Raw genomic sequence first — 41,643 nt, 5'->3', positions numbered from 1 at the left:
ATTGGCTTATCTCACTCTGTTAAAAGTGGATTACCTGAAGTGGAGAATAACGGATTCGAACCGTTGACCCCCTGCTTGCAAAGCAGGTGCTCTAGCCAGCTGAGCTAATCCCCCAAACTTTTTTTGTTTGAGAAGACTGGAAGTTTTTGTAGTCCCAGGCAGACTTGAACTGCCGACCTCCACATTATCAGTGTGGCGCTCTAACCAACTGAGCTATAGGACTATAGTTCCGGGTTGGCTGACTGTCCAAGATTTCTGGGCTTGCATCTTCGAGCCCGGCTTCCTTTTTCTCTTATATATTAAACAGGTTCTGTAGTACAAGGAAACTTTGGATGACATCAACCAACCTTTACGTTTGTCATGTCTCTTGACTTTTACTTACTTCTAAATAAGCATCTCTTCCAGAAAGGAGGTGTTCCAGCCGCACCTTCCGGTACGGCTACCTTGTTACGACTTAGCCCCAATTACCAGTTTTGCCCTAGGCCGACCCTTGCGGTCACGGACTTCAGGCACCCCCGGCTTTCATGGCTTGACGGGCGGTGTGTACAAGGCCCGGGAACGTATTCACCGCGCCATGGCTGATGCGCGATTACTAGCGAATCCAGCTTCGTGAGGTCGGGTTGCAGACCTCAGTCCGAACTGGGACCGGCTTTCTTGATTAGAATGACCTTACGGGCATCCGACTTTCTGTACCGGCCATTGTAACACGTGTGTAGCCCCGGACGTAAGGGCCGTGCTGATTTGACGTCATCCCCACCTTCCTCACACCTTACGGTGGCAGTGTCTCCAGAGTGCCCAGCTTGACCTGATGGCAACTGAAGAGAAGGGTTGCGCTCGTTATGGCACTTAAGCCGACACCTCACGGCACGAGCTGACGACAACCATGCAGCACCTTCACAGATGTCCCGAAGGAAGTCACTATCTCTAGATCCGTCATCTGCAATTCAAGCCCGGGTAAGGTTCCTCGCGTATCATCGAATTAAACCACATGTTCCTCCGCTTGTGCGGGCCCCCGTCAATTCCTTTGAGTTTCACCGTTGCCGGCGTACTCCCCAGGTGGGATGCTTAACGCTTTCGCTTAGCCACTCACCCCGAAGGGCAAACAGCTGGCATCCATCGTTTACCGTGCGGACTACCAGGGTATCTAATCCTGTTCGATACCCGCACTTTCGAGCTTTAGCGTCAGTAACACTACAGCGAGCTGCCTTCGCAATTGGAGTTCTTCGTGATATCTAAGCATTTCACCGCTACACCACGAATTCCGCCCGCTTCCTGTGCACTCAAGTCTGACAGTTCGCGCTGCAGTGCCCAGGTTGAGCCCGGACATTTCACAACACGCTTACCAAACGGCCTGCGCTCCCTTTAAACCCAATAAATCCGGATAACGCCCGGACCTTCCGTATTACCGCGGCTGCTGGCACGGAATTAGCCGGTCCTTATTCGTAGGGTACATGCAAATAACCACACGTGGCTAACTTTATTCCCCTAAAAAAGCAGTTTACAACCCATAGGGCCGTCATCCTGCACGCTACTTGGCTGGTTCAGACTTCCGTCCATTGACCAATATTCCTCACTGCTGCCTCCCGTAGGAGTTTGGACCGTGTCTCAGTTCCAATGTGGGGGACCTTCCTCTCAGAACCCCTACTGATCGTCGGCTAGGTGGGCCGTTACCCCGCCTACTACCTAATCAGACGCATCCCCATCCATAAGCGATAAATCTTTATTCCATCTCAGATGTCTTCGACGGAAACCATAGGGCATTAATCTTACTTTCGCAAGGCTATTCCCTACTTATGGGCAGGTTGGATACGCGATACTCACCCGTGCGCCGGTCGTCATCAAAGAAAGCAAGCTTTCTTCATGTTACCCCTCGACTTGCATGTGTTAAGCCTGTAGCTAGCGTTCATCCTGAGCCAGGATCAAACTCTCCATTGTAAAATATCTTTGAATATCTAATTGAATAGATGATTTGTCTCTGTTTCAAGGACGCTTATCCTTTTATTGAAGTCGGTTTAAAGCCTGGACAAAAACTAAACTTGACGGTTCGTTTTTGTTACCCATTCACACATATTTATAATATGTGAACGCTTCTTGTACTACTTCTCTGTCTATGTAATCTTTTCAAAGAACTCTTTCTCTTAAGCCTCATAACCAACGTTATTTGGCTGCTTCCGTTTGTTTGAAAGCGAGTGCAAAGGTATACAAAATATCCATAACCTCCAAATGTTTTCAAGAAAAAATTGCAAAAAACTAAGATTTTGCGCGTTCTTTGACAATAAAAACTTGCTCCCATGGACGTACACATTATAATATATATAAGGATAAAGGATTAAAGATTAAAATAATATATAAGGATTAAAGAAAAATAAGAATGAGTTTTAGATTTAAAGAAGGAAAATTTATTCTAGGACTCCCCCTCTCCTACAAATTATACGAGTATTGGCAGTTATGCATGCATTCACTGATTGCTATGGCCCTACTTCCGTCACCATCGGAAACAGCGTGACGAAACTGGTTGAAGCAGCTTACTACACTCCCCGACAATTTTTACAGCATCAGCCCCACTTTTACCATTCTACGACATGTACAACAAAAGAACCGATTTGAAATTTACGGACAAGAACCCTCCTGAGGTTTGCGTATTTGAAATTGCGATATAAGAATGCCTCAAATACGTGAATTTTGAAGATTTTTCGTATCTATCTGAATATCAACACGTTACAGATTTAGCGTTTCGTCGGTTAAAAAAAAGGGAGCCAAAACCCAAGCTCCTAGGGGTCAAAAGCTTAGGGTTGACGCGATAAGGTCATAGAGTTTAGCGAACAAAGTCTTAGGTTTCGACCCCCAGGAGCTGGGGTTTTGGCGGGAGAGAAAATCGAGGGGAAGAAAAAAGACCAAACAGGCTGATCAAAAGTTGAATATTTTAAGCTAGATGACGATTTTTGAAAACGCTGTTTTTTGATAAATTATTTGACAGTCAAACCATTACAAGCGTAAAAAGTCAGAAGTAGTTCGATACGTATCGCTGGACAGGATTCAGAATTTTTAAATCAGATAAAAACAAAACGCAACATAAACAGAACAGACTCAAAAAAATACTCATCACCACAAACAGCCCATTCAAAACATGAAGTCAACACTAACGACAAACCACAAAAAAATACTCCTCATAGCTTCCTTAACAAGCAATGAGGAGTAAAAGATAATTCAAAGTTAAAAGAAAAAAGTATTTAGCAGGGAAAACTATGTAACCTATCAAGCCCTCAACCTTTCTTGCAAACTTGAACTCTTTCTTAAATATGTCATCAAGAGAAGCACGCTACCAAAAGCTATCAACATTGAGACTAGATAACTAACACCTGCAAAAGAATCATACAAACCGTGCAAGGTAGCAGGAATAGCCAAGGCTAAAGTATACATCGATTTACGAAATCGTGGATATAAATTTGCCAGGGAAATAAAATATCCAGAGATACCAGCCCATATCGCATGTAGAAATGGAAGAGAAGTCAACCGAGCTATATTCAAAACAAAAGCTGAAGTATAATCAGCCTGTATATTTACTTGAGTTTGATACTGCACACCTTCAAATACACCAAAAGCAATACCAGCCATCAAGCCATAATAAACTAATGTCTGTGGCAAAATAGGTTCTTTTGCTTTTTTCTCCAAATATAATAATGGAACCATTTTCGCCAATTCCTCAGTCACACCTACACCTAATATATATCCGATAATATTTATAGGGAAGCCAACATGAGTAAACGAATAAAAGAAATTAAGACTATTAAGACCTGAAAAAATTAAGAACACTGCTAACTGAGTCAAAAAGAAAACACCAATAGTAGTCTTAACACTCACCTGCCTTGTCTTGAAAAAATAATAAAAGAAAATGCCCCAGATTGTTGCAAAATAAAGTGATACCGCATAAAAGACGAAATACCCTTCTATCGGCAAAAGCATTATTACTGATAAAGAGAGACCAACAATAGCCAATATCATCAACCGTTTGTCATCTTTAAATCCTTTCTCGGTCATCTCTTTGTGAGGAAAAATAAATTTTCTTCCTATATAAGATAACTGCTGACCAATAGTACCACTATTCTTAATTCGAGGATTTATACCAGCACGATTTAGAAATAATTCTATTGTCCCCTCTTCACCTGTCCATGCATCACGAGCTTTATCATGCATCAGAAGTTTACCTTCTTCTACATAATGCGCCACCATCACTTCCTCATAGGGTCCATAATCATGTGAATTTCTCGTTACTATTATCATAGTACATGAATGCTATTTAACACATTATTTAGAATAGTATCGCAAAGCCATACTTTCTATGGCCAAAACATTTGGAATCATTCCACCATTGATACTTCTTTTTAAAAAATCTCGGAGATTATAATGATCACAACCTATACTTTGAGCAGGATCATCAATAACACTAACACCAATTTCAGGTTGAACAAGCAATTTTGCATTACTTGGAAATAAGTTTAGATTATTAATGTAATAACTAAGCATATCTTCTACATTATGCACAAACTCTTTGATATTTTTAAATCTTTTTTCCATAAACTCTTATTATTATATTTTACATGACGAATATACATCATAAATTATAACAAACAAGGAATATGCCATTAAGTTTGGATAACTTTAAAATCTCTTATCAATTCATTAGATTTGCAAGGTATATTACCTAAAATTATGAAAAATTCAGATCTACTGCCAATATGTCGCAATTCTATTTTACAACATAAGCCTTAATGATTTTTACATCTTCTTTTGGACGAGACCAAGCATCTACCTCAACTTGTTGTATCCTATCGATAACCTCTAACCCTTCTGTCACTTCACCAAAAACAGTATACTGTCCATCCAAAAAAGGCGTACCTCCCACTTCTTGATACACTTTTCTAATTTCTGGTGTAAACTTCACCTTAAAGTTTGTAACAGTATCTATAACTGACTGATAAAAGTTAAGCTGATGCTCTGAAAACTTCTTACCCCAAACAATATAAAATTGAGATCCAGATGATTTTTTGTCTGGATTTTCGTTGTCAGGTTGGCGAGCTGCTGCTAAAGCTCCACGCTTATGAAAGAACTGCGGATATATTATTTCTGCAGGAAAATCCTTACCAATCTGATGATTTCCTAATACTTGCCCCGGCTTAGCCTTTCTACTATCAGGATCGCCAGTCTGAATCATAAAATCTTTAACAACACGATGAAATAACATACCATCCATCTGTTTACTATTTACTATCTTAAGAAAATTATCGCGATGTTTCGGAGTTTCATTATACAACTGAATTCGTACATTACCCATACTGGTTTGAAGCAGCACCTCGGTACGCTTCACAGACTGTGAGTAAACAGATAATTGCACCAACAACAAGCCTAAAGCCAAAATAAATTTTTTCATACACTATTTAAATTATATTTGTTTTCTTTACTAAAAATCCAATGACAAAGATAATAAAAATTTCGACATATCAGATTAAATTAGTATCTTTGCAAACCTTTTAGAATATAATTGGACTAGAAACCAAAATTAATGATAAATACATTAAGGTAATATGACAGACAACATGGATAACGCTGAATTTACAGCAGGAGTTTGGACTGAGGTAGAATGTACGGAAGAATGTTATAACCAATTTGTACAAGAACCTATTTTCGACGAAGACCATGCTCAATTTTTTCTTTGTCGCGAAGATGGTACACGCAAACCTGTTCGCATGAGTACGGTTGTTTTCCGTCAGTATGGTTCTGAAGATTGGGAAGATGATATCATGTACGGATGCGTTGAAGCTCAAGCCTTAGGTGATGGTCAAGAGGAACCTATACCTGTAAAAATATACAATTTAGGTACTCCTGCAGACGAACTTGTACAAGTAATCAAACAGGATGCTAATGGTACACTTTTCACCGTGAATTATGATGATGGTAATATAGAAGTACCTGCTGCACAAAAAACTGATGAAGGCTTTTTGATTACTCACGAACAGGTTGTAATTGGAGACCCTATCGAAATAACATTTAACCCAACTAACGGGAAAGCTTTCACCATGCACATAGAAGTTCCAAACATCGGTTTGACTATTCGTGACGGTGAAGGCAAAGCTGTAACAGGCAATCTGGAACTCAGTTTCGAAGATGTAATGACATACACCTATAGTTTTAAAGGAAACGAACACGACGACCGTTTTCTCATTTCTTTTAACAACGACAAGAAAATATATCTATATATCCAATCTGACAGCCATACACTATCTATCAGAAACAAAAAAGATAAAATGGCCAAAGTGGGAGAAACAGCAAGTGAAGGAAAACTTGCCTTGCTACTTGAGGGCATACCAAACGCTGTTATTAAACACGGTAATGAGCGTTGGCGTATCAAAGTGGAAGGATAAATCCTCCCACTTTTTTCTTCAAAATAAATCTTATCTAAAGACACTTTAATCGATACAAAAAAACCGATGAGCAATTAATCCCTCAAGCTCATCGGTCTGTTTTTTTTTCATCGTACAAAATATTAAAAATGTGGGTCGTCCGCCGACGACGAGTTAAGTCAAATATTATTTTTCCAAGATTATATATGTGAATCTTTAAAAGTATGCATGTTTAAAACTCACCAAATGGTTAAACCATCTCGCGAGCAGATTAAAATTTCGGACATAAAGTATATTAGTTATATAATGCTCACTATCCGTAAATTAGTTAATCCTTCAATCAACAAAGCTATAAGTCACTATTTACGGTAGTTTGTAGAAACGCCTGACCAATTACAGGTATATATAACTTTTGGGACAGCAAAGGTACAAATATTATTGTAACTACCAAAATAAAATGGATGTTTTTTACAAAAAAAACATCCATTTCCCTTTAAATATATAATTAATTCCCAATTACAAAGCAAATTCCATGAGATTTACCCATTATTTCGAGCAATCCACTATCACAAGCAATCCTGCAATCATATATTAGATAAAGTATGAACAAAAAATTGAATTTCGCAATAATATAAAATTTATTGTAGCCCGCTTAATACAGAAAATCTATATTAATCATCTTCCCAATTACGAGCCTTCCATGTTGCATCTTTATAAGATGCAAATAAGCCACAAAATCCAACTATCATTCCAAAAATATTCCCAATTGAATTATCAAGATTATCTATCAAAAAATCATTAATGACAAAATTGATTTCAACAATTATTAATGCTAGTGACAATCCTACCATTGCAATTAAAAATAATTTTTTCATACTTCAGTAAAAAATAAAATTCAACTATAAGATTAACTTCATTTGCAAAGATACAATTTTTTTTAAAACATCCAAATATTCAAATAAGTATTTTTTGAGTTTAACATCATTTAACTATAAAAATATAGATAATTAGGCAGGAGCATGGGAATTAGTTCCCCATAAGACCTTCCCGTTATTAGGGCGGCTTAGAAACTTGCGCTCGTTAGAATATGCCCATGCTGGGCGAACAAAAAAAAAGAGAAAAACAAAACTTGTTTTTCTCTTTAATCTGTGACTTCGCTGGGATTCAAACCCGGAACCTTCTGATCCGTAGTCAGATGCTCTATTCAGTTGAGCTACGAAGCCAAACCGTAGAATTTGCAAATCAAAGAAAAGTGACTTCGCTGGGATTCAAACCCGGAACCTTCTGATCCGTAGTCAGATGCTCTATTCAGTTGAGCTACGAAGCCATATTTCTGAATTGCGAGTGCAAAGGTAGCACTATTTTTTGAAACCACCAAATATTTTAGCTATTATTTTTTGATTTTTTTTAATCGAATTCCGAATTCTTTTAAAGCACTTGGTCTAACTCCCTTATACATAAGGGCTTCCAGACATTCTCGAGATTCCTTCTTTCTACGCAGTAATAAATTCAAATCGAGCAAATTAGTAAGATAATCAATATTCATCGTATCAAGTTCATATGCTCTTTGATAATCATAAGCGGCAGTTTCAAGCATATTCCGCTCTTTTTCCATACCTGCTCTTGCTGCAAAAGCCACAGCACTGTCAGGATTAGCTTCTATCAGCATATTAATCTGATCATAAGCTTCTGTATAGTGCTTATCTTTTTGATTAAGAAGTGCCAACCCAAGCTGAGCTTCAAAATTACCAGGAACCAAAGTCAACAAATTCTGATAATCCAAACGTGCAAAATTATATCGCATCATTTTATCATTCACAAAAGCACGATAAAAAAGTCCTGCAATATTAGTAGGATCAATATAAAGCACTTTATCCAAATCATCCTTAGCATATTCCCACTGCTCCAGTTGTATATTCCATGAAGACTTCTTCAACCTGAGATCTATACTATCAGGATGATAAGCTAAAGCCTCTGTTGCAGCTGCCAAACTATCACGAAGTGGATTACGATAAGGTTGTACCGTTTGGTTTTGTATTCGCTGGTTAAAAGAACTCATTTGAGCCATGCCTTTCATACCGCCCACAACACTTAGCAAATATAAGAGGAGAAACTTTTTCATATTATACCATTTACTATTAGACTCTACACCATAATATTCGTAGACTGCAAAGGTACAAAAAAAGCGGAACGAAATAGTCTCCGCTCCGCTTTGTTATCATTTATATTAAGAAATTAAGCATTCTTTATATAATTAGTGATCCACTGACCTACTTCAATGGTACCATACTTTGCGCCACCTTCTACCTGAATTTCTGGTGTACGCACATTCTCATTAAGAGACGCATCAACAGCCTGACGGATTAAAGCCCCCTCCTCTTTCAGACCAAAATGCTCGAGCAACATAGCAGCACTTAAAATCTGAGCTACAGGGTTTGCAAGGTTCTTTCCGGTAGCCTGTGGCCATGAGCCATGAACAGGTTCAAATAAAGGAGTATGTTCACCCAAAGATGAAGAAGGCTGAAGTCCCATACTTCCAGTGATACAACTTGTCTCATCTGTAAGGATATCACCAAAAGTATTTTCTGTAACGATAACATCGAAGAATGTTGGTTCAGTTAACACACGCATAGAAGCGTTATCAATAAACATATAATCTACGTTAACTTCAGGATACTGCGGCTCCATTTCTTTCGCAATCTGACGCCATAAACGAGAAGAAGCCAAGACATTCGCCTTATCAACAACAGTAAGGTGCTTATTGCGCTTCATTGCAAAATCGAAAGCTACCTTAAGAATACGCTCTATTTCTGGTCGATAATAAATATCAGTATCATAAGCCTTATCATTATCCTGATACTTCTCGCCAAAATACATACCTCCAGTTAACTCACGGATAACGACAAAATCTGCGCCCTTAAGTAGTTCATCCTTCAATGGACTCATATGAAGCAATGTGTCGAAAGTTGCAACAGGACGTACATTGGCAAACAGTCCAAGCTTTTTACGCATAGCTAGAAGTCCTTGCTCAGGACGAACTTTTGCAGTAGGATCGTTATCAAAGCGAGGATCACCTACAGCAGCAAAAAGAACAGCATCTGCCTCCATACAAGTCTTGAATGTTTCTTCAGGAAATGGATCACCAACCTCATCAATAGCATGTGCGCCACAGATAGCTTCCTTATATATAAAGTTATGACCAAATTTTGCTGCGATGGCATCCATAACAGCTACACCTTGTTTCATAATTTCTGGTCCGATACCATCACCGGCCAATACCGCAATTTTTAAATCCATAATTAATATTTTATGATGTACTAATACAATGTTTATTCCAAATTCAAATTTCTTGGAGAAGGATTGTTTATTGTACTTTCGTTGTTTTCTACCATATTAAGCATTTTGAGTGTTGCTTTGATAGCAGCCTCAGTCTGATCAGCATCCAATCCTCGTGTTCTCCAAATTTTATCACCTTCACGCCAGGTTATTACAGTCTGTACCAAAGCATCAGTACGCCCACCTGGTGGAATACTTACAGCATAATTGTCAAGTGCAGGAAATGTGCGATGCAACTTATGTTTGTAAATAGAACGAAGTGCTTTAACAAAGGCATCATACTGTCCATCACCAGTGGCATCCTCTTCATACTCTTCACCATTAATACTTACCTTCAGACTGGCTATAGGCTTTAAGCCATAACTAGTTGAAACCATGTAACTTACCAGTTTCACTTTATCTTCTGGTGCATTATGTTTAAGAACATCACTAACAATATATGGTAAGTCATCAGGAGTAACCAGTTGTTTACGAGCCCCAAGTTCTGTTATGCGTTTAGCAACAGCCTTAGTCTGTTCTTTAGTCAGTTCTAAACCGAAATCAGCCAAGTTTTTAATAATATTGGCTTTACCAGAATTCTTTCCTAAAGCATATTCACGATGGCGACCAAATCTTTCTGGAACCAAAGCATTAGCGTAAAGATTTCCTTTATTATCGCCATCAGCATGTACCCCTGCAACCTGTGTAAAGACATAATCACCTACGACAGGTGTATTAGGAGCAACAGCAATGCCACTATAGCCCGCCACCAAATGACTAGCATCAACCAAAGCGGTTTCATCAATATTATCTTTATAGCCCATTTGGTCTTTAATCATTACATGAACAGACGACAAAGGAGCGTTACCACACCGTTCTCCCAAACCATTCACGGTAACGTGTAGACCAGTACAACCCGCTTCCAAAGCTGCTAAAGAATCACCGACAGCCATATCATAGTCATTATGCGCATGAAAATCAAAACGTACACCAGGATAACGGCTAACCATATCATGAAGGAATTTATAGGCATTCAAAGGATTCAAGATACCTAAAGTATCAGGCAACAAGAAACGTACAATACCTTCATCTTTCAAGCCATCCATCATTTGATAGACAAATTCAGGACTATTAATCATCCCCTGCGACCAGTCTTCGAGATATAAGTTAACCTTCATATCCTTTCTATGAGCATAACTGATAACCTCCTTGATATCTAAGATATGTTCACGAGGAGTTTTACGCAACTGCTGTGAACAGTGTTTAAGCGAACCTTTAGCCAGCAGATTGATAACTTTACCACCACACTCATTAATCCAGTCCACAGACTTCATTCCATCCACAAAGCCGAGAACCTCTACACTTTCCAAACGGTCGATGCTTTTTGCATAATTACAGATCATGCTAACAGCATCTTTTTCACTTTCAGATACTCTCGCCGAAGCCACCTCAATACGATCGACTTTGACTTCAGAGAGTAACTGACGCGCAATCATCAACTTTTCGTGAGGCAAGAAAGAGACACCATTGGTCTGTTCGCCATCACGAAGGGTTGAATCGAGTATTTCTATTTGTTTGCTAACTCCCATGCTTCGACCTTATCTCTATTTTGGACCAGGAAGTCTACATCGTCCAGTCCATTTTCGAGGCAGTGCTTCTTGTAACCATTGATTTCAAACTGTTCACTGTGACCTGTTGTCAGATTCGTGACAGTCTGATTAGGCAGGTCAACTTTCACCTGAGCTTGATGATTACCATCAATAGTATCGAAAAGCTCTTTCAAGAAATTTTCACTTACCACTACAGGTAACACCAAGTTATTCAACTCATTATTCTTATGAATATCTGCAAAGAAGGAACTAATTACGACACGGAAGCCTGCACCTGCGATAGCCCATGCGGCATGTTCACGAGAAGAACCTGAACCAAAATTTTTACCAGCCACTAAGATAACACCACTGTAAGAAGGGTCATTCATCACGAAATCAGCCTTTGGAGAACCATCAGCATTGTATCGCCAATCACGAAAAAGATTTTCACCCATACCCTTTTTATCAATCGCCTTTAGAAAACGAGCAGGTATAATCTGGTCTGTATCTACATTTTCCAGAGGAAGTGGAATACAACTTGATGTTATTACGTTAAATTTCTGTTTCATTTTGATGTGCATTTGAATGTGAAAAGATAGAATTACATGAACTCACGAGGGTCTGTCAACTTACCTGTAATAGCAGAAGCGGCAGCGACCAATGGACTAGCCAAAATAGTACGACTACCTGGTCCCTGACGACCTTCGAAATTACGATTTGAAGTACTTACAGAATACTTGCCCGCCGGTATTTTATCATCATTCATAGCAAGACATGCAGAGCACCCTGGTTGACGAATTTCAAAGCCTGCAGCTTCAACAATTTTATCAATTCCTTCTTCACGAATCTGCTTATCAACCAACCATGAACCAGGAACCAACCAAGCTGTCACGCCTTCAGCCTTCTGATGTCCTTTTACAATTGAAGCAAAGGCACGGAAATCCTCAATACGTCCATTCGTACAAGCACCAAGGAATACATAATCTATCTTATGGCCTAAAATTTTCTCACCAGGTTTAAAACCCATGTAATTCAAACTCTTTTTGAAAGAAGCCTGTCCCTCAGCATCGATTTCATCGAGTGTAGGGATAGTATCATTGATACCAATACCCATACCAGGATTTGTACCATATGTAACACGTGGTTCAATGTCTGCAGCATCATAGTTAAGTTCACGATCGAATACTGCATCATCACCACTCTTCAGTTTCTTCCATTCTTCTACAGCCTTATCCCACTCTTCTCCCTTAGGAGCATATTCTCTACCCTTGATATATTCAAAGGTTGTCTCATCAGGAGCAACAAAGCCACCACGAGCCCCCATCTCAATACTCAGATTACATAAAGTCAAGCGGCCTTCCATAGACATATCCTTGACCACATCACCAGCATATTCTACGAAATAGCCAGTAGCGCCTGAAGTAGATATCTGAGCCATGAGATAAAGTGCTACATCCTTAGCTGTTACACCTTTTTTAAGTTTACCATTGATATTAATTCGCATACTCTTTGGCTTAGACTGCAGGATACACTGTGATGCCATAACCATCTCTACTTCAGAGGTTCCTATACCAAAAGCAACTGCGCCCATCGCACCATGAGTAGAAGTATGAGAATCACCACAAACAATCGTCATACCAGGCAAAGACAAGCCTTTCTCTGGACCAACGACATGTATTATACCATTGTCCTTTGAATTCATTTTGAACTCAGTTACACCAAATTCTGCACAGTTTTTGTCGAGTGTATCTACCTGTCGTTTACCAATAGGATCCTCGATAGGTTTGTCTTGATCATGTGTAGGAATATTATGGTCAGGCATACAGAAAATTTGATCAGGGCGAAATATTTTAAGTCCTCGCTCACGCATACCTGCAAAAGCCTGTGGTGAAGTCACCTCGTGACAATACAAGCGATCAATATAAAGTTGTGTCGGACCGTCTTCTACGATCTGAACTACATGTTTGTCCCAAATCTTGTCAAATAAAGTATTCATATATAATCTTGTATTTATTATTTCTTAAATTTATTAATACAATCGATATAAGCCTCTACTGAAGCCGTTACGATATCTGTGTCTGCACCAAAGCCATAATATACATGACCATCGTATTCTACCTGCATGTGCACCTTACCAACATCATCACTTCCTTTATCAATAGCTTGAATTGTAAACTCCTTCAGCGTCATGCGCTTTGTGATGATTTTCTTCAGCGCACGTATAGCAGCATCTACAGGACCGTTTCCGGTAGCAGCTGCTTCAAACTTTTCACCAGAGATATCCAAGCCTATACTGGCAACACTGCGAACGCCTTTACCCGTAGTAACCTGTAGATAATCAAGAGACAAAGCATGCACAGAAGCATTGTCTGCACCTGCAAGCATCAGCACATCATCATCAGTTACCTCTTTCTTCTTATCTGCCAAAAGAAGGAATTGCTTATATAACTTATCAAGCTTAGCATCATCGTTGACTGTTATACCATTAACTTCTAAACGGTATTTTAAAGCGGCCCGACCACTTCGAGCTGTAAGTACAATAGCGTTATCATCAAGACCCACATCTTTAGGATCCATAATCTCATAGGTCTGAACATTTTTAAGCACGCCATCCTGATGAATACCCGAAGAATGAGCAAAAGCATTACGGCCAACAATAGCCTTATTAGGCTGAACTGGCATATTCATCAAACTAGACACCATACGACTGGTAGGTACGATTTTGGTTGTATTAATATTAGTATCTATTCCGATATGTTTATGGCATTTAAGAATCATCGCAACTTCTTCGAGCGAAGTGTTACCAGCACGCTCGCCTATACCATTAATAGTAACCTCAACCTGACGGGCACCATTTAGAACACCTTGTAAAGTATTGGCAGTAGCCATACCTAAGTCATTGTGACAGTGAGTAGACAAACGAGCTTTATCCACTCCATCTACATGCTCCATCAAATACTTAATTTTAGCACCATATTCATCAGGCATACAATAACCTGTAGTATCTGGGATATTCACCACAGTGGCACCAGCCTTAATAACAGCCTCAACAACGCGAGCCAAATACTCATTATCTGTACGACCAGCATCTTCAGCATAAAACTCAACATCCTCAACATACTTTTTTGCATACTTGACAGCAGCAACAGCACGCTCTATAATTTCTTCACGATTGGAGTTGAACTTATATTTAATATGAGAATCGCTGGTACCAATACCGGTATGTATACGTTTATGCTTAGCATATTTTAGAGCTTCAGCAGCACAGTCGATATCCTTCTCTACCGCACGTGTCAGTGCACAGATTGTAGGCCACGTTACAGCCTTAGATATTTCAACCACAGAATTAAAATCACCTGGAGAAGAAATTGGGAAACCAGCTTCGATAACATCGACACCTAGCAATTCCAACTGTTTAGCCACCTGAATTTTCTCTACTGTATTCAGCTGACAACCAGGAACCTGCTCGCCATCACGAAGTGTTGTGTCAAAAATGTATAATCTGTCACTCATAATAATATAATGTTTTTATTAAGTTCAAATTAAAAAAGCCTCTCGCACCCGCAATCGGAAGTGTGAAAGGCTTTTGTATTTCTTACATCAGAGCTACAAGCACAAATCTTCACTTCCGGCCACTCGTTGTAGTCGAATTCGAATAATAATACTTAGTAGAATCTGATTTTTTGCCATTTTTCGGTCAATTTTAAATTTCGAATGCAAAGGTAATGAATTAAATTGATACAAACAAACAAATTATAACTTTTTTGCTATATTTCCTTTCAGTTTCGCATTATTTCTTTTATAAAGCCGTTAATATCATGTAATATATTCATATATAAAACAAAATAGCAGTATGTAAATACAAAATTCGCCATTAAGAGTTACCCCTTAATGGCGAATCTAATTTACCTATAAAAAAATATTTGATGTTTAGATATTAACCTTCACTTTTGCCATCAAATTAAAGACCTGTAAATCATTAAATCCAAATTCTGTCCAAAGGTAATCTACAAATTCTGGAGTTACACCGATTTGCACTGTATGCTTAGGATTACAGTTGAAAAGTAAATCACAACCAAGCTTACCTGTCACTGCAGAATTACTATATGGTGAATACTTAGACCAACCATAACCAAGACCAGCAAATGGCTCAACTTCAAATATACGAGAACTCTTGTAAGCCATCGGACGAAAACGTATCTTAGATGAGAAATTTCCTAAAGAAGAACGCGTACCTGTAGCTGGTGCAATATTCAAATCTACACCAAGTCCTATCAGCTTATTTATGTAATAGCCTCCACTAACTTCCAAAGCACCCATAGTTTCGCTATCACCATTGGTAACAACATCTATTCCGCCGCCCAACTGTACATACCATCCTTTACCACGCTGAGCATTTGCATTCAGAACTCCCAAACTTGTTAAACAAAGAGCAAACAAAACTTTACCCCAAAAAAATTTCATACTTGAATCTTTTTATATTAATAAACTTGAAATAATTCTGACTTGCAAAAGTATAAAAAAAAGAACAATTCGCAAAAAAATATTCTTTTTTCCTTATCTAGCAAAGAGTTCAAAGTTAGACTCGTGTACCACCGTTTTAACCATCTTCCTAAGTATCGACAAAGGATGCCCTGGATAATGTTTATCAAAGCCTTCCTTTTCTGAGAAATTACGAAGTATTGGGTGCTCATAATTTGAAGAATAAGGGTCAGCATTCCATTTCTGATTTCCATTTCTATTAAGCCAACCTTTTTGATCCAGCACCTCTCGTATTTCACGTTCTCTTCGCCCTATATTATCAATTTCATTAAAAGTACCTAAAAGTTCAAGACAACAATCATACAAATCAATATGTAACTTCACTTTGTAAGATGTTCCACCTGAATCTAAAATTGACTTTAAAATCGAATAAATATATCGATTACCATCATCAGTAATTCCATTACCAACTTCCACTAAGCCTTGTGTGTCTTCCAAAGTCTGATGAATACGCAGAATTAACAATTCAACATCGTCATAAGGCATTGCTTGAACACGTTTAATGGGGTAAGCTAGCAGATTTACTTCTGCCTGATTAGACATATATCCATAAGCAACAGCATCTACAGGGCTTTTTGGACGCTCAATTTCATAAAAACCTTTGGGTAATTCTAAAAATTCTGTTATTTCCATAATAGTGATTATTATTATTCGGTTGGTATTTTCTTCATTTTGTTAATGATACACTATAATCGGTTAACGCAGGCAAATTTAAAAAAAATATACAAAATAAGCATACTTTTTAAAATAAAAATTCTCTATTTTTTTAAACAGACAAAAAAGTAAAATTCACTTGAACTCAATCTAAACACCAATATAAAAAAATACCCCCATAAATACTAATCTTAAAAAATTATCATACTATTTAAACCAACAACCCAAAATTTTATCTAATTTATTTTGTGAATTCATATTGATTCTAAAACTAAGACTTTAGCATTAGATTTATACATCTTTGACAACAAAAAATAATATAGCCACAAATTACTAAATTCACAAAAAAAATAGCTATATTTGCAATTTGTAAAAAACAAAAAAATACATGCCAACAAATCGTAAACAACGTAAAACATCTGCTCCTATCGATAATACGTATGGGCATCTGCAGCCACAGGAACCTGAGGTGGAAAAGGTTGTACTGGGTGCGCTCATGATTGACAATGATGCATTCTCAGTAATATCAGAACTGCTTAAACCAGAAACGTTCTACATACCTGCTCACCAGAAGATATACCAGGCAATACAGACACTCAACATGAATGAGCAACCTAGCGACTTTATTTCGGTTACCCAGCAGCTAAAAAAAGATGGCAATCTGGAGAAAGCCGGTGGTGCAGCTTATGTCACAGAACTGTCTTCACATGTTACCACATCTGCACGTATTTCTCACTATGCCAAAATTTTAGTACAGAAATATACCGCTAGACAGTTGATTTCATTTGCAGGTAAAATTGAAACAGGCGCATTCGATGACAGTGTAGACATAGATGAACTCATGCAACAAGCAGAAGGAGGCCTCTATGAGATATCACAGAATAACATGAAGCAAGACTACACGCAGATTGACCCTGTTATCAAAGAGGCACAAGAAATTCTACAACGTGCTGCAAGTAACAGTGGAGGTTTGACAGGTATTACCACAGGATATACAGATCTAGATGATGCTACTTCGGGTTGGCAGGCATCCGACTTAATTATTCTAGCAGGACGTCCAGCCATGGGTAAAACATCTTTTGCACTTAGTTTGGCCAAGAATGCAGCTATTGACAATAACATACCAGTAGCCTTCTTCTCTCTAGAAATGAACAACGTTCAGTTAGTAAACCGTTTAATTAGCAATGTCTGCGAAATTGAAGGTAAAAAGATACTGAACGGTAACATGGATCAACAAGACTGGCAGAGACTTGATGTAAACCTACGTAAAATGCAGGGTAAGCCACTATACATTGACGACACTCCGGGTCTCTCTATTTTTGAACTACGTACCAAAGCTCGCCGACTGGCGCGTGAGAAAGGTATAAAAATGATAATGATTGACTACTTGCAGTTAATGAATGCCAATGGTATGCGATTTGGAAACCGTCAGGAAGAGGTTTCTACGATTTCACGATCATTAAAAGGTCTAGCTAAAGAGTTAAATATACCAGTACTCGCCTTATCACAGTTAAATCGTACTGTAGAAAATCGTGAAGGCATTGAAGGTAAACGCCCACAGCTGAGCGACTTACGTGAATCTGGAGCCATTGAGCAAGATGCCGACATGGTACTTTTCGTTCATCGACCAGAATATTACCACATTTATCAAGATGAAAAAGGAAATGACTTACACGGCATGGCCCAAGTTATTATCGCAAAACATCGTAAAGGTAGTACAGGCGATGTACTGCTTACCTTTGAAGGCCAATATACTCGCTTTTCTAATCCTAGTGATGTAAGTATGGGGGCACTCCCGCCAACTATGGGAGGCGAGATATTGGGTTCTAACGTGGGCGCAGCCCCAGGTGCATTTCCACCACCAGACCCTAATGGTGGCGGAGGACCACTTCCCTTCTAAGACTTTTGAAATATATATAAAAAAGGCTGACGAAACTAATCGTCAGCCTTTTATATATCGATAAGCAAAATTACTTATCAAGTTCTGCATCTTTAGTTCTAGGATCAGCCTCACCATAACGGCCATAATAAGCCTGGTAGCGATTGTAACCCCAGTTTGCCTGCTGCTTATTAGGATCAAGCTCCTTAGCCTTATCAAGGTGCTTAATAGCCTCATCAAAGATGACATTACGTGTAGCCTTAACCATTTCATTAGAAGCCTTAACATTCAATACTGTACCAAGGTAAGTATGAACAATAGGATTCTCTGGCTGAACTTCTACTGCCAACTTCAAATAGTGGATAGCATCCTTCTCATTGTTCTCTGAGATAGCAAGCATACCAAGATCAGCAAGAGCAACAAAATTCTTAGGATTCTTAGCAAGTGCATCATTCAATACCTGTTTAGCACCAGCCTTATCCCCCATACCAGAGTATGTATTGTACAGTTTATCCAAAATTACATCATTATCAGGATATTGAGCCTGAAGTTCCTTCAATTTACCAATATAGTTCAAAGAATCTTCTTTAGTCTTCAAACCATCACCCATGATAAGAAGTTTCAAGTTAAACGCATTCTTAAACTCAGCAGTATCCTTCATAGCAACCTCTACATAACGGTTAGCAGCATCAAGTTTTTTAGCCTGATAAGCATAAACTGCAGCGAAACGAGCAACCTGGCCACGATAAGAATCTTCAGCCTTACGCTTATCCTCACCAATGCTCTTAAAGAGATCAGAAGATTCTGAATCGAGGAAAGTACCCCAATACTTCAACACATTATCAGCATCCTGCTTCTGTGCAGCAGCCTGACCACCATTAACGAGATCAGTATGTACAGGCCAAAGACGATCAGCCAAACCCGTATACTTAGGTTTTACCTTACCTTTTTCATTAGGCTCTGCATCATATTTAACACATTCCTGAGCAGCGTTAAGAGCATCAACAGCAGCATTATACATACCAATAGTATCATAAGCCTGGTTCTTATCACTCTGCTTCAACTGATCATTCATTTGGTTTTGTGTAACAATCTTGCTTTCATTGTTATACTTGTTCATAGCCAACTCGACCAACTGATTATAAGCCTTAGCCTTTTCAGCAGCATTTGCAAGATTATTGAGGTTCTGCTCCAAAAGAGCCTTAGCCTCAGCATAAGTGCCAGCCTTCAAGATCTGCTTCAATGCTTCACTGTCACCAGCAAAAGCTGTGCTTGCTCCAAGAAGCATTACAGCTGCAATCATTACTTTTTTCATAACTTTTTAATTTTAAGGGTTATTGTTATTTATTTTCTAATTCTATTCGATTTCCAAGTAAACACACAAACCCGATATCAGTTTTATCAGGTCTATACCTTATATATTATGTACTTAACTCGAATACCTAAGAAATGTTGTTTTTTCGAACAAAAAATTTTAAGAAAATTCCCCTATCACTTGATTTTCATCAAATGACAGGGAATATCCTTATATTATTCGAAATCTACAGGAGTATTATCATCTGAAGTATCAGCTTTAACCTCCTCATCATCAGCAGATTCTACTGTTTCTACAGAAGCTGCACTACCAGTAGTATCAGCTTTGATTTCTTCAGATTTCTTAGCCCACTGAGCACGACTTTCTTCTTCTACACTTGCTTCAAGTTCGCTACTCATTACCTTACATACACTAGCAATGATATCGTTCTTTTTAGAAAGGTTAATGAGACGAACACCCTGAGTAGCACGACCCATAACTCTTACATCAGCCACAGAAAGACGGATAGCAATACCACTCTTATTGATAATCATCAAGTCATTCTCATCAGTTACATTCTTAATAGCAACCAAGCGACCTGTTTTCTCAGTAATAGCGAGTGTCTTTACGCCCTTACCACCACGGTTAGTGATACGATAGTCTTCTACTTGCGAACGTTTACCATAACCCTGCTCGCTGACAACCATAACTGTTTCAACATCAGCATTGTTAACAGGTACCATTCCAACTACAGCATCATCATCACCATCGAGTTTCATACCACGCACACCAGTCGCAGTACGACCCATTGTACGTATAGTATTCTCATGGAATCGGCACGCACGACCATTACGGTTAGCGATAATCAGTTCATTCTCACCATTAGTCAGACGTACATCAACCAATTCATCACCCTCAGCAAGGTTAATAGCAATTACACCATTAGCACGAGGACGAGAGTAAGCCTCAAGACAAGTCTTCTTCACAGTACCATTCTTAGTAGCAAAGATGACATAATGACTATTAATAAACTCTTCGTCAGTAAGTGTTCTCAATCGCAAGAATCCATTAACAGCATCATCCTTTTCGATGTTCAGCATATTCTGGATAGCACGACCCTTAGAGTTTCTGTCACCTTCTGGAATTTCATAACACTTAAGCCAGTAACAACGTCCTTTCTTTGTAAAGATCAGCATTGTCTGATGCATTGTTGCTGGATAAATATTCTCAGTAAAGTCTTGTTCGCGAGTACGAGCGCCCTTACTACCGACGCCACCACGAGCCTGTTCACGGAAATCACTTAGCGGAGTACGCTTAATATAGCCCAAGTGGCTCACAGTGATTACAACAGGATCATTTGGATAGAAGTCCTCAGGATTAAATTCCTCTGAAGAATATTTGATTTCGGTACGACGAGCGTCACCATATTTTTCTTTTACCTCGAGGAGTTCATCCTTCATCACCTTCTTACAAAGTTCAGGATCGCTCAATATCTGATTATAGTAATCTATCATGCGCTCCAACTCTTCATATTCAGCATGCAACTGATCCATACGTAGACCTGTAAGCTGACTAAGACGCATATCAACGATAGCCTTACTCTGCAGTTCATCCAGTTCGAAACGCTGTTCCAAGTTACGCTGAGCATCAGCAGGAGTTTTGCTTGCACGAATAATATGTACTACTTCGTCGATATTATCACAAGCAATAATTAAGCCTTCAAGGATATGAGCACGTTCCTGCGCTTTCTTCAATTCATACTGAGTACGTCGGATAGTAACATCGTGACGATGCTCCACGAAATATTTTACACAATCTTTCAGACCGAGCAAACGTGGACGACCCTTTACAAGAGCAATACAGTTAACAGAGAAAGAACTCTGCAAAGCTGTCATCTTGAAGAGTTTATTCAAAATAACGTTAGCATTGCTGTCACGCTTCAAATCGACAACGATACGCATACCCTGACGGCCAGATTCATCATTGACATTAGAAATGCCATCGATTTTACCTTCCTTAACGAGTTCTGCAATATATTCGATAAGCTGAGCCTTATTGACACCATAAGGAATCTCAGTAACAACAATTTTGTCATGATTATCATCGCTCTCGATTTCAGCCTTAGCACGCATTACCACACGTCCACGACCGGTTTCATAAGCCTGACGAACACCTTGTATACCATATATATAAGCACCAGTAGGGAAATCAGGAGCTTTAATATACTGCATCAGACCATCGAGATCTATATCAGGATTATCAATATAAGCACAGCAACCATCAATGACCTCACCGAGATTATGAGTAGGAATATTAGTAGCCATACCAACGGCAATACCATTAGCACCATTTACCAACAGATTAGGAATTTTAGTAGGCATCACACTTGGTTCCTTCAATGTATCATCGAAGTTATTCGTCATGTCTACAGTATCCTTATCAAGGTCATCCATGATATGCTCACCCATCTTGCTCAGACGACACTCGGTATAACGCATAGCAGCAGGAGAGTCACCATCCACAGAACCAAAGTTACCCTGGCCATCAACCAGAAGATAACGCATATTCCAGTCTTGGCCCATACGAACGAGGGCGCCATAAACAGAAGAGTCACCATGTGGGTGATACTTACCAAGAACCTCACCTACTACACGGGCACATTTCTTATAGGCATTATTGCTAGTATTACCAATACCAAGCATACCATAAAGGATACGACGATGAACAGGTTTGAAGCCATCTCGTACATCAGGGAGCGCACGAGCCACAATAACCGACATAGAATAGTCGATATATGACTTTTTCATCTCCTCTTCAATGTTGATCCTCAAGATTCTGTCATTGTCAATTGTCTGATTTTCGTCCATTGTTTAAAAATATCTATTTTTCGTTGTAAAATTCACGCTAAGGCCCTTTATTTTCGTTCTAAGCGATTTCGGGTCTCAAAAACGAAGCAAATTTAATACATTTTTCTGAGATAGAAAAGCCTTAGAACGAAAAAAAATGGCTTATAGGCTATTATAAAATAACTAAGAACCCTTTCTCTTAAGTTTTTTTCTACGTTCATATAGCTCAGCAGAAGCAGTAAAGAAAACATCTCCACTCGAATTAAGAGCAGTTTCTACACTATCCTGTATCACACCGATAATAAAACCAACAGCTACCGCTTGCATCGCCACGTCATTTCCGATACCAAGAAACGAGCAGGCTAAAGGTACAAGCAATAATGAACCTCCAGCTACACCTGATGCTCCACAAGCACCTATCGTTGCTATAATACTTAAAAATAGAGCATGGTAGAAATTAACATCTACACCTACTGTATGCGCCACTGCAAGCGACATTACAGTAATTGTTACAGCAGCACCATCCATATTAATTGTAGCTCCCAAAGGAATACTTACAGAATAAAATTCCTCATCAAGGCCCAATCGTTTACAAAGCGCCATATTTATAGGTATATTAGCTGCAGAAGAACGAGTAAAAAAAGCATTTACCCCACTTTCTTTTAAACAGGTAAAAAGTAGAGGATATGGATTTTTCCGGATTAGAAAAAAGGATATTATCGGATTAAATATAAGTGCATTGATCAACATACACCCTACAAGAACAAGAACAAGATGTCCATAAGTTGTAAATATCTCCATGCCACTTTCAGAGACAGCCGAAAATACCAAACCAAAAATACCAAATGGAGCAAACTGAATAATCCACTTTATAACTACTGAAATTACATCTGCCAAACCGCTTACTAAATCAATAACAGCAGGTTTAGCTATTTTTTTCATGGCTAAACCTATTAAAACTGACCAAAACAAAATACCAACATAGTTAGCATTACTTACAGAAGCGACCGGATTACTTACCAAATTAATTAATAAGTTAACAAAAACATTTGACAGAGTACTAGGCATAGTACTATCTACCGTTTTTTTCCAGAAAAAGAGTAACCGGAAATAGCATACTAACCACGACGGCACACAAAGCAGCAATAAAAGTACTCAGCAGATACTGACCAATAACAACAGAGAATCGATTTCCCACACTACCCGTAGCCTTCGCTATACTTGAAGTTACCAATACAGCAACAAGTATTGGGGCTATAGCCTTCAAAGCACTAACAAAGATATTTCCAAAAACAGAAATACCACTCCACTCTGGTACAACAACCCCCAAAATAGCTCCTAAAACTAATCCAATACAAATACGAAGTACTAAACTAATATTGGTCCATGCTACCCAAAAACGTTTTAAATAAAACATGATTATTAAATGATATAAAAAGACATTTTAAATGTTTCAACATAAACGCTTTCAAAGGTAATATGATAAATTGTAACAAACAAATTATTTTCACGAAACTTTCAACTTTTCGAATATAAATAGGAAAACATATAATACCCCATTTCTGGATAATATAGTCATATAAAAAGTTGGCAATCTGAGATATTTTTTACATCTTTATTATTGATTTTCAATCACTTACAAAGTAAGCAAAAGAATAATATCATAGACAGGGTTTACATTGACTATGTAAAGTTCGAAGAGTTCACGATACATGGACAAAAATAATAAAAAAATGATTTACGGTTATATTAGAGTAAGCAGCGACAAACAGACGGTAGAAAACCAACGTTTCGAAATTAACAGATTCTGTGAGCGATAAAAAAGTCAAAGATTTAACACTTTTAACTTTACGAAACCGCAAAAATCACTAAAATGTGCAGAATTTGAGTTGTTATTATGACTTAAAATGGATGTTTCCTTCGATGGAGATTTTAAACTGCGACGGACTGTCGCAGTTTAACTTTGAACAACCTACTGGCTTTGGGGTATAAGTTTGAGGACGATGATAATACCATATTTATATTACGCGCGTGAGAATATGTCAAGAGGGGTATCGCGAACTTCTACCAATTCAGTCGTGTTGCTGATGTGAAAGAGAAAGAATGAGCTATCGGATAACTACTTCGGAGCATAAACTGGTGCTAATTTGCTATATCGGCATCTATTTTATAGTTAAATATACATAAAAACGTACCGTAATTACGGAAATGAATAATAAATGTGGTGTCCATTTCAGAAATTATTTGTTTTTTTGTAGCAAAATTACGATAATAGATAAAATATTGCGGTATGATACGAGAGTTTTGGGTAAAGAACTATCTTTCCATTCGCGACAAGCAGGAATTAAGCTTCGTGGCCAAGGGACCATCTTCGGAACTTGTCACCGAAGTTGCTGATGGTGTGTTCTTGTATAAGTTAGGCATCCTCTATGGTTCAAACGCTTCGGGCAAGTCGAATATGCTGCTTGCCATGAATGAGGTATTCCGTCTGTTGGTCTTGCCAAAGACGGATGCGGCAGTCGAAATTGGCGGTTGCATTCCCTTCGTGCTCACCAAAGATGAGCCAACGGAAATGCACGTGTCATTCTATGCCGATGGCACCCGATATGATTACAATGTCAAGTTCAACGGCAAGCACATTTTAAGTGAAGCCTTGTACTATTATCCAAACAAATCGAAATCGCTGTTCTATGAGCGCAGTTTTGTGGGCGAGAATGTACAGGCAGACATCAAGTTTGGTGCGAGTCTCAAACTGCAAGTCAAGACACAGGAAAGCATCCGTGAAAACACACTGAACAACCACAGTGTGTTATCTGTTTGCCGAAAGGCTGCCTTGAAAGAAGACATAGCTCCATTCAACACACTTCACGCTTGGATTATGGCCAATTATCACGATGTGGACGGCAATGTAGAAAAGGGACTTGTCGAGATCTTGAAAGATGCTTATAGTAATTCAAAGAAGCGTAAGTTCTATAATACGATGCTTCAGAAGGCCGACTTGAACATTCTGAAATATCGTCCCGTCGTAGAAGACCGCATTGTACCCAATGATTTCCGCGAGCGTATCCAGAAAGAGAATATCCCCGAGGAGATGAAAGATGTGCTTTTGAAGCCAACCACAGATTCCATCACCTTCTTGAACCATTCCGACAATGGTGACTTTGATATTCCGTTCAAATGGCAGTCAAAGGGTACTCAGAAGTATATCCGCATATTGGATGCCCTATACGACTTGATAACGAGTCCTCACGTGTACTATCTTGATGAACTGGGCGAGGATCTGCACAACGACCTGTTGTACTACTACCTCAACGTCTTCATCTTCAACTCCGATAAGTCGCAGCTGATTATCACGAGTCAGGAGACCACCCTTCTGTCACAGGATATGATAAATGAGAACCGAGGTGTGGTGTGGTTTGTCGAGAAGAACAAAGAGACAGCTTCATCCGAATATGCTCGTGGCGACTCCTTCGGCTTGCACAAAAACCTGTCGCTTTACAATTCATATCGTATTGGTCGATTGGGAGCCAAGCCAGAACTGGGCAGTATCTTTATAAACTTGGAGGACTGATATGGGAAAACTACGACAGACAGCACTCATCCTGGGTGAAGGGCCAACGGAATTTTTCTATTTCAAGTCCTTATGCGACGTGTTCAAACGTCTGACCATTAAACCAGACTATCCGAAGCATACCAACATCAAGGAACTGGAAGCCAAGATAGCTGAGGGCGTGGCAATGGGTTACAACCATATCTTCTGCATCATCGATATGGACACGAAGGACAAGGAGCCTGAGCGTTCCCAATATCAGAAACTAAAGGCAAAGTATGCCAAGCCTATCAACAAGCCCAAGAAAGGTATCTACTGCGAGGTGGAGTTCTTCGAGACTCACCGCTGCACAGAACTGTTCTTCCTATACTATTTCCGCTACACCTCACGTCCATACGAAGCACAAGAGCCTTTACTCAAAGACCTGAATCAATGTGTGGAGTATCGGAAGACGATAGAATTCTTCATCAAGACCAAAGGACTTCACGGTTACTTTGAGCGCAATGGTGGCAGTCTCGAAAAAGCTATCGCCAATGCCAAACGTTCAATGGATGAGAAACTGAAGAATGGTAGAAATTATACATACTCAGAGCTGGGGAGCTTGATGGAAGAGTTGAAAGAATTGGAAGTAGTGTAAACTATCGTTTGCTACAAAAAAATATTCGATTATGAAGAAAACGTTTAAGAAATATCTAAATGAACTTAAGAGCAATAAGTCATATTTGCAATATATAATAGCTTTTCTGTCTTTTGCTTTTATAATGACAAGCTATGAAGATGATCTGAAATGCTTGTTTGACGAAATGGTCATACCTATCCTCTCTGAATTTAAAGCAAATGCGTTTAGCTTCGTATTGGTTTGTATTTTGGTATTTGTTGTCGCGTCTGATATAAAGCGTAAATGGAGTTATCGTTATAGATTTGATGGTAGATGGACCTTCGTACTTTTCTGTATTCTATTCGTAACATTGAGATACCGTTTCACTGGATTGTACAATTATGTTCCATGGCTTTGGCTAGTGTCTTATGTTGACATTTGTATTGTTGCTGGACTTTCCTATCTCATTGTAGCCATCACAAATAAAATTAGGATAAACGCAAATAAACAAGATAGCCTATATACTCCAAGTGATGGAATTATCAGAGATTGGCCGATAGAAGGAAAAAATGAGGATATTTTAGATCTGGCAGAAGAGGCTAAAAAGATTGCTGGTGAGATTTTGTCTTTGGACAAGACTAAAACTTGGAGTCTGGCAATTACGGCTCAATGGGGCGCAGGAAAGACTTCATTTTTGAACTTAATCAAGGAGAATTTTTCTGGCAACGATTTTGAGATTGTATACTTCAATCCACGTGATAGTAAATCATATCAAACCATCCAAGAAGACTTTTTCAGTCTGATTACTTGTGTGTTGTCGAAATACGATAGCGGATGCAGCAGTGTAATGAAAGACTACATGTCATCTCTACAATTGATAGATAATAGAGGTGTAATTGAAAAAGTAGTGAGTTTTTATAGGATATGGGATAAGGAGGACTTAAAAGATAAACTGAAGAAGTCTTTTGCTCATATTGAGAAAAAGGTTTTAGTTCTTATTGATGATTTTGACAGATTGTCGAAAGAAGAAATACTTGAAGTACTGAAGTTGATAGATAGTAATGCGGCTTTTACTAATCTTGTTTTCCTGACGGCATATGATAAGAACCAGGTTAATAAAGCACTTGGAGAAAGCAATAATACAGATGATGCATGCTTTGTGGACAAATTCTTCAATTTTGAATTTGTTATTCCATCACGTCCGTATTCTTACATTACAAACTACATAAGTGACAAACTGTGCAGCAAGTTAGATGCAAAAACACACGAAGCATCTTCCATCAAGAAAACCTTAAATGATCTAGAGAACATTCTGAAGGAATACTTGCCAACTTTGAGAGATGCTAAAAGATTTATCAACCAATTCCTTATGGACTATAGGTTGGTAAGAGGCGATGTAAAACTATACGAATATGTTTTGGTTCAGTTGATAAAATATAAATATCATGACGAGTATACTAAACTATTCAGGAAGCAATTTATAGAAACAGGTGGGTTCTTCTCTAGTAGACAACGTTATTATTTGAAGAAGGATATAGATGAAGAATGCAAGATTAAATCTTTGCTTGTGAAATTATTCCCTAAACAAGATGAAAGAAGTGGATATCATGTCGAAACTTACAAGCATATCTTTGATGCACAAAGTTTTGACAACTATTTTGTAAACCAGATATATGGTACTATGCGTATCAGCGAGATGGAATCAATCTTCCATTGTACAACAACTGAGGCATACAGAAAGATTGATGAATGGGCAAAAAACGAGAATCAATTGAACGACATTATAGCTTATTTGTTATATCTTTTTAATAAGGATTTGTTTAGTAGTGGCGAGGCCTATCTAACATTTGCCGATGTCATTGCTTATCTTGCAGTTAAACGGCCTAAATCAAAGGCGTATTGGTTGTTTATGAGATTGATATCTCTCTCCTATCTTGAAGGCTATGACAGAAAGTATAATCTTGATATGGAAACCTATAAACAGCGGCTTTTGGAAATAATTTTAGATGTAGAAAAAGATAGTAATCTTCAATTAGCTAGACTTATTCATTCTGCCTTTCAAACTCATAAGATAAAAGAAGATGAACAACTCATCAAAGATGCTGATGTTTGGCCAAGTATAAAGAATCGGTTCCTAAAAATATGTCCTGAGTTTGATGATTTGCAGGTTATGAAAGGATGGTTGTATGATTGTATTGATCATATGGAACAGTCATCTCGTCGCATCATATTGGATAGAGATTGCCTTAATGCTTGCAAACAACGAATTATTGCTCATCCTGATATTTATTTTAATGGGTTTGTATTCTTAGGTGGTGTGTCACCTAATCCTGAATTCAACACAATCGCATGTGAGCCATTCTGGGGACAGATCTTTGGAAATGCAACAGAATTTGAAAAATTCATTTCCGATTGTGAAACTAAAGGGGTTGAGAATATGAACCTTGTTAGAAACTTTTGGGAACTGTACAAGCACAACAAATACAATCCGATAGAATTTGATAATCAAGGAAATGTCCAAGAAAAAATTGACTGCGGTTTGAATAAAGAGGCGAACTTGTTAAAGCAAGGCCAAAATATTTGGTATGCAATCAATTCATTAACTTGTATTACAGATGAATCGTCTCAAGAAGAAATAAAGGAACGAATAGGTGTTGTACATGAAGCTATAACAAAATTAGATGAGATTAATTTGAACATTGCATGGTTATTTGATATTAGGAAAGAACTTGGTTCAATTCTTAGCTCTTTGAATAGCCGATTAAAATAGGAGTATTAATCTTTGCTCCTTTGAAATTAGTTAGAAGAAAGGTATTACAGAGATAATAAATCAACAATATAAATCAAGATGCGACCTAATACTATTCTCAGATAATGAGAAGAGTATACTTACTCGCGACGAACTCCGTTGCAGACAGTCCAATGCATCTATGATGTCTGTATGCAGTGATGATATATATACAATTCGGATGAGAATGTAAGAAAGGAAAAGGCTGGAGGATTGTAAACAGTACGGAGAGGTGTTGCCTATGAGGAAAGGCATGTTGTACTTTCTCAGGAAAAGAAATAGAAGAAGCTTATAAATAGCAACATTTTTGACAATCGGGCGGAAACCACATCATTTCATCAGTTTCCGCCCGAAATCATATACACAGAACTAACTTGTCAAAATATCATACAATGACTTGTAGTCCTTGGCGACATCGTAGATGTAACCGTTATCGCTGATGGCTTTGAAGTGACGACGGGCACATTCGATTTTGCTTTCCTCTGAACCTCGGAGTTTAGAGCCCTGAAGGGCATTGTCTTTAGACTCAGCCACAATATAGACGTGCTTAACACTTCCTTCCTTGAAGGCGACTGCCCAATCTGGATTGTACTTTCCCATCGACGTATTGATGTAGAAGCCGTTTGGCAACTTCGTATAGGCAGCCACCTCGTTACGTGATTCCAACTGATTAGCGAAGTTCATCTCAATACCTTTTGAGTCAACTCCCACAAGGTCGTAGAGAGATTTGTGCGACTCCATAGCATTCACACCTAAACGATCTCTCAGAGCAGATGGGCTGAAAATCTCACTGTCAAACTTTAGGTTTACAATTTATATATGCTCATATAAAAATGAATCGGGAGTTATATTCCATTCTTCATTATCTATAAAGAACACTGATGGGTTTTTAATTACAGTTGGTTCATAATCTAGATCTTTGATTTTATCGTAATCCACCAGATATAAATAATAGTGTTCTGCGCGAATCTTAGAAACCCTAATCTCATTTACAGACCAGTGAAAATGAGGAATCCCCCTAAATGTTTTCACTTCTATAAATCTATTTAATTTCGTCGATAAGACATCATCAAATGAAATTATATCAAACCCAGCTGCTACATCAATAATTGATATCTGCTTAACTTTGTCCTTTTGGGGATGCTCGGCTAATCGTTTTCGCTCATATTGCAAAACAAACAATTCACCAGCAAGACCTTCAATACGCTGCTGTTCTAATTCTTGCAATAATCGTTCTTCGGACTTCTTTTTGTTTTTAGTTGGGGCGATTTCTATTATTTTATCTAGTTTCTTCTCAAACAAATAGAAACCATCATCCTGCTTTGTTAATATACCTAATGAAAGAAGAAGATTTCTATAGGAGGCATGTTTGTATTTAATGCCGTTTCTTGCTAAGATAAAGCTATCTTCTTGACTTCTATATTTAAGCGAATCTAAAGAAATCACCTCTTCATCAACAAGATAATCAACTAATATTTCAGAAAAGTGAGTAGCGAATTCTTCTTCATCACCATAGTCGTTCATTATAGAAACAACTTGTATGTTGTCATCTTCAATGGTTATATATCCCATTTCTTCCAGCAATAACAATGTTGGAAGAATATTCAAACATAATTTCCCTTTATGATGGGCACGAAGTTGAATCAAAGAGTTTATAGAAACAACTCCATGACCAATACTTTGCCAAACAAAGAACAGACCTTTGCAATCTGCTATTTCACTGAATTTTTCTATTCTTTCGTCTAACATAGTCCCTTATTATTGCTTTAATATCTTCGTCTCCATCATCATTGAGATTATTAAATAATGGAATCGGTGCAGATTCTATAATTGCAATCATTCTTGCTTCTTTTTCGTGAAGTCTGTCATTAATTGTGCAATCTACTGTATCTTGGGATATAAGATAATAATAGTTTGTAACAACATCTGGACCCAACCCATAACGATGAATTCGATCTTTTGATTGGACAAAATGAGCACAATTAAAAGAACGCTCTAAATATATTGCGTTATGACAGGCTTTATGCAAAGAAATAGATTCCGCAACAGCAAAAGGATTTGCAATTATAACTTTAAATTCGCTATCAGGATTATGGAATTCCTTGATAATAGCCTCTCTTGTCAGTTCATAATTGACATCATCTTCCGTCATTCCATCTGTTGCAACAGGAGTTGCACCATAAAGTGCCCGACTCTTGATGCCAATAGAATCTAAATATGATTGAAAAGTTTCTATAGTTTTAATGAAGATAGCCCATACAACAACCTTACCCCCGTCTTTTATAATATCATTGATTAATTGTGCACAAACTTCATATTTAGCAGGGATTTCATCTTCGTAATACCGCATTACATCTGACATAATCATTGAGTCTTCCTGCTCTACGGTAGAGAAATCAACACCAGCTTCTTCTGTAAACTGTGACAAAGGAGCTCTTAATAAAATAGGATTAGTTGCAACTTGTTGTAATCTGATTGCTTTCGCCCTTACTAAAACAGAATGAATGTCACTCTCTCGGTTTTCAACTTCTTCAACAAAGCGTTCTTCAATAAACTCGTATATTCTCCTTTGGGCATCCTTCATCGGAACTAAAATAGGGTCATGTTCGACAGGATTGGGAATGTTCAAGTCGCTTTTCTTAATTCTGATATAATAGGGGTCAATGTTTTTTATCAGATTTGGAACCCTGGAATCATTCGCATTACGTGTCATATCACGTAATTGTCCTGTTGTATATTTTGGAACATCCACATTTGGCCATATAAAATGAAATAGGTTGTACAAATCTTCATATCCATTAGGTGCCGGTGTACCAGTCAATATTACTCTGGCACTACAAAATGGAGCTAACTCCATAATAGAAGTAGCCGTAATACCTCCATTAGTGTTTTTAATTTTATGAGCTTCGTCCAAAACAACCATTACACGATTATTTTTAAGGAAGTATTTTAGAGATTCTTTTATACCGACAACAGATGCATAACTTATTAATATAACTTCTGCTGTTTCACCATAAAAATACTGCTTCTTACTTTCCGATGATAAGGCTCCATTGATACGTTTGCATGTTGCAGGAAAGCCAAAACACTCTTCGTATTCTGATTCCCATGGTCCGAATGCGCTTAGTGGTCCAACAATCATAATTTTATCGACCTTTTTATTGGATGATTCTGGCAAATTCTTCAGATAAGTATAGGCTCCATAAACTATGCTTGTCTTGCCTGCACCTGGTACCGAAAAATTGCAAGCATTTTGTGAAAATGCCATATGGTATGCAGACAATAATTGCAATGGATATAATCGTCTGTTAGCCATATTTGACTCTAAGCTCTTTGCAAATGCATCAAAATCTTGTATCACACAATTGTTATTCTTGATTGACCGAGCTTTTTCGCCAAATTCCTGAAATTCAAGTTCCTTGATATGGAAGTCTTGAATATCTGAGGCGATTTCATTATCGTATATTATTTCCGCATTAATATACTTAGCTGCTAATCCTAACAGGTGTGCAACACGTTCAATGGGTTCATCAGAATTAATCAAAATACGGTCACTTTCTTCTGATATATCCAACTTTACCTTCAAAAGGGTTCTGGCACGTCTGTTTGACAGAAGCAAATTGACTGCTCCTGTCAATATATATTTTGATTCTGTTGATGAAGAAAGAATTAGTTGGTTCATTAGTCGTGTAATGAAGTTTCAATATCTTTGATAAGTGATTGAATCTCTGAAGCTTTTTCTAACAAATCCTCTTTATTGTTTGCAGAAGCAAGAGTCTCAGTATTTATCTCAGAAAGTGCGTTTATTGCTTTCTTAAGGAGAGCTACAGGTTTATCTTTTTCCTTCTTATTTTCAAGTTGATTCTTACAGTCTCGGAAAGAATCCATCAAATGCTCTCTGACATTGTTCTTCCATTGATTATCTCGCTGGTTGAGAAGACGTTTTGCCTCTTCGTCATTGGTAGCACGATTTAAAACTTCTTCTGTTGATTCTTCTTCGTCGGCTGATGTTTCATAATATGAATCAACAAACGAATGCCATGTTTTTTCATCCGCCAAGAAATTGCTACTTGCGGTTGAAGCCAACATTCTAAAATCAAAATCACCCTTCTCTTCAAGGCGAATAAAATCAAAGCATATCAGTCTGAGGTCGTTTTCAACTTCATCTAATTCATCAGACTGAATCCATGATATTTTACCACTTCTTATTTTCTTTAGGGCTATGTTCAATTTCAAGAAATCATCTTCACAACCTCTTGGCAATCTGGTGTATATTCCTGTATAGCCATATGTGTCAAGATAAGAGTCAATAAGCTCCATGATTTCCAAATTTAATAAGACTTCTTTGCTTGAAGATAGTCCCATGTATTCTGCAATTTGCTCTATTGAAAAACTCTTATCGTACATGTCACGTGTATGCAGATATTTTTCGATAGGATTATAATCTACTTTGCAATCTGCACCCATCTGATAAGATGTTTCCAAACGAAGGATTTCCTTTTCGTCAGCATCTTCGGGGAGTATTCTTGCCAAGAAGTATGAGCACTTATCCTTTGTCGTTTGGTCAAACTCCCTTGACTCTGTTATTCTTCTAAGCAAAGACGCACGACGGTTGCCATCAACGATAACACCGTCCATAGTAATAATACCAGGCTCCAGCTGACCATTTTGAGCAAGGTCACGCATGGTCTTTTTATTACGTTCTTCGCTCGATTCAAACAGAAATTGTGCTACCTTCTGTGCATCAGTATCTTTTGTCATGTCCAAATCGCCATGCTCGCGCTTATAGGACTTTACCAAGCTACTGATACGGCCATTCTCTACATTATAAGCTAAGAACTCCAAAGGAATCTTATAAACATTAAACTCTCGGATTTCGCCTTGATATTTAAGCTTAGTTCCAGTACCGACAGGTTTACCTTCGCCAATTTCTTTAATTTTTAATTTTCTTTCTTCAGCAGTCATAACTTTATATATTAAAGAATTCTGTAATAATATCGTTTAATTTATCTAGTGACTTTAAGTTAAGGAAGTAGTTGCAATCAGCATAGATTTTCCTGAAATCTGCAGCTCTTCCTACCCATCCAGCTCCGTCTAATATATTGATAACAATTATATTATTAAAGCTCTGGGCTTTTTTATATTTTGGCTTTATTACATTGTCATAATATGCTGTTTGGCTCGAACTTGTGGTAAGATAGAAATGATGATTGATAACAATATACTTTCCAGCATATGTTAAAGCAAGTTCTTCCTCTGAATAAACGGGAATCTGCATCTTGCGAAATTCTATTCCATGATTAAGTGCGATTTCCTTGATTTTTGAATACAAAGTTTTAACATATAAATCTGCATATCTTGTGTTGTACTCTGTCGTGACTTTATCCTTGACAAGATTCCTAACGAAATCGTCGCTTGTAAGTCTTCTCATGACTTCATCATCTATTCTGAAATCTTGTAGAATAAAGTGTGGTACGATAGAAGAGAATTTTGGACTTACATATCCATTGATAAACAATTCGCAAAATTCTTCCATCAATCGCTCATCTTCAATCATCTTTGACCTAAGTGAAGACGAAGACCATTCAGAATCAAATGTATATCCTTTCGAAAGCCTAATCCAAGAGACGACTCTTTTGAACTTTTCTCCACTTATACCTAGAAGTGTTATTATATTGTCAATTGCGTTCTTTTCAGAACGAACATATTTTTTCAATCCCTCTATTGTGCCAATCCCGCTCAAAGTTCTTTTAAGGGCTTGAACTTGTTTATTAAGGAGATTGTCATAATAGGCCTCTATTTGACTGTCACACAGAAACATTGTGGTAGTTCTGAGTGCATCTCTTTGACTTATTTTACTCATGGTGGAGAATGTATATTTGGTGAAGTAATCTATTTGCCACAGCTTTTATAACAGGAACACACACAGTATTTCCAAGAAGGTCATATCCCAATCTAATTCCTTTTGCATCTTGATTATAAAAGTCTAAAGAATAATCTTCAGGATATCCAAAAAGGCGTAATCCCTCACGTAGGGTGAGACGCCTAATTCCTTTGCCGTCAATCACCCCTAAGTTATTCATATCCATCGCAACTATTGTTGGTGCTTGTCCCTTATTATCAAGAATATGACTGATTGGAAAAGACAGCTTTCCTGTTACGATGTTATATCCCTTGGGTTTAGTTTCATCATAAATGCGCTCTGAATAAGAACTGCCATTAACTGTTGTAATAACCTTCTTTTTAGGATGCTCTAATACGAGGTATTTTTTTTCAACCAAATCGTCCAAAAGTTCTTGCAAATTGGGTTTGTCAAAGAAGGTGCGAATTTGTTCTGTAGTCAATGGCATTCCGTCCATCCAATCTATGCCGATTATCTTTGCCCATTCTTTTCTTCTACGCTGTTTAAATAGCTTATTAAGAAGTTCCTTCTGTTCTTTTGTTGTTGCACCTTTATAATCAAAATCCCAGCTATGAATATTGAACTTGCCGCCTCTTTTGTCTTTCAAAAATTTGCCTTGTAACTTCTTCGGAGAATAATAGCTAAGAAGCAATTTGGTGAATTTGTTATCAAGGACAGGCAGACCGTGTTCAATACATCCTTCAACCGTTTTAATCTTTGGATTATTGAATTCAAGATTTATCTCTCCGAAACGTTTTTTGCAACCAACTATATACACTCTTTTCCTCTTCTGAGGTATTCCGAAGTCTGAAGCATCAAGCAATATATACTTTGTGTTATACCCTAAACTCCGTAAGACATTTAAGATAACAGTAAGGGTTTTGCCAATTTCATCATTTCTGTTTTCTTTGTCATGCTTTAATAGACCTTCTACATTTTCAAGGAGAAATCCGTCAACATCATTCAAATGATCTCTTAAAATCCTCTCTATTTCAAAAAATAAGGTTCCTCTTGTATCGAGAAATCCTCTCTGTTTACCTGCAAAGCTAAATGCCTGACAAGGAAATCCGCCAAGTAAAATGTTGAAGTGAGGAATTTCATCACTTGCAACTTTCGTAATATCTCTTTTTATAATGTTCTCTCCAGGAAAATTGTGGTTAAGAGCACATAAAGCAGAGTCTTTTATCTCGGAGGTAAATACACATCTTGACTCAAGCCCTAGTTCATTAGCTGCTTGAGTAAATCCAATTCTAATGCCACCTAACCCTGCAAACAAATCAATATAATCAATCATAATATTCTGTTCAGCATGATTTCACATCATAACCAGGACTACCCTATTGCCACATCTATCTTTTTTCTTAAAAGCATTCCCTTCCCAGTTTGTGAAAATGTTGTACTCATGTCTACATAAAAACAGAACTCCCCGACTGTGTCTCGACAGGCGACCAAGCCCTTTTTACACAGCAAGGGAGCTCAATTATTATTCATTTTTTGCCTTACGGCTTTTGGTGGTCTTTATCGAGAATATCCGCGACTCGATTGAAACACAAAATGGATTGAACTCCATTCGTCTCTTTCTAAGAGACGGAGCAAAGTAAAAAGACTCTGATATACAAGCGTTTACAAGGATGACATGATGCGTTTTGCTAAACAAATGATAAATAAACTATGACTAAACCCCGTTTTTTGGGCATAAAAATGTGCATTTTGCAAAAAAAAGAGTACCTTTGTACTCAATATCCGTCTCTTAGAAAGAGATGAAGAATTTTGCTAAACAAATTTTTCTTTTCTTAGTCATTTTATACTTTTAATACAACTATATCTCTTTACCTTACTTCCCTACTACTTCTTACTTCTATACTTTGCGTCTTTGCGAGAAAATTATATCAAAGTTCATTATGGTCATTTGTTAAATAAAATAGCAAAAAAGTGAGATCTACGAAAATTGCAATCTAGCTCGAAATATTCAACTTTTGGTCTACCCTATTTACATTCCACCACTACACCACACATGCACTTGCGACAAAACCATAGTTATTGATGGGTAAAAGCATACATTTAACTGATAACTACTATGGTTTTACAACATAAACCTTATGGTTTTAAGCCGTAAAACCTATGCTTTGATCAAACATCTTGTCAAATCGCCAAAACAAAAAAAAGGATAATATACTATATATCAAGTATTTACATAAAACTGCGAAAATTTGAATATTTGAGGCATACAACATATCAAACTCCAAATATGCAAGCCACGAAGCACTTCCTGTCAATTTAATTCAAAAGATTCCAACTTGATCGCTTATTACATTATTTCTAAATCATAATTCTATCTACACGAAAACTTGAAATAAACAAAGTATTTAGGCAAAACTCCGCACATAATTAAGGAAACATATCATATTATCACAAAAAAATAAGTATCTTTGCAATTCGACAAAAAAAGCAATAATGACTCCCAAGGAGATATTAAAGAAATATTACGGATATGATTCTTTCCGACCAAATCAGGAAGATATTATCAATGAGGTAATGGCAGGCAAAGACTGTTTTGTTTTGATGCCTACTGGTGGCGGTAAAAGTCTGTGTTACCAAATTCCAGCATTGGCTATGCCTGGAACAGCTGTCATTGTATCACCTCTCATTTCGCTGATGCACGATCAAGTAGAAGCTCTTAAAGCCAACGGTATCCCTGCAGAAGCTCTCAATTCAGAGAATAACCCTGAAGAAGAAACAATAATTCGACGCAGATGCTTATCTGGTGACCTCAAATTGATCTACGTTTCACCAGAAAAGCTATTGAGCGAAATTCCTTATCTATTTAAAAGTATTAAGATTTCTTTATTTGCGATAGACGAGGCTCACTGTATCAGCCAATGGGGACATGACTTCAGACCAGAATATGCTAATCTGGGAATCATTCACGAAAGTTTCCCCGGAATACCGGTCATGGCACTTACAGCAACTGCCGACAAACTGACCCGACAGGATATCGTAAAACTACTTCATCTAAACGGCAGAACCTTCATCAGCAGTTTTGACCGACCTAATTTGTCACTTGCCGTAAAGCGAGGTTATCGCAAAAAAGAAAAACTGCAATACATTTCTCGTTTAATGCAACGACACCCTGGCGAAGCTGGCATCATCTACTGCCTTTCACGCAAAAATGCTGAAAAAGTTGCAGAAGAACTATCTGCTTCTACCGGCATCAATTGTGAAGCCTATCACGCAGGTATGAGCACACAAGAGAGAGCTCGAATTCAAGAAGGATTCAAGATGGATCAAATACAAGTGGTATGTGCAACTATAGCCTTCGGTATGGGTATCGACAAAAGTAATGTAAGATGGGTAGTACATTATAATTTGCCCAAAAGCATCGAAAGTTTTTATCAGGAAATCGGTAGAGCTGGGCGCGACGGTGCTCCTGCAGAAACAGTACTCTTCTATAGTCTTGCCGATATCATTCAGTTACGAAAATTTGCAGAAGATAGCGGACAGCAAGGCATTAATATGGAAAAATTAAAAAGAATGCAAGAGTATGCAGAAGCTCAAGTATGTCGTCGACGCATACTTCTCAACTACTTTGGTGAGCAAACTGCACACGAATGTAAGCACTGCGATATCTGCGAAAATCCACCACAAAAGTTTGAAGGCACTGTTATTGTACAAAAAGCACTTAGCGCTGTTGCACGTACAAACGAGATGTGCGGTGTCAGCACATGTATCGAGATATTAAGAGGACTACATAGCAGCACCGTGATGCGTTTGCATTACGACCAGTTGCCGACCTTTGGCGTTGGTAAAGAAACCAGCAGTGATGACTGGCAAGACTATATTCTGCAGATGATGCAAATGGGATTTACTGAAATTGCTTACAATCAACATAATGCACTTAAAATCACATCATTAGGTTGGGATGTTTTACGTGGAAAACGAAAAGTACAACTAGCTGTCATTGACAGAAGTACAGAGTATGCACCCAACAAACATTCTTCTGCCACTAAAGGTGTACCGAAAGCACATCTTAGTGCAGTCCAATTAGGCTTAAAAGCCCAAATTGAAAGTTCTACAAGAATGAATATCGCTAGAACCAAAATTACCAACGGCAATATGAAATCTACAGAACTTATCGCACAACTTGGACTACAAGAAGACAACGCTCTGTTCCAAAGAATAAGACAGCTACGACTGGATTTGGCCCAAGAACAAGGCTATCCAGCATATATCGTCCTTAATGATAAAGTGCTACACACTCTGGCTACTATCAAACCAACAACAATCGAACAGTTTGGAGCTATCGATGGCGTAGGTGAATACAAAACAAAAAAATATGGACAGATATTCATTGACGCCATCAAGAAATATCTCAAAGAATCATAAACAAACCAAAGATAAATTTGGTTATTTCATTTTTTACTATTAATTTTGCACTACAGAAAAAATAAATATTATGGGATTAGAAATTGTTATCGGACTTATCGTTGTAGCCCTTGTCGGTTGGGCTATTTGTGAATTTAAATATAAAGCACTTCCATTTGAACACGCTCCAGAAGAGGAAGAAGGTTGGGAAGAGTTTAAAGAGCACTTGGAGGCAAACGGCAACCATGAGCTTAACATTCGTGAAATCATGGCTAACAACAGCACAAATGGCTTCGATGCTGTAGATTCTGCAGACGCTGAATAAAAACAATAGGAAATAATATTAATACATAATATGAAGCACTAGGTTACAAAGCTAATCTGGTGCTTTTTTTGCAATGAACAAAAAAAGAAAAAAGAAAACAAATAAAGAAAAGATATACACTGCCACTTTTATAATTTTGGCTTTAATATTCTTTACATTTTATATCGCACCCTGGAATTTTATAACCGAAATAAGATACGATAAAAAATGGCCTTACCAAGATCAAACAAGTGGAAGCTATTCTGGAGACTACGATGGTATCGATATATCACGTCATCAAGGAAAAATAAGATGGGATGAGTTGAAAAAGAACACACATATTCAGTTTATTTATATCAAGGCTACTGAAGGACTGACACTTAATGATCCCTGCTACGAGGAAAACATCAAGAATGCCCGCAAACATGGATTCAAAGTTGGATCATATCATTTCCTAAGTAAAGGTTCACTAGGAGAACTACAATTCCTTCATTTTTATCATGTTATCAATAAAAGCGAACAAGATTTAAGACCTGTTATAGACGTCGAGGATGATGGAACTTTTGGTTGGAGTCGCAGTCAGATACAATCCCATCTGAAAGGCTTTATTCGCGCTTGCGAAATGATATATGGTGTACAGCCTATTATCTATTGCAGCGCCTCGTACTATAAAGATTATTTATCACCTGAATTTGATGAATACTTACACTTTATTGCCAGCTATAGTGGCAAACCTGTCTTGCCTGGAGAACCAACCTATGACATATGGCAATTTTCCAGAAAAGGTAGAATACCTGGTATATGGAATTGGGTTGACCTAAATCGATTTGCAGAAGGAATGAATGTAGAAGAAATTCTTTGGCATAAATAAAAATTTTTACCATTTTTACTTTTTGACTGAATATTTCTAGGTTTTATCATTCTATTTTTAAAAAAAATGTCTACATTTGTAGCGAAAACATTGATCATTAAACTAACTCATATGAATCAACAAGATTTAGACCAAATCAAGGCTAGAGGTATCTCTGAAGCCAAACTTGAAAAGCAACTCAACCAGTTTAAAACAGGTTTTCCCTTTTTAAAGCTTGAAGGTGCCGCAGCTATCAACAAAGGCATTATAGCTCCTGCTGATGCAGAACAGAAGGCATATATCAGCACATGGGAAGACTACAAGAACGAAGGACACAAAATTCTGAAATTTGTACCTGCTTCAGGTGCAGCAAGCCGTATGTTTAAGAATCTATTTGAATTCTTAAGTGCTGACTATAACGTTCCAACTACAGATTTCGAAAAAAATTTCTTTAATAATATTAAGAAGTTTGCTTTCTACAAAGCTCTTGATGCTCAATGCGTGAAGAATGAAAATGGCAAGCATATCGAAGAACTTATCAGTGAAGGCAATTTTAAAAATATTATAGCTAATTTGCTTGAAGCCAAAGGCCTAAACTATGGTCAATTGCCAAAGGGTCTACTGCAATTCCATGAATATGATGAGAATGAAGTACGTACACCTATGGAAGAACATCTAGTAGAAGCTGCACTTTATGCAAATTCAAACGGGGAAGCAAATATACACTTCACCGTTAGTCATGACCATTTAGAACTTTTCGAAAAAATGGTAG

General features: G+C 37.8%; 31 protein-coding genes, 4 tRNA genes, 1 rRNA gene, 1 pseudogene and 1 riboswitch (1 of these 38 running past the window's edge). Of the genes and pseudogenes, 10 read left to right on the top strand and 27 right to left on the bottom strand.

Going from position 1 to position 41,643, the window contains the following annotated elements; all coding sequences use genetic code 11:
* Nucleotides 1–40: 40 nt before the first annotated feature.
* The 6 genes from L6469_RS02740 to L6469_RS02715 form a co-directional block, all read right to left on the bottom strand.
* Nucleotides 41–114: transfer RNA gene (locus L6469_RS02740), tRNA-Ala, on the bottom strand.
* Nucleotides 115–149: 35 nt separating this feature from the next.
* A tRNA-Ile gene (locus L6469_RS02735) sits at nucleotides 150–223 on the bottom strand.
* Nucleotides 224–405: 182 nt separating this feature from the next.
* A 16S ribosomal RNA gene (locus L6469_RS02730) occupies nucleotides 406–1,935 on the bottom strand.
* A 1,320-nt stretch (nucleotides 1,936–3,255) separates the two neighbouring features.
* Complete coding sequence (locus L6469_RS02725) at nucleotides 3,256–4,281, bottom strand: PrsW family intramembrane metalloprotease (protein WP_074614298.1); 1,026 nt, start codon at nucleotides 4,279–4,281, stop codon at nucleotides 3,256–3,258.
* Nucleotides 4,282–4,305: 24 nt separating this feature from the next.
* Complete coding sequence (locus L6469_RS02720) at nucleotides 4,306–4,575, bottom strand: hypothetical protein (RefSeq protein ID WP_006283244.1); 270 nt, start codon at nucleotides 4,573–4,575, stop codon at nucleotides 4,306–4,308.
* A gap of 172 nt (nucleotides 4,576–4,747) precedes the next feature.
* Entirely contained in the window at nucleotides 4,748–5,428 is a 681-nt protein-coding gene (locus tag L6469_RS02715; RefSeq protein WP_006283245.1) for a peptidylprolyl isomerase, read from the bottom strand.
* A 154-nt stretch (nucleotides 5,429–5,582) separates the two neighbouring features.
* On the opposite strand from L6469_RS02715, the gene L6469_RS02710 reads away from it, so the two are divergent.
* Nucleotides 5,583–6,419 (top strand): hypothetical protein, encoded by an 837-nt coding sequence (locus tag L6469_RS02710; protein ID WP_050787952.1) that lies wholly within the window; start codon nucleotides 5,583–5,585, stop codon nucleotides 6,417–6,419.
* A 311-nt stretch (nucleotides 6,420–6,730) separates the two neighbouring features.
* Nucleotides 6,731–6,827, bottom strand: a riboswitch (purine riboswitch).
* A 242-nt stretch (nucleotides 6,828–7,069) separates the two neighbouring features.
* Here the strand turns inward: L6469_RS02710 and L6469_RS02705 are convergent.
* The 11 genes from L6469_RS02705 to L6469_RS02655 form a co-directional block, all read right to left on the bottom strand.
* The gene (locus L6469_RS02705) at nucleotides 7,070–7,273 is read right to left on the bottom strand and encodes a hypothetical protein (protein ID WP_006283246.1); all 204 of its coding nucleotides are present in this window, start codon (nucleotides 7,271–7,273) and stop codon (nucleotides 7,070–7,072) included.
* A gap of 274 nt (nucleotides 7,274–7,547) precedes the next feature.
* Nucleotides 7,548–7,621: transfer RNA gene (locus L6469_RS02700), tRNA-Arg, on the bottom strand.
* A gap of 30 nt (nucleotides 7,622–7,651) precedes the next feature.
* Nucleotides 7,652–7,725 (bottom strand) — tRNA-Arg (locus L6469_RS02695).
* A gap of 63 nt (nucleotides 7,726–7,788) precedes the next feature.
* Nucleotides 7,789–8,520: a tetratricopeptide repeat protein gene (locus tag L6469_RS02690; RefSeq protein ID WP_006283247.1), complete on the bottom strand. Its 732-nt coding sequence runs from the start codon at nucleotides 8,518–8,520 to the stop codon at nucleotides 7,789–7,791.
* Nucleotides 8,521–8,633: 113 nt separating this feature from the next.
* Nucleotides 8,634–9,695, bottom strand: coding sequence for a 3-isopropylmalate dehydrogenase (gene leuB / locus L6469_RS02685; RefSeq protein ID WP_006283248.1), 1,062 nt, complete (start codon nucleotides 9,693–9,695; stop codon nucleotides 8,634–8,636).
* A gap of 32 nt (nucleotides 9,696–9,727) precedes the next feature.
* Nucleotides 9,728–11,302 carry an alpha-isopropylmalate synthase regulatory domain-containing protein gene (locus tag L6469_RS02680; protein WP_006283249.1) on the bottom strand — a complete coding sequence of 525 codons (1,575 nt, stop codon included), beginning with the start codon at nucleotides 11,300–11,302 and terminating at the stop codon, nucleotides 9,728–9,730.
* Entirely contained in the window at nucleotides 11,281–11,871 is a 591-nt protein-coding gene (gene leuD / locus L6469_RS02675) for a 3-isopropylmalate dehydratase small subunit (RefSeq protein WP_006283250.1), read from the bottom strand. The genes L6469_RS02680 and leuD overlap by 22 nt, the downstream gene beginning before the upstream one ends.
* A gap of 32 nt (nucleotides 11,872–11,903) precedes the next feature.
* Complete coding sequence (gene leuC / locus L6469_RS02670; RefSeq protein WP_027453737.1) at nucleotides 11,904–13,298, bottom strand: 3-isopropylmalate dehydratase large subunit; 1,395 nt, start codon at nucleotides 13,296–13,298, stop codon at nucleotides 11,904–11,906.
* A 17-nt stretch (nucleotides 13,299–13,315) separates the two neighbouring features.
* Nucleotides 13,316–14,815: a 2-isopropylmalate synthase gene (locus L6469_RS02665; RefSeq protein WP_006283252.1), complete on the bottom strand. Its 1,500-nt coding sequence runs from the start codon at nucleotides 14,813–14,815 to the stop codon at nucleotides 13,316–13,318.
* 417 nt (nucleotides 14,816–15,232) lie between these two features.
* The gene (locus tag L6469_RS02660) at nucleotides 15,233–15,766 is read right to left on the bottom strand and encodes an outer membrane beta-barrel protein (protein ID WP_006283253.1); all 534 of its coding nucleotides are present in this window, start codon (nucleotides 15,764–15,766) and stop codon (nucleotides 15,233–15,235) included.
* Between the two features lie 93 nt (nucleotides 15,767–15,859).
* On the bottom strand, nucleotides 15,860–16,477 hold the full coding sequence (locus L6469_RS02655) for a hypothetical protein (RefSeq protein WP_006283254.1): 618 nt from the start codon (nucleotides 16,475–16,477) through the stop codon (nucleotides 15,860–15,862).
* Between the two features lie 409 nt (nucleotides 16,478–16,886).
* Between L6469_RS02655 and dnaB the strand changes: the two genes are divergently transcribed.
* A complete protein-coding gene (dnaB, locus tag L6469_RS02650) occupies nucleotides 16,887–18,398 on the top strand; it encodes a replicative DNA helicase (protein ID WP_006283255.1) in 1,512 nt (503 codons plus the stop codon).
* 70 nt (nucleotides 18,399–18,468) lie between these two features.
* Here dnaB and L6469_RS02645 read toward each other — a convergent pair whose 3' ends face one another.
* The 4 genes from L6469_RS02645 to L6469_RS14700 form a co-directional block, all read right to left on the bottom strand.
* Nucleotides 18,469–19,692, bottom strand: coding sequence for a tetratricopeptide repeat protein (locus L6469_RS02645; protein ID WP_036858186.1), 1,224 nt, complete (start codon nucleotides 19,690–19,692; stop codon nucleotides 18,469–18,471).
* Nucleotides 19,693–19,907: 215 nt separating this feature from the next.
* On the bottom strand, nucleotides 19,908–22,538 hold the full coding sequence (gyrA, locus tag L6469_RS02640; protein ID WP_006283257.1) for a DNA gyrase subunit A: 2,631 nt from the start codon (nucleotides 22,536–22,538) through the stop codon (nucleotides 19,908–19,910).
* Between the two features lie 162 nt (nucleotides 22,539–22,700).
* On the bottom strand, nucleotides 22,701–23,585 hold the full coding sequence (gene sstT / locus L6469_RS02635) for a serine/threonine transporter SstT (RefSeq protein ID WP_262914324.1): 885 nt from the start codon (nucleotides 23,583–23,585) through the stop codon (nucleotides 22,701–22,703).
* Between the two features lie 4 nt (nucleotides 23,586–23,589).
* Nucleotides 23,590–23,934, bottom strand: coding sequence for a cation:dicarboxylate symporter family transporter (locus tag L6469_RS14700; RefSeq protein WP_262914323.1), 345 nt, complete (start codon nucleotides 23,932–23,934; stop codon nucleotides 23,590–23,592).
* A 316-nt stretch (nucleotides 23,935–24,250) separates the two neighbouring features.
* On the opposite strand from L6469_RS14700, the pseudogene L6469_RS02630 reads away from it, so the two are divergent.
* The 4 genes and pseudogenes from L6469_RS02630 to L6469_RS02615 form a co-directional block, all read left to right on the top strand.
* Nucleotides 24,251–24,334: pseudogene (locus L6469_RS02630) on the top strand (recombinase family protein); the annotation flags it as partial.
* 473 nt (nucleotides 24,335–24,807) lie between these two features.
* On the top strand, nucleotides 24,808–26,088 hold the full coding sequence (locus L6469_RS02625) for an AAA family ATPase (protein ID WP_074802970.1): 1,281 nt from the start codon (nucleotides 24,808–24,810) through the stop codon (nucleotides 26,086–26,088).
* 1 nt (nucleotide 26,089) lies between these two features.
* Nucleotides 26,090–26,704: an RloB family protein gene (locus L6469_RS02620; protein WP_006282656.1), complete on the top strand. Its 615-nt coding sequence runs from the start codon at nucleotides 26,090–26,092 to the stop codon at nucleotides 26,702–26,704.
* A 31-nt stretch (nucleotides 26,705–26,735) separates the two neighbouring features.
* The gene (locus L6469_RS02615) at nucleotides 26,736–29,435 is read left to right on the top strand and encodes a P-loop NTPase fold protein (RefSeq protein ID WP_074802973.1); all 2,700 of its coding nucleotides are present in this window, start codon (nucleotides 26,736–26,738) and stop codon (nucleotides 29,433–29,435) included.
* Nucleotides 29,436–29,822: 387 nt separating this feature from the next.
* Here L6469_RS02615 and L6469_RS02610 read toward each other — a convergent pair whose 3' ends face one another.
* The 6 genes from L6469_RS02610 to dcm all read right to left on the bottom strand — a co-directional run bounded on the left by L6469_RS02610 (nucleotide 29,823) and on the right by dcm (nucleotide 36,649).
* Nucleotides 29,823–30,194: a type III restriction endonuclease subunit R gene (locus tag L6469_RS02610; RefSeq protein ID WP_143067135.1), complete on the bottom strand. Its 372-nt coding sequence runs from the start codon at nucleotides 30,192–30,194 to the stop codon at nucleotides 29,823–29,825.
* 72 nt (nucleotides 30,195–30,266) lie between these two features.
* On the bottom strand, nucleotides 30,267–31,202 hold the full coding sequence (locus L6469_RS02605; protein WP_006282283.1) for a DUF3883 domain-containing protein: 936 nt from the start codon (nucleotides 31,200–31,202) through the stop codon (nucleotides 30,267–30,269).
* On the bottom strand, nucleotides 31,171–33,135 hold the full coding sequence (locus L6469_RS02600; protein WP_006282284.1) for a DEAD/DEAH box helicase: 1,965 nt from the start codon (nucleotides 33,133–33,135) through the stop codon (nucleotides 31,171–31,173). Before L6469_RS02600 ends, L6469_RS02605 begins: the two co-directional genes overlap by 32 nt.
* Nucleotides 33,135–34,418 carry a hypothetical protein gene (locus L6469_RS02595; protein WP_006282285.1) on the bottom strand — a complete coding sequence of 428 codons (1,284 nt, stop codon included), beginning with the start codon at nucleotides 34,416–34,418 and terminating at the stop codon, nucleotides 33,135–33,137. Before L6469_RS02595 ends, L6469_RS02600 begins: the two co-directional genes overlap by 1 nt.
* A gap of 4 nt (nucleotides 34,419–34,422) precedes the next feature.
* Entirely contained in the window at nucleotides 34,423–35,316 is an 894-nt protein-coding gene (locus L6469_RS02590) for a hypothetical protein (RefSeq protein WP_039870345.1), read from the bottom strand.
* Nucleotides 35,309–36,649, bottom strand: a complete 1,341-nt coding sequence (gene dcm / locus L6469_RS02585; RefSeq protein ID WP_006282286.1) for a DNA (cytosine-5-)-methyltransferase — start codon at nucleotides 36,647–36,649, stop codon at nucleotides 35,309–35,311. The genes L6469_RS02590 and dcm overlap by 8 nt, the downstream gene beginning before the upstream one ends.
* A 1,160-nt stretch (nucleotides 36,650–37,809) precedes the next feature.
* On the opposite strand from dcm, the gene L6469_RS02580 reads away from it, so the two are divergent.
* The 4 genes from L6469_RS02580 to L6469_RS02565 form a co-directional block, all read left to right on the top strand.
* Entirely contained in the window at nucleotides 37,810–39,738 is a 1,929-nt protein-coding gene (locus L6469_RS02580) for a RecQ family ATP-dependent DNA helicase (RefSeq protein ID WP_006282287.1), read from the top strand.
* Nucleotides 39,739–39,808: 70 nt separating this feature from the next.
* Complete coding sequence (locus tag L6469_RS02575) at nucleotides 39,809–40,042, top strand: hypothetical protein (RefSeq protein ID WP_006282288.1); 234 nt, start codon at nucleotides 39,809–39,811, stop codon at nucleotides 40,040–40,042.
* Between the two features lie 136 nt (nucleotides 40,043–40,178).
* Nucleotides 40,179–40,892, top strand: coding sequence for a glycoside hydrolase family 25 protein (locus L6469_RS02570; RefSeq protein ID WP_223918695.1), 714 nt, complete (start codon nucleotides 40,179–40,181; stop codon nucleotides 40,890–40,892).
* 111 nt (nucleotides 40,893–41,003) lie between these two features.
* Nucleotides 41,004–41,643 carry the 5' portion of a DUF4301 family protein gene (locus tag L6469_RS02565; protein WP_006282290.1) on the top strand. It continues 890 nt past the right edge of the window, so only the first 640 of its 1,530 coding nucleotides appear in the window; its start codon is at nucleotides 41,004–41,006; the stop codon falls past the right edge of the window.

Source organism: Segatella baroniae B14 (genome assembly GCF_022024235.1).
In the GTDB taxonomy this organism is placed as follows: domain Bacteria; phylum Bacteroidota; class Bacteroidia; order Bacteroidales; family Bacteroidaceae; genus Prevotella; species Prevotella bryantii.
This window is presented reverse-complemented; position numbering and strand designations above follow the sequence as displayed.

Excerpts from the sequence above, each read along its gene's own strand:
- L6469_RS02725 (WP_074614298.1), bottom strand. The coding sequence starts at position 4,281 with ATGATAATAGTAACGAGAAATTCACATGATTATGGACCCTATGAGGAA.
- L6469_RS02720 (WP_006283244.1), bottom strand. The coding sequence starts at position 4,575 with ATGGAAAAAAGATTTAAAAATATCAAAGAGTTTGTGCATAATGTAGAA.
- L6469_RS02715 (WP_006283245.1), bottom strand. The coding sequence starts at position 5,428 with ATGAAAAAATTTATTTTGGCTTTAGGCTTGTTGTTGGTGCAATTATCT.
- L6469_RS02710 (WP_050787952.1), top strand. The coding sequence starts at position 5,583 with ATGACAGACAACATGGATAACGCTGAATTTACAGCAGGAGTTTGGACT.
- L6469_RS02705 (WP_006283246.1), bottom strand. The coding sequence starts at position 7,273 with ATGAAAAAATTATTTTTAATTGCAATGGTAGGATTGTCACTAGCATTA.
- L6469_RS02690 (WP_006283247.1), bottom strand. The coding sequence starts at position 8,520 with ATGAAAAAGTTTCTCCTCTTATATTTGCTAAGTGTTGTGGGCGGTATG.
- leuB (WP_006283248.1), bottom strand. The coding sequence starts at position 9,695 with ATGGATTTAAAAATTGCGGTATTGGCCGGTGATGGTATCGGACCAGAA.
- L6469_RS02680 (WP_006283249.1), bottom strand. The coding sequence starts at position 11,302 with ATGGGAGTTAGCAAACAAATAGAAATACTCGATTCAACCCTTCGTGAT.
- leuD (WP_006283250.1), bottom strand. The coding sequence starts at position 11,871 with ATGAAACAGAAATTTAACGTAATAACATCAAGTTGTATTCCACTTCCT.
- leuC (WP_027453737.1), bottom strand. The coding sequence starts at position 13,298 with ATGAATACTTTATTTGACAAGATTTGGGACAAACATGTAGTTCAGATC.
- L6469_RS02665 (WP_006283252.1), bottom strand. The coding sequence starts at position 14,815 with ATGAGTGACAGATTATACATTTTTGACACAACACTTCGTGATGGCGAG.
- L6469_RS02660 (WP_006283253.1), bottom strand. The coding sequence starts at position 15,766 with ATGAAATTTTTTTGGGGTAAAGTTTTGTTTGCTCTTTGTTTAACAAGT.
- L6469_RS02655 (WP_006283254.1), bottom strand. The coding sequence starts at position 16,477 with ATGGAAATAACAGAATTTTTAGAATTACCCAAAGGTTTTTATGAAATT.
- dnaB (WP_006283255.1), top strand. The coding sequence starts at position 16,887 with ATGCCAACAAATCGTAAACAACGTAAAACATCTGCTCCTATCGATAAT.
- L6469_RS02645 (WP_036858186.1), bottom strand. The coding sequence starts at position 19,692 with ATGAAAAAAGTAATGATTGCAGCTGTAATGCTTCTTGGAGCAAGCACA.
- gyrA (WP_006283257.1), bottom strand. The coding sequence starts at position 22,538 with ATGGACGAAAATCAGACAATTGACAATGACAGAATCTTGAGGATCAAC.
- sstT (WP_262914324.1), bottom strand. The coding sequence starts at position 23,585 with ATGCCTAGTACTCTGTCAAATGTTTTTGTTAACTTATTAATTAATTTG.
- L6469_RS14700 (WP_262914323.1), bottom strand. The coding sequence starts at position 23,934 with ATGTTTTATTTAAAACGTTTTTGGGTAGCATGGACCAATATTAGTTTA.
- L6469_RS02625 (WP_074802970.1), top strand. The coding sequence starts at position 24,808 with ATGATACGAGAGTTTTGGGTAAAGAACTATCTTTCCATTCGCGACAAG.
- L6469_RS02620 (WP_006282656.1), top strand. The coding sequence starts at position 26,090 with ATGGGAAAACTACGACAGACAGCACTCATCCTGGGTGAAGGGCCAACG.
- L6469_RS02615 (WP_074802973.1), top strand. The coding sequence starts at position 26,736 with ATGAAGAAAACGTTTAAGAAATATCTAAATGAACTTAAGAGCAATAAG.
- L6469_RS02610 (WP_143067135.1), bottom strand. The coding sequence starts at position 30,194 with ATGGAGTCGCACAAATCTCTCTACGACCTTGTGGGAGTTGACTCAAAA.
- L6469_RS02605 (WP_006282283.1), bottom strand. The coding sequence starts at position 31,202 with ATGTTAGACGAAAGAATAGAAAAATTCAGTGAAATAGCAGATTGCAAA.
- L6469_RS02600 (WP_006282284.1), bottom strand. The coding sequence starts at position 33,135 with ATGAACCAACTAATTCTTTCTTCATCAACAGAATCAAAATATATATTG.
- L6469_RS02595 (WP_006282285.1), bottom strand. The coding sequence starts at position 34,418 with ATGACTGCTGAAGAAAGAAAATTAAAAATTAAAGAAATTGGCGAAGGT.
- L6469_RS02590 (WP_039870345.1), bottom strand. The coding sequence starts at position 35,316 with ATGAGTAAAATAAGTCAAAGAGATGCACTCAGAACTACCACAATGTTT.
- dcm (WP_006282286.1), bottom strand. The coding sequence starts at position 36,649 with ATGATTGATTATATTGATTTGTTTGCAGGGTTAGGTGGCATTAGAATT.
- L6469_RS02580 (WP_006282287.1), top strand. The coding sequence starts at position 37,810 with ATGACTCCCAAGGAGATATTAAAGAAATATTACGGATATGATTCTTTC.
- L6469_RS02575 (WP_006282288.1), top strand. The coding sequence starts at position 39,809 with ATGGGATTAGAAATTGTTATCGGACTTATCGTTGTAGCCCTTGTCGGT.